Origin of the sequence: Hyphomicrobium sp. (assembly GCF_035687085.1) — a bacterium.
In the GTDB taxonomy this organism is placed as follows: Bacteria; Pseudomonadota; Alphaproteobacteria; order Rhizobiales; family Hyphomicrobiaceae; genus Hyphomicrobium_B.
This window is the reverse complement of the sequence record NZ_DASRYS010000011.1, coordinates 1-57,671: the sequence shown is the minus strand read 5'-3', so window position 1 is coordinate 57,671 and position 57,671 is coordinate 1. Positions and strand designations below refer to the sequence as shown.

Below are 57,671 nucleotides of genomic sequence, written 5' to 3'. Positions count from 1 at the left end.
TCTGGTGCCGCCGCTGCATGCATTTCGGGAGCCCTGGGGGCCGTTACGTTTATCCTATGCATCCCCGTCCTCATTCTGCTGACCGAAGTTCTGGCAGCGCTTTGGAAAAGAGATCGGCATCTGAAGGTTTGTCCCGGCGGCCACTCGCTCGCTGTCATCGTTCCCGCTCACAATGAAGGCCAACGCATGCTTCCCACGTTGGCCGACGTTCTGGCCCAGATCGGCCAGGGTAATCGCCTGCTGGTCGTTGCCGACAATTGCTCTGACGATACGGCGGAAGTCGCCCGCTTGGCGGGAGCGGAAGTCATAGAGCGGCGGGATGAGCAAAACCGCGGCAAAGGCCATGCGCTTGATTATGGAATCCGGCATCTGTCTGCCGCAGCCCCCGAGGTCGTCATCATGGTTGATGCCGACTGCCGGCTGGCAGATGGCGCCGTGGATATTCTAGCCGAACGGGCGTTCGCCACCGGACGGCCGGTGCAAGCCCTTTACTTGATGAGCGCGCCGGCGGAGTCGTCCCTCAATGACCGCGTGTCGGAGTTCACCTGGCGGGTGAAGAACTGGGTGCGCCCGCTCGGTCTCTCCAACCTTCGCCTTCCCTGTCAGCTGGTGGGGACCGGAATGGCGTTTCCATGGGCGACCTTGAGATCGGCCGATCTTGCGACAGGGGCCCTGACCGAAGATCTCAAACTTGGGATCGACCTTGCCATGAGAGGGCATTTCCCGCTCTTCTGTCCATCGGCACTCGTGACGAGTCATTTCGCAGCGTCTGCCCAGGGGCGGCTTACGCAACAGCAGCGATGGGAGCAGGGCCACCAAGACCTCATTCGCTCGATGGTGCCGCGACTGATCTCGTCTGCCATTGCTCAACGCAGCATGCGGTTGCTAGCGATGGCCTTGGACCTTGCCGTGCCGCCACTGTTCCTTCTCGCCCTCAAACTGTTCGCCATCGTGGCGATCGCGGCATCGGCGGCTGCGTCGGGCCTGTCATCCATCCCTCTTTATATCGGACTGGCTGCCGTCGCGGCGTTGATCTTAAGCATGGTGCTTGCCTGGTGCGGCCACGGCCGCGATGTCCTGCCGGCCAAATCTCTGATGTCGATCATCCCATACGTCTACGCAAAATTGCGCCACCACATCCGCATTCTCGCCGGTGGCCGCGCCACGACTTGGGTGAGGACGGACCGAAGCTGAATGGGCTGACGGCTGTCCCTGTCACCAAACGGCATCTACCTGCATCGCATAATAAATTCCAAAAACACTCGGTCATAAGCCCAACAAGAAACGACAAACAACATGGCCCCAAAAATTCGTGGCCGCTCCGTGAAATCACCGAGTTCGATGATAGCGCTTGCGATCATCGGCATCTCGGCATTTCTCATGCTGAGATTCGAAGCGCAGTCAGAACATTATGCGTCTGTGATAGGCCTGCGCCTTGCTGCAGGCGATTGCGGCGAGGTTGCCGCGGATACCGCATGGAAACTTCGCGTCCCAGGCGCCGTCGACACAAACTTTTCTTATCCAGTCGCAGCCTCAAGGCGCCGGTTCATCGATCAGAACGGAAACGTCTATCTGCTGAAGACGATGTCGTCGTGGGCGATGGCGCAGAGATGCTCCAATGCCACGATTACGCACGCCCTGGAAGGATTGAAGTCCCTTGGCTTCAACGCCATCACCGTGGCTCCGTTCGGCGTGCATTTGAACAACAGCTTTGGGGACCGCTACCAAAACGGATCCGGGCAAAGGTTTTTCATAGGGGCGCCCTTCGCATCGGATTTCGGCCCGGCTTGGGCGTCAATGGACTGGACTGTCGAGGAGGCAACCCGATTGCGAATGACCGTTGTGCTTTCCCTGTTCTTGAGCTGGGGGGACAGCGGTACGACATTGGATTTGCTGAGGGCAGGACCGGACAACGCATACAAGTACGGCAAGTCTCTCGCGGTGCGCTACACCCGGTATCCCAACATTGTCTGGCACGTCATGGGCGACTTCGTCTGGTCCGCGGGCGATGCGGCTGGCCGGCAGGTCGATGCGGTATTCCACGGCTTAAAGGACGGAGAAGGCGGCAGTCACCGTCTGATCATTGCGGAGCAGCAGCGCGGCCCAACCGGCTACCAACAATTCATACAGTCGGAAGGAGGAGAGGGCGGCTACCAGTGGTTCAAACAAAGTGCCAATGGGTTGTACGACTACGGAAGTAATTCGGTCGAAGTATTCGATGCAGTTTATGGAGAACGCGGAGCCGAAAGATACGGCGTCGTCGACATCGAGCCCCCATACGTCAATTCACCCCATTACAGCGGAAACAAAGACCAACAGTACCGCGAGAGAAACTATGCGGTTTTCCTGCGCGGTGGCATTGGAATCAATTTTGGTCACGAAAAATGGTGGCCGTTCGGAGCCGCGGGTATCTACGACGGTGGACGGCATTGGTTCGAGATTCTCGGCGATCCTCCACTACGGCAAGCCAAATATGCGTGGTCTTTGATCGATAAGTATGTCGCCGACCCCGCCTGGGCTCGCGACGACGGCCGGTTTGTCAGGGTAGGCATAGGAGACGGGGATGCTAAAGCAGCGTCCGGATATTCGAACGTTGCAGCCCTTGCTTACTTTCCCACGGGCCGCTCGGTCACGGTGAGGACGACTGTGATTTCCGGCGCAACAAGTGTGAAGTTGAGTTGGTACGATCCAACGACGGGCGAATATAGCCTTATTTCCAAATCCGAATTACCGATCGAGAACCGGACAATCGCATTCCCGGCATCGCACCCGGACGGTTCAGATGACTGGATACTCGTGGTCGAGAGAGCTTAGTTTCGAAAAGCGCTCGGGAATTCAACTGCGCCCGAGACGTTTTAATTAGAAGGCATTTGGAATTTAAAAGCATCTTGGGTGCATTGCAGCGCGCGCCAGGCATTACAATTTGCAGTGCAACTAGATTTGCAAGTTACCAATAATTCGGCTCCTACTTTACGAAATGCCGTATACGTCGTAATCATGCATTTTATGAAATGCCTCGGGGTTGAGTTTTTTCATCGCAGCAAAAAGAACCAGCGCATAGCGAGCAAGCGCTTAGGCGCCAAAAAACGGTCGGCGAGGTAGTGCTGAGTTAGCTCGGCCGCCTATCGTCGATCCCACTATCGGGAGGCGACGGCATGCGAGAAGGAGCACTGCGCAGAGGCGACATCGTCGAAGTCTGCAGCGCCAGCGAAATTCTCGCCACGCTCGACCATCAGGGCGCGCTCGGCGCAATGCCCTTCATGCCGGAGATGATCCCTTACCTCGGACGCCGCTACACGGTGTCGGCGAGAGCGGACAAGATCTGCGATACCATTGGCAGCACACTGAGAAGCCGGCGGATGCGCGATACCGTGCTGCTCGATGATCTGCGCTGCAATGGCTGCGCTCACGGCGGCTGCCAAGCCGATTGCCGCATCTATTGGAATGAGGCGTGGCTGAAGAAGGTCGACGTGCTCGCCGGCCCAGTCATCAAACAGGATCCAGCCGAGGTCGCCCTGCTGCTGGCGCGCATCGAGCCGAACGTCAGGGCGTCGGGGGAAGGGGAAGGCGACGATGTCCGCTGGAAGTGCCAGGTGACAGAGGCCAACAGGGCGTCCCTGCCACTGTCGAACACCGACCCTCGTCCGTATTTTAATGAGTTCCGGTCGGGCAACGTCGGGCCTCTGAGGTTCGCGAAGGTGATGGCGCGCGCGGCATATATGCAGCCGCTCCACCGTTTCAGGCTCTTGCGCCGGCCAAAGGGGCCGAACGAGAAGGCGCCGCCGCCGCCCGATCCCCTCAACCTTCAGCGTGGCGAATGGGTTCGAGTAAAGTCTATGCGTGAGATCGAGGGGACGCTCACCAGGCACGGTAGTAACCGCGGTCTGCATTTCGATATTGAGATGGTACCGTTTTGCGGCCGCGTTTTGCAGGTGCGCGGGCGCGTCAGCCAAATCATCGAAGAGCACACCGGCAGGATGCTCAGGTTTCGTAACGAATGCATCAAGCTTGAAGACGCCGTCTGCTCGGGTGAGCGCAGCACGGGTCGCTTTTTCTGCCCGAAAAAAATTTATCCATATTGGCGGGAGGCTTGGCTGCAGCGGGCTGATGGCCCGTTGAGCACCTCGGATTTGCAGTGCCGCAGTACGGGGCCCGTAAATTGCAACAGAGATGAGATGGAAGAAACGCATAGGAAGGCGAATGTGCAATGAACGCGTATGATGAGACTGTGCCGGCCGTCAGCATCTGTTTACCCGTTTATAACGGGGAGCCATATTTGGCGGCGGCTATCGAATCCATGCTTGCGCAGACCTTCACCGACTTCGAGCTGATCATCAGTGATAACGCCTCCACCGATCGGACGGAGCAGATTTGCCGGAAGTTCGCGGAAGCCGACGCGCGTATCCGATACTATCGAAACGAGCGAAACATTGGCGGCGCGCGCAACCAGGCCCTCGCTGTTGAATATTCCCGAGGCCGCTACGTGCGGCTATCGGCGCACGACGACAAGTTGGCACCCACCCACCTCGAAGAGTGTGTTGCTGTTCTCGAGGAGCGGCCCGAGGTCGTCATTGCTTACACCCGCACAGTCGTGATTAACGAAGCCGACGCCGAGATAAACCAGTTCCATGCGACGCGCGGAACTGCTGATACGCCCTCGGGACGCTTCCGCGAGTTGATGTTCCGGAACTATTATTGCGAGTGCATGTACGGAGTGATCCGCGGCGACGCTTTGCGCAGCGTGCGGCCAATGGAGAACTTCACCAACAGCGACGCGGTTTTCCTGTGCCGGTTGGCATTCCTGGGCCCCTTCGTGCGGATCGATCGCCCGCTGTTCTACCTGCGCTATCATGCGAAGAACTACAAACTCAACTGGCGCGACCGGATGGTTTGGTACAACCCGGCTGCGAAGGGCAAGGCGTCATTCCCCAACTGGCTCGAACTGTCGAGCTTCTGCGATGCTGTCTTAAGGGCGCCGATCTCGCTGACGGAGCGTTTGCGTTGCGGCGCGGCTCTGTTGCACTGGATTGTGCGCTATTCACCAAACCTGGCGAAAGACGTCGTTGTGGCTGCCAGTATGTACGTTCCCCGGGCGCGGCCTCGCGCCGGCGTCTACAATTGGGAATAGCGAGTGCTGAAGGCGGCTCTGTCCTTGATAACACCGCCTGCACTCGGGCGGACCTGAGCTAACGGCACGGCAAGTATCGGCATCCAACAGTCAGCTTGAGAGAACCTCGTGAAAATTCTTTTGACCGGCCACTTGGGCTATATCGGCACCGTAATGACACCAGCCCTCCTCGCGGCCGGGCACAGCGTTACCGGGTGCGACAGCGATCTTTATGAGCGCTGCACCTTCGCGAGTGGCGGCAAGATCGTCGATATCCCCTCGATCCGAAAGGATATCCGCGATCTCGAAAGAAAAGATCTAGCGGGATACGACGCCGTCGTTCATTTGGCGGCGCTTTCCAACGATCCGTTGAGCGACCTCAATCGCGAGACGACGTATGCGATCAACCATCAAGGTAGCGTGCACGTTGCTCGGGTCGCCAAAAGCGCAGGCGTTGGACGCTTTGTCATGGCTTCATCGTGCAGCAATTACGGATTGGCGGGAGACGATTTCGTTGACGAGACCGCCGCGCTCAATCCTGTGACAGCATATGGAGAATCCAAGGTCTGGTCCGAGCGCGACATTTCGAAATTGGCGAGCGACGATTTTTGCCCGACGTTCCTTCGCCCTGCAACCGCCTACGGGCTTTCGCCAAGGATGCGCTTCGACATCGTTTTGAATAATCTCGTGGCGTGGGCGGTGACAAAGGGGCTGATCTACCTCAAATCGGACGGCACGCCATGGCGGCCGATCGTGCACATCGAGGATATTTCGCGCGCCTTCGTTGCTGCGCTGGACGCTCCGGCAGAGAAAGTCTTCAATCAAGCATTCAATGTCGGAAGCACGTCGGAGAACTACAGGATCAGCGAGATCGCGAATATCGTTGCGGAAGTCGTGCCGGGCTGCCGCGTCGAATATGCGACCGACGCCGGTCCCGACAAGCGCTGCTATCGCGTGAACTTTGACAAAATCACTCGCGCGTTGCCGGACTTCAAACCGCGATGGACGGCGAGGGCAGGTGCCCAACAGGTTTACGAAGCTTTCAAAGCGTCGGGTTTAACCCATGAAGAATTTGAAGGCCCGCGTTACCAGCGCATCGGTCATATCAGAAAGCTTCTGACGGAAGGTATCGTCGACTCGACGCTTCGCCACACCGTGAACGCTCTCGAAGCCTAGAACGATGCGGGGGAACGGCACGGCGCAAATGCGGAAAGCGGACCCCCTACGCCGGTAAAGTAACGAGATCTCCGAGCCAAGTCTCATTTCGGAAATGCCGGTACTGCTCCGCTCTCAGGTGATCGGCGAGCCGGCCTGTTGGCAACAGGACATCATCATAGGTGAGAACCGTATCTCTCGCGACGTCGCGCTTTAGCTTGCAATCCTCTGCCAGCCCCTCCGGCAGGTATCGGCCGCCACTCATTTCCTCGGTATTCACCGCCTCGCCATAGGTCATGAACATTCCCGAGTTGTCGAGAATCTCGCCGGCCTTGAGGTCACGCTTTGCAACGGCACAAACCTCGACAACCGGACCGCCGAGCGGAGGCGCGATTTCATCGCGGAACAGAGCAACCCGAGCGATGGCGTTCGGCACCTCGAAGTGAACAAGATGATAAGGAGTGAAGAACGGGTAGAGCGGACCTTCGCCCATCTTATATAAATTCAGGTAGTGCCTTTGCTTGGGGTCGCTGTGCTCCGCGAGAACGTAGACTTTCGTCAACGGCGTACCCACCACGTAATCGATGATACCGCCGAGCGCGCGCGCCTCCTCGATATCGTACAGATCAGAAATCTTCATGATATCGCCGTTGAAGACCTGACCGCGCGACATCCCCCTCTGGCGCACTTTGAAGCCCGTCGCGTTGGCCACGATCGCTTGCTCGAAGCTGATCTTCGAACCGTCGGCGAAGCTGGTGACCATGGCCGGGTTCTGCCCCCAGCGTTCGGCGAAGCCCTTCTGGGTTTCGGGATTCCGGTAAGGGTCCTGCAGGCCCTTGACGTTCCCGACCACGCGCGGGATGAGGCCGAGGCCCTTCACCCAGCGGACGAGGTTCATCTGAACGCCGGGCTCATCTCCTTCGCAGGCCGATAGGATGACGCCGTATTTGCGCGCGTAGACTTGAAGGATCGGGCCGATGGTGGCGTCGAGTTCGGCATTCATCAGCACAGCATCTTTGCCGTGCTTGAAGGCTTCCATCGCTACACGGGCCCCGAACTCAACGGCACCGGTTGCGTCGACGATGACGTCGACGTGCGGCGATCGGGCGATCAAGAAGGCATCCTGGGTGGCGACTGGGGAACTGCGCTCTGCCTCGAGGTCGAACGCCGCCTGTGACTCCACGACCTTTGCATTCGTGAAGCCGGCGTACTGAAGCACGTCCAGAGCTCGCTTGGCTTTGCGGTTGGAGACTGCAACGACACGCATCCCTGGTGTGCTATGCGCGATCTGATTTGTGAGCCCCTGGCTCATAAAGCCCGCGCCGACAATGCCAACGCGAATAGGCCGGCCTTCGTCTTCGCGTCGCTTCAAAGCCTTATCGATGAGCAGCATCGACGTTCCTCCCGGTCAGGCTTGCGAGACGAGCGTGGAATCGAGGCTCATACGCCGCGCCAATTCGGTATTAGATTCTGCGAGGAGCGGAAATTTCTGGTCTTTTTCGGAAATGACGGTCACGGGAAGCGGCCAATTCAGCCCAAGCATGGGGTCATTATACATCAGGCCCCCTTCGCTCGCAGGGGTATAGAATTCACCGACGCTGTAGCTTGTGTCGGTATCGTCGCGCAGCACTTGATATCCATGCGCGAACCGCTCGGGAACATACAAGGCACGCTGATTGACCTCGTCGAGTTCGACCCCGATGTGCTGAAGATACGTCGGGCTTTCCGGACGCAGGTCCACGATGATGTCGAATATCGCGCCTTTGGTGCAGCGCACGATCTTGGTTTCTGCAGCAGGCGGATACTGGAAATGCATGCCGCGCACCGTTCCTTTTGATCGATTGTGCGCGATATTGCATTGCGCAATTAACGTTTTCAGCCCGTGCGCCGCAAATTCATTTTGACAAAAGGCCCGGGCGAAAAAACCCCGCGAATCCTCTCGGCGTTCGAGGTCGATGATAAATGCGCCTTTGAGCTTGGTTTCGGTAAATATCACTCACGCCCCCTTCGGTTCATGTCCATCGCGAGGCGAGAGTTTTTTTAATGGAAGTGCCATCGCGTGAGCCCAACACCATTGCACTTCCTATGAGTGCTGACGTACACTGATTAAATGTGCAACGCCCGCGCGGGCGAAGGCAAGTGAAATGCACCCATACCTTCCATTCACGTCCGCCTATTCGTTGGTTCTTGGTAAAAACTCACCAATCTGGGTTCAAACGGGTTCGCGCTCTGTGAAATAGGATATTGTCCCATCCATATCGCCTTTGAGACCGCAGGTTTTGGCGGGCAATCAAGAATGAGCAATAAAGAATGGAATTCTGGAAGGCGCGCTAAGAAGCAAGACACGCTGGGTTTTGTAGGAGAGGCGGGGACATGAAGGTCGTTCTTTTCTGCGGTGGGCTAGGCACGCGAATTCGTGATTATTCGGAAGCGATCCCGAAGCCGATGATCCCGGTCGGTCCCCAGCCTATACTGTTCCACGTCATGCAGTATTACAGCCAGTTCGGGCACCGGGATTTCATCCTGTGCCTCGGCTACAAGGCCAACGTCATACGTGAATATTTCCGCTCCTTTGATCCCTCCACCTACAGCGACTGCACCATCTCCAATTTCGGAAGGAACGTAGAAATTCTCGGCCCCCAACCACCTGATTGGCGCGTTACGCTGGTCGACACGGGGGTATGGCGCAACATTGGACAGCGCCTGCTGGCCGTGAAGCACATCGTCCAGAACGAAGAATATTTTTTGGCGAATTACAGCGACGGTCTCAGTGACGCGCCGCTCCCCGAGATGATCAGCTACCTGAAGAAAAGCGGCGCAGTCGGCCTGTTCGTGGCCGTTCGGCCGCCTTTCAACTTTCATCTTGCCGAGTTTGGGCGTGATGGTGCCGTTAATCGCATGCGATCGAGCCAGGAAAGCGAGATATGGATTAATGGCGGATACTTCGTGTTCTCGAACAAGATCTTCGACTACATCCAAGAAGGCGAGGAACTTGTTCTTGAGCCATTCAACCGCTTGATCGCAGAGCGACGGCTCATCGCATTCAAGTACGAGGGCTTCTGGCGGGCCATGGACACGCTGCAGGATAAGCGTGTGCTTGAAGAAATGGTCGAGAAGGGAAGCATGCCCTGGCGAATTCATTCGGACGCCGCCGAGTAGGACGCGAGATGCTTCCGCTCATGTTGCCGGCTTCAGGGGGGCAGCGCTCCATTTTGTGCCTTGGCGCGCATTCCGACGACATTGAGATCGGCGCCGGCGCGACGCTGCTGCAATGGATTTCAAAAGGCGCCAAGCTGAACATTGTCTGGTGCGTCTTGAGCGGGATCGGCGAGCGAGAGCGCGAGGCCAGAGGATCAGCGGAAGCTTTTCTACAGGGTGCAGCAGCCGGCAACGTTGAGGTGATGTCGTTCAAAGACGGATTTTTCCCGACGCAGGGAGAGCAGATAAAGGAGTGGTTTGAGTCACTGAAGCGCCGCTTCAATCCCGACCTGATTCTGACGCACCGGCGAGACGATGCTCATCAGGATCACCGGGAGGTCTGTCGCCATACCTGGAATACATTTCGTGACCACCTGATACTCGAATACGAGATCCCCAAGTGGGATGGCGATCTGGGCCAGCCAAACTTCTACGTTGCGGTTGAGGAACCTGTTTTGGAGCGCAAGATCGAACTGCTGATAAAGCATTTCGGCACGCAGCGCTCGAAGCATTGGTTCGACGAGGAGACATTCCGCGGGCTCGCGCGATTGCGGGGAATGGAATGTCGTGCGAATAATCGTTACGCGGAAGGATTTTTCGCACGCAAGCTGATTGTCGGATGAAGCGGCTCCAACTTTCTAAGCGGGACCGGCTTGGCAAGGGGGCAATGGCGGTGGCGGACGTCCTTTCGAAGGACCGGCAGCAGTGACGGCGTCTCAGGGAGTGGGGATGTTTAGACATACCCAGCTTGCCGGCGGCCAACAAACGAGAGTTGAAATATGCATTCTGGACCGAGGCGCGTATGAGCAAGCCCCATGCTCCGAACATCCCGTCACTAGACGGCATACGGGCGATCTCGGTTCTTATCGTTGTTTTGTCACACTCCGGGTTCACGGCGGTGCCAGGCGGACTTGGGGTCACGATATTCTTTTTCCTGAGCGGATATCTGATCACCACACTCATGCTCGTGGAGCGCGAGCAAACTGGCGCAATCGATATTCCGAAATTCTATGCGCGTCGCGTATTGCGATTGATGCCACCTTTGTTGATCACCCTAGTGGTGGCCTACAGCCTCACATATGCCGGATGGCTGCCGGGCGGCATCTCTCTGTACGGGCTGGCTGCCCAAGTTACATATTTCGCGAATTACTACGCCATCTTCTTCGATCCGGGAAATACGGTTCCCGATGGGACGGGCATCCTGTGGTCGCTCGCGGTCGAAGAGCACTTCTACATAATTTACCCGCTCCTGATTTCCTTGTTGCTGGGTAACAGTATTCGCCTCCGCACGATTGCCGCTCTGCTCGGGCTCGGCTGCCTGGTCATCCTGGCCTGGCGAATGTACCTCATCTACTCTCCGGGCTTTACGCCCTTGCGTACCTATTACGCTTCGGACACCCGGATCGACTCGATCATTTACGGCTGCATCCTGGCGGTCGCCGTGAACCCCGTCAAAGCCTTGCACCGAGGTGGCGCGATGTCTCCGCGGCAATGGGCGTTGTTTACGCTCGCAGGGTGCGTGCTGCTGGTGACTTTGCTCTATCGCAATGAAACGTTTCGGGAGGGAATCCGATACAGCCTCCAGGGCCTCGCCTTGATGCCGATATTCTATTTCGCGATACGGTTCTCCGATGTCCAGCCGTTCCGGTTCCTGAATTGGCCGCTGGTCAAAAGGGTCGGCGTTTACTCTTACGCGATCTACCTGAGCCATTACGTCGTTATCCGGCTCTTTGTCGCCGATTTTCCCTGGGTCGCCGAGAAGCCCTACCTCATGTTCCCAGCCGCGCTTTTGATCTCGATCGCGTTCGCGGCAGTCATTGACCGCTTCGTCGATCCGTATTTCAGGCAGCTCAGGCGACAGCTTCGGCCAGGAGCTGTCCTGAGATCCGCCGTTCTAGCCGCCAGGGGTCGTCCGTAAAACGTCGCTAATGATCAGCCTGCCGCGCCTGAAGAACAGCCGCGCGAGAAAAGCGGTGTACGGCGCAATCGAGGTGGCCGGGCTATCGAGCTGGAGTTTGGTCCATCAGCTGAGGCTCATGCGCCAATAAAAGCGGCGTACAGAGAAAAACCCGGGCATCCGTCACTATATACGTAAACCACTGTTACATGTTATTCTGGATACGTATGAATTTAATCGCTATTGCATCGCATCGATTGACTGGGCTTCCAGGGTAGACCCGATATCATGCTCGCGACAGATGACCATTTCTCCATCCCCGTTGAGCCTCATAAATCTAACGCCAATCTGTTCAACTTCTCAGATCTCCGCTGGCTACTGAGACGAGGATGGTTGTTCCCGTTAGCCGGAGCTGTCGCCGGGCTGCTCGTGGCCCTCACGATCGTCGCCTTCATGCCGCAGCTTTACACGAGTAGCGCTCGTATTCTTGTCGATCGTAGCGTCAATCGATTTCTCCAAAGCAGTAAGATCCTCGAACAGCCTACGCTCGATGATGTCGATATGGCGGGCCAGTTCTATGTTCTGTCGTCGGACAGTATCATTGTGCCGGTCATTCGCTCGCTCAATTTGGCCCACGATCCAGAGTTTGTTGGTCAGGCGGCGGTGCGCTCTGCAGAAACCGACGAAAACCCATGTGCGGAAAGCTGGGCTGGTCCCTGCCTTTCTTACGGCGCCGGCAAGCTGAAGACTTTCTTGAAGCAAATGCTTGGCTGGAAAACCGCCACTCCACTCGATCATGAGACCTTGCTTGAAAGGACTGCCGTCGAAAAGTTTTTACGCCGGCTGACCGTCGAGCGGGGCGATGTCAATAACGTAATCAGCGTTAGCTTCAGCTCAGAAGATCCGATCAAGGCTGCCAAAATAGCCAACGCGATCGCTGACACGTACATTGCGCAGGCTCGGGCGCACAAACTTGCCTCCAACAAGTTGGTCAATCAGTTTCTTGAGGATCGGCTGCAGGAAACGAGGCTGCAGTCAATCAATGCGGACCGAGCTCTGCAAGAGTTCAAAGCTGCTAACAATTTGACGGGCACGGCAACCACCGAAAACGCGCTTATCGGACGGTTGCGCTCGGAATATGTGGACCTCGAAAGAAAGGCGACCGACATTGCGGACGCCGTCGGGCCGGACCACATGGCTGTTGCAAAGATCCGCAAGCAAATGGAAGGCTTGAACGCTGCGATCCGCGCTGAAAGGGAGCGAATTGAGGGTTCCCATTCCGATGATCTGCAAGCAGCGGACCCCAAGCGGGAATACCATAACATCGAAGAAGATCTTGCGCCTGAGCCTCCGAGTGACGAACTGATTGCTCGTTTGAATAAATTGGATACTGCGACACAGGCGAAGTTTCGGGATCTCAATTTTACCGCGCACACATTGCGCGTTCTCTATCATGCCGACTTGCGCAAGTTCGACGAACTGAACCAGACGCGACCCGAAACCGAAGACGCTCATATCATCACCAGGGGAGCTCCGCCCCTTCATAAGGACTCCAACAAGTCATTGTTGATCTTGGGAGGAGGTATCGTATTCGGTTTCATGTCGGGCCTCGCGGCAGTTATAGGGCGAGAATGGGCGGCTGGGGTTTATCGGACACCCGAGCAGGTGACGCGGGATACCGGCACCTACTGCGTTATTCTGCCGGCCGTCGACATGCGTAAGGACCCGAGCGGAAAGCTCAGCGACTACGTCCTGGAGGCACCGTATTCGCGCTACACGGAGGCGATCCGAAAGATGCGCGCCTCAATGCGCGCATACCCGAGCGCGGATGGTGACAAAGTCATTGGCATCGTTTCATCGGTCGCGAATGAAGGCAAGTCGACCGTTGCGCACAATCTTGCGGCGCTTCTGAGTGCCTATTCGAAGAGCAAGGTGCTCATCATCGATTGCGATCTCCACCGGCGGAACCTCACTGCCGAACTCGCGCCCGACGCCGTTAAGGGACTGTTCGAGGCCTTGGACGATCCGGCGCACGTCGAGAACTATGTCTACCGTCGCGAGAAATCGGGCGTCGATGTCCTGCCATGTGCAATGGCGGAGCGTAACCCGAACGTCGCCGAGTTGCTGGGTTCGCCCCATATGGAGAGGCTGCTGAATGCAGCCCGCGAGAAGTACGATTTTATTGTCATCGAGATCGCTCCGATCATGTCGGTGGTGGACATCCGGATGATCGAGCGCTTCATCGATAAGTTCGTCTTCGTGATTGAATGGGGGAAGACCAAGCGCAGCCTGGTTGATGAAGCCCTGGCCGAAGCAGAGATCATCCGCAGCCGCATCTCCTGCATGGTTCTCAACAAGGCGGATCCTGCAACCTTGAAAACCATCGAGGCCTACAAAGGCCGGCGCATTGCCGAGTACTTCGTTGAGTGAGTAATCCCTCACTGAATGTCGTTCATTATGTTTTCGGATAGACTTTTTCTCTGCGGATATCCCGGCGTGGCTCGCTTTGGGTACCGGTCAGCACACAGAGAAAGATTCCGCGTCTTTGAACGGCCGATATTAACTTTTCGCATCGCACGCCGCATGACCTTGTGGCGCTGCTGAGCAACACCGGGCTACGTTTAGCTCGCACGCATACTATCCGTACTCGAATCAATTATATTCGCGGATAGTCCATGTCCGGCTTCGGGGAGAGCCGGGCATCCTGATGCTTGTCCGATATGGGTTTGTGAGAGGGATCGATGATCAGAGGCCGTAATAGGATCATCGTTCCTGGAATTGTCTCAGCGGTCGCTGGTCTGCTTGCCGCCTGCACACAACTGCCCGTCGACGGCCCGAGCTATCGCGATATCCATACCGGTGCAACTACAACGCTTTCCAACGGACGCGACCCGCTGCTGGTCTATACGAGCCGGAACGCCGTCGACTTCGACTATGCCCTGATTGATATCAATCCGTTCGTTATCAGCGTCTTGGACGATATTTCCCCGGACAGCTTCTACGGGACGTTCGGCCAGCAGCGTGGGCCGGTACCTGTCGTCCGCGTCGGCGTCGGCGACGTGGTTCAGACGTCCATTTTTGAATCTTCAGCGGGCGGCCTGTTCGTTACGGGAGACGCGGCGGGACGCGCCGGCAACTACGTAACGCTTCCGGCTCAAACGGTCAGTGGAAAGGGTACGATCTCAATTCCCTATGCGGGACAGATTAAGGCGGCCGGACGAACAACGTACGAGATACAACGTGAAATAGAGTCCAAGCTCGCGAGCCGCGCGATCGAGCCTCAGGTCATCGTCAACGTAACCGAGCAAAATGCGGATTCCGTGATTGTCATCGGCGACGCGGGGCAAGGCCGCATCAAGCTGACAGGTGCCGGCGAGCGCATTCTGGACATGATATCGAAGACGACCAGCACAGGCGCAACCGGCAAGCTGGCGCCCTATGATCTTGAAATCACCCTTCAACGCAAAAACAGGATCGGAACCGTTCGTCTTTCGAACATCATCAATAATCCGAGGGAAAATATCTACGTCGAGGCCGGTGACGTGATTTACGTGTATCGCCGTCCAAGATCGTTTGTCGCGTTCGGCGCACTGGGGAATGCCACCGGCGGCACGACGATCGGTGGCGGCGATGTGATCGGTCTGGATGGCATCTTCCAATTCGGTCAGGAGCGCCTGTCCCTCAACGAGGCAGTTGCGAAAGCAGGCGGCCTCGTGGATGAGCGGGCAAACCCGTCGCAAACCTTCATCTACCGTGGAGAGCGCCGGCGGACGCTTGAGCTGATGAATGTGAACCTCAGCAAGTTCGCCCCAGGCCAGCAATGGATTCCGACGGTCTATAGGTTGAATTTCCGAGACCCCTCAGCCTTCTTCATGGCGCAGAAGTTCCAGATGCGCGACAAGGACATCCTCTACGTTGCCAATGCGGACTCGATCGAGGTCGGAAAAGCTCTCAATTACATGACGCTCTGGACCTCATCTGCCGCGGGCTACGTCGGCAACGCTGCGACCGTCCTGACGAGCGCGCAAATTCTTGGCGGAGCCGGTGGCAGCACCGCCGTGATTGTCGGCGGAACTGGTGGACCCTGAGCCGGCGCCGCCTCGCACATTGGGATCAGGCGTCCGAGATAATCGCGCGGCGGCGGCGCCGGGCATAACGATGTGCAGCGCCTCTGTTTCTCTTGCCGGGCGGATCTCTCCGATACCCGTCAACCAATTTGCGAGAACGTCGTCACGTATTGCCTTGTGCCTATTCTTTGCGCGGGCTGATCGGCAAATTCGAGCGGGCCGCTTGCGCTAATCAAGAGCTTCGATGGTTATGGCGCCAAACAGCCAATACGCTAAGTATCAGGCGGAAACATGATGTAGAAAAAAGCTCATGGTCGATGATCGTCGCGTCGTTGTGGTTGGGAGTGGTCCGGCAGGCGCGATGGCCGCGCACGAACTGGTTCGCAAAGGCATTCCTGTAACGCTGCTGGAAGCCGGCGACGATATCCAGCACGGCGTGCTTGTCAGGATCGGCGGACGAAATTTTTATCGCCGCCTCCCGCCGATGCGCAAAGCCGGCGGCTTCGTGGTGACCGGAAACCCCGAGACCAATCTCGAGTACACCTACGCCCTAGGCGGCCTTTCCAATCAGTGGACGGGTGCCGTGCCCCGCTTCTGCGCCGAAGATTTTACGGCTGGCGAACAGGTGCACGAGAAATTCCGTTGGCCGGTGAGCTACGACGAACTCGCGCCCTATTACGAAATCGCGGAACGCCACATGAGGGTGACGGCCGGAGCGAACAGCGTCCCGAGCTTGCCCGCGGGCTACAGCGATTACCAACATCAGATCCCAAGCGACTGGCAACAGGTTGCGCGCTCGGCCTTGAAGCACGGGCAGGGGATGACCACGATGCCGCTGGCGGATGGACCGCCATTCCTGTTGCTTCGCCGCGGGACTGCCTTCAACAGCTACGCGCTTCTGTTGCAAAAGCTGAGGGATAATCCCGCATTTCGCCTCGTCACGGGAGCGCATGTCCTGATGCTCGAATGGGACCGGGTGAAGCAAAGGGCAGGGGCCGCTGTCTACTATGACCGGCAGACAGAAACGCAGAAGCGCGTCAGCGGCAGCGCGTTCGTTATCGCCTGCGGTCCGCTGAACTCGCCTAAGCTGTTGTTCAATTCGGCCTGCAGCGATCGCCCGCACGGCCTTGGAAACAGCGCCGGGTTGCTCGGCAAATATCTCCATGATCATCCGCGCGAGTGGTGGGCCGTCGACATAGACAAGCCGATCACCTCGTTGTCGCCCCCGGCATATCTGACGCGCCTGCCGCATACGGCATCAGACCCGCTGCTTGCGTGCTCATGGACGCTCGGCGCTTTCGGCACGATCGGTAAGATCAAGAGCCGGTTTGGCCAGAAGTCGACATCCTTCGGCGTGCAGGTTTTCGGAACGATGATCCCCAAAGAGAAATACTACGTCCGGCCCTCGCGGGATCAAAAGGACGAGTTTGGCTTGCCCAAGCTCGAAGTCCATATCGAGTTCGAAGAAGAAATTTTGGCCAATGTCATCAGCGCACGTCAGTACTTTCTGCAGCTGATGGAAAACGCCGGCTACAAAGGCACTATTCGCGACATCGTCCCGCAACTTTTTCCTGGAACGGCCAAGCACTATGGCGGGGCAGCTCGGATGCATGCGTCGCCAGAATTTGGCGTGACGGACAGCTTTCAACGGCTGCACGATGCGCCCAATGTCCTCGTGGTCGACGCAAGCTCCTTTACGACGGGTGCCGAAAAAAATCCGACACTGACGGTTATGGCGCTTGCGGCACGATCAGCCGGCCAGCTGGCGCGCGACTTGAAAGCCAATGTCACGGGGTAGAAGGCGTGCAGCACAGGGTTTTCGGAAAAACCGGCTGGAAGGTCTCAGAGATAGGTTTCGGAGGCGCGCGGATCGGCGGCCTTCTTGCCCGGGATGGTGGCCGCAAGGCGTCCCTCGCAACGCTCGCGGCGGCCTTGGACGCCGGCATAAATTTCTATGATACCGCCGACATGTATTCGCAGGGAGAGAGCGAAATCCTGATCGGCAAGGCATTCCGGAAGTCGCGAGACAAAGTCTTCATCGCAACCAAAGGCGGCTATTGCACACCTGCGGGGAAGAAGCTTATTCAATTCATAAAGCCGCTCGCCAAGCCCGTCGTACAAGCGCTTGGCTTCCGGCGGATGGGTGTGCCGACGTCGGCGGCTGGTCTCATTCCGCAAGACTTCACACCTGGCTATCTGCGCCAGGCCGCAGAGGCATCGTTGAGGCGCCTGCAGACGGACTACATCGACCTCTACCAAATGCACAGTCCATCATCAGAGATGCTGCGAAGCGCGCAATTCCAGGAAGCGCTCGGGCAGCTGGCGCGGCTTAAGACGGAAGGCAAAATTCGGCACTTCGGCATCGCGCTTGATGCAGTTGACGTCGCGCGGCACTGCTTCGGTCTAGAGGGTATTTCAAGCCTGCAGATCCCGTTCGGCATTCTTGACTTGGAAGCGCGCGACGGCGCCTTTGAAGAGATGACAAAGCACGAGCTTGGGATCATTGCGCGCGGCTGCTTCGCAGGAGGAGCGCTGAAGGAAACACTCACCGAGAATGAGCTTCGCTCCTCGGAACCCAAATGGGAACGCGTGCTGAAACTTCGCCGGATCGTGGAACAGATGGGCCGATCAACGACCGAGGCTGCGTTGCAGTTCTCGCTGCGAGAACGCCGCATAGGCGTCACCATCATAGGGATGCGGACCATCGAGCAGCTCACAGCCAATCTTCGGCACTACGCATCGCCGCCGCTCTCGGAGGAAGAATTTCACAGGCTATTGACGGCTTCGGCCAGCGCGTAGCCAGATTAGGCGGTGAACCCGCGCCCCAAATGCGCCGTGCGTGAATATCGCATCAGCCAAGGAAAGACAGTGATCGCGTCTTGGCCATCTCATCACGCAGCCCTCTATAGTATTGAAGATTGAATAACCCGCTGTAGACAATCTCTTCCAATTTCTCGGAACGCATCATATTCGCGGCATTGGCCGCGAACCTAAGCGCGGCGGTCGTGAGCGATGTGAGTTGCGGACGGCCCTTGCACATGCCGACGAGAGAGCGGATCAGAACGTGACGTTGATGAAACTCATTCTCGATCGCCGCAAGCAGCCATTGCTGGTTCCGGTCGCGCGCAAAAATGACGTCGTTACCTCCGTAGGTATATGCGGCATTGAGCCAGGAAGTGAAACTGCGCTCGGCGAAATGCATGCCGACCGCATCCATCGCGAACACAAAACCCAATCCTTGATCTGAGAGGCGATAGGCAAGTTCGACATCTTCTGCACGCCGAAACTTTTCGTCGAAACCGCCGGCGGCCAGAATGCGAGCCCGGGGGAGTGAGGCGTTGCCGGTGTAAAATTGCCGGGCGGAGGCCTGCCAGATACCAGACTGCAAAGCGTTGTACTGCTTCATGAGCATCTGTTGCTCCCAGCGGACCCAGGGAGACATGACGAAGCCGTCAGGTGAAAGCAGTGGTCCGATGACAGCCACCTCGCGCGCCGCCTCACGATGAGCACGCACGTGTTCCGCCAAAAGCATCGGTTGCGGCACGACATCGTCATCAATGAAGACGATCAGCTCGCCTTGCGCCTTGTCGATGCCAAGATTGCGCGCGGCCGCGGGACCACGGTTGGCTTGCGGGAAAAATCGCAGGGTGATCTCGGAGCGGTACGCTTTTAGAAAATCGTCCGTGCCGTCGGTTGAGCCGTCGGATACGACTATGATCTCGAAGTTTTGCGCGGGATATTGCTGGCACTCCAAGGCGGAGATGACGCTCCGCAACCTCCCAAGGCGATTGTACGTCGGCACGACGACGCTGAGTTGAGGGAAGGGCATCTGCAAAGTTTTATGTCCCGCGGATGTGCCCGTTTTGGATTGGGCTCACGCAAATTCAAAGTCCAACGGCCGCTTTTTCCGATGCATTTTCGCAAGTGCGGAGACTGCGAAAACGGGGCCTCCGCGCTCTGCGCGAAATTGGACTCCCGGCCGCAGTCTTCGCCAACTGGCAAGCCGATGTTTGCAAAAATTCTCGCCGCCGCCCGGCGCTACCGGAAGCCGCGCCCTGAGGCTCTGCCGATGGCTTTCTCAATACTCCTTGTCCACGAGAGAACGGGCAAAACGTAAAGCCGCGTAGGTTGCGGGGATATTCACGAAGAGCTGCTCGCGAATGCGACCTGCTCTGGTCGGCTTGAACCAGTTCGGCAGAAACCGGATCTTGCCACCTTCGGCTATAAAGGGATCCTCGAGAGGGTTGCCGCCGTCCTCCCACGTTAGGGCAAGCATCGGCCGCGGAACCGACGTGCGATTAGCCGTCCCGCGATGCCACACGTTCGACGACCGAACGAGAACATCTCCCCTGTTCAACGTGACGCGAATGCTTTTGCGAGCCACGCGCTCCAGGACAAACTGCGTGTATTTATAGAAGCGCTTGTGCGTTCCGGGGATGGCCTCCATCGCCCCATTCTCGATGTTGGTGTCCACGACCGCGATGTTGGCGATCATGAAGTCGCGCGTGAATGGGCGGTCAAGGTGATAATGCTGGGTGTGGCTGCCAGGCAGATTGAAATTGCAACCGACATTCGGCATCCGAACGACCCGAGGATCGATCTCCTTGATCAGGTCGATGATCCCGCGCCTTTCAAGAGTGTCGTAGACGAACCGGGCACCTGAACCAGGAAAGCAATTCAAATGGCCGCTCCTCAGACCGCCTCCGGAGAACAGGGCGCCCGATTTCGTTGCCGCTGCGAATTCCTGCTCGAGGGCTCTATGCAGTTCCGCCAGCCGCTCTGGTGAGACGACGTTGCGAATGACGAAGTAGCCGTCGCGAGCGAACGTCTCCTTGAGGTCTTCTCGCTCCGCGGCGGTGAGTGGATTTTCCTTCGCGTCTGCGCGAACTCCATCATCGACTGTCAACATGCTGATCCTCCATCGACTCCCAACGAACTCGGAATGTTTCGCATCGCTTCACCGTTGGATGCGGCGACGAGGCCGGCGTAGCGCCTCGCCACCTCACTGCACTGCAGACGTGGCGTAAAACGGCGAAGGATGGTTTGCCGCGCGCACTCTCCCAACCGCCGGCGGAGATCAGCGTCGCCAATCAAAGAGGCGATTTCCGCCGCAACCGCTTCAGCAGAGCGCTCTTCAACAAGGCGCCCGTCCAGGTTATGCGTGATGATTTCGGGAACACCGCCCGTTCCGCAGGCGATGACCGGCTTTTCCATCGCCATCGCTTCAGCGATCGCCAAGCCGAAAGGCTCCGCATATGAGGGATGGACGAAAATATCGAACTCGCGAAGAAAGGGTCGAACATCGCTTTGATAGCCGGCGAAATGCACGCGATCTGCGATGCCTCCCTCACGCGCCATCCGCTCGAAGGCCGAGCGAAACTCAGGCACGTCGGCGCCCAATATCATGACATGCAACTGTGGATGCGACTGGCGCAGCAGCGCTACGGCGCCGATTAGTTCGCGCTGGCCCTTCCACGGATTCATCCGCGCCGCGATTCCCAGAAGCCGCGCATTATCCGGAATGCCAAAGTCGCTGCGGATGGACGCCGGCGCGCCCAACTCTCTTCGCGGATCGAAGTGATCGGTATCCACGGCGTTATAAATCGTATGGATTTTTCCGAGATCGAGCCCCATTTGTCCCAATCCATTCCGGATGTAATCCGAAATGGCGAAGATCGCGGTGGCATTGCGCATTCCCCAAAGCGTCGGGGCCGTATGGTAATCGCCGAGATGGGAATGCATTTGTACGATCGAAGGTGTCCCTGTCGCACGCCCGAGCAAGCTCCCGTAACTTGCATCGCGTGGCCGGTCGGTTGTGTGAATAATCTGAATGCGGTTCCGGCGGATGAAGGCGGCGACCTTCGCCAACGACGCGGCGCTCGGTCCATAAGCAAGCGCTTTGCCAATCAGGCCCTTGCCTGCCTGATATTCGGCGGGCTTACCGAGCGGCAAAAACGAGCTGCGAACCTGCGGCATTCCGGCCAAGCGAGCCCGCATCTCCTCGGCGTCTGAGGCATCGCTGTTGGAAATAACAAAGACCTCTGCTTCATCCGAAGTGAAGTTGGCCATGAGCGTGAGGTGGACGGCAACATCGGCGCCACACGTGTCGCGCGTATTCAGAAACAGGGTTCGGATCGCCATCTCGCTAACGCCTGACCAATAACGCCTTCATGACCCACCCAGCACGCTTGCTTCACTTTCTTACGACGTATGCAGCCTATTTGGCGACGTTTATCTCGATCGTATCTGTCAAACCCGTTCGCTCGCATGTCTCGAATTGAAAGCGTGCCTGGTGTCGCCGCTCGCGCAATTTCCATTTCAGCGGAGCCGGCGCCTGTAAGGCTCTGCTAAAGGCCTGAGGAGAAAGATGAGTATGTCAGTGTAAGCAGTATTTATGCCAGGATCGCACGCTCTTCTCGATAAACGAGTTAATGGCACACGGGAAGAGCTTGGGCCCAACAGTCATCCAGTTGAGATCTGGCGCGTTTTTGTGCTCATGATATTGAACGGCCAAAGCCATAAGTTAACGCGGGTTTCTTGGGCGGGGTATTGTGAGTGAAATACGGGGGGAGTGCGCAAAGTAGAGTGTTTCAGACGGAAGAGGTCCTTGAGCTTTCTCCCGATCAAGAAACCGAAGATGCACCCGGTCACTAATTATCTTCGAAGAGACTGGCTGTGAGACGCGCAATGATTTGCTATGATCCGCAGACGGTTTTGTTTGGCGTGGGCTGGGCTTCGAAAGACGCCATCGAACCGGAGAAGTGTCTCGCCCACGCGCTGCAACCTCAAGCTTTAAGCAAGGGACGCCCTTATGTTCGCTCCTTTGGGGCGCCTTCTAAACGGCGGCATGGTACCCACCGGCCATCGTATGACGGCGACTGAGATGTTGGACGATTCGCTCGCGGTGTTGCGGGCGCGGTGGTATCTCCGCAACGCGACTTCGCTCGGCGAGCGCGTACGGCTGTGGGGACGGCCCATCGTTCGAAATCACGGCAGCTTGGTTATTGGTCAACGAGCCTGCCTGGTCTCAGGGGGCCTCCCAATTCAACTCACCACCGAGCGCGACGGAAAACTCGAAATAGGCGCGCGGACATTCATGAATTACGGGTGTTCAATTATTGCGACGAAGCTCATCAGCATCGGCCCTAACTGCAAACTCGGAATGGAAGTGCTGATGATGGACAACGATTTCCATCAGATTGACCCCGTTGAACGAGGAGCTCGACCGGCCTCTGCTCCAATCGTTCTAGAAGAAAATGTATGGCTCGGCGCGCGGGTCATAGTGGTGAGCGGTGTGACTATCGGAGCGGACAGCGTTGTTGCCGCCGGAAGCGTGGTGACCCGCGACATCGCTCCGCGTTCCTTCGCGGCGGGGCAGCCCGCGCGCGTAATCCGATCCGTCGACGATTGAGAAGATCGCCGGTCAAAAAGAGAATCCAGTGAAGGCTGAACAAAGTAAGCAAAGAGGGCGGGTGCTGCTGACGGTCTCCGGCACGATCCCGCCGGATATATCGGCTCAGATTGCCGAAGGCCGACGTCCGCGGGCTGATTATCTGGAACTCGCGCGCGGCCTGAATGCCGATATACTTGACTACGCCAAAGCGCGAGCCGGCGCCGGACGTTTCGCGCGAGCTTTAGAACGGCTCGCAGGATCCAATTTAGTCCTTGCCTACGCCACCTGGAAACTGCGTACGCAATATGAAGTGATACTCACTGACGGCGAGCAGATCGGGTTGCCACTCGCGGCCTTGATGAAGATCGCGCGGGGGGATCGGCCACGCCATTATATGATTACGCACATCATCTCGGTACCCAAGAAGGCGCTGATCATCGACTTTCTAAGGCTCCACAGCCACATCGATGCTTTTATCGTCTATAGCCGCTGGCAGAAGCGCTTCATCCAAGACCGATGGCGCGTCGCGGACAATCGGGTGTTATTTAGTCCGTTCATGGTGGACGATCTTTTTTTTGCCCCTGGCAAAGTCGAGCCCCAGCCTTCTCTTCGTCCAACGATTTGCGCGGTTGGTCTCGAACGGCGCGACTATCCAACACTGCTTAAGGCCGTGGAAGGCTTGGATTTGAATGTGGTGATTGCGGCGGCGTCGCCATGGTCCAGGCGCAAAGATACGACCGCAGGGCAGCGCCTGCCTGGTAACGTGACGGTGCGTGAGTACAGCCAGTTCTCGTTGCGCCAGCTGTACGCGGACGCCCGGTTGGTTGTCATGCCGCTGGAGCCTGTCGATTTTCAGGCGGGAGTGACGGCAATTCTTGAAGCCATGGCAATGGGAAAAGCCGTTATCTGCTCGCGAGTTCCGGGCCAGACCGATGTGATCGTCGAAGGGGAAAATGGGACTTACGTAACGCCGGGTGATCCACGCGCTCTGCGCGAAGAAATCCTACGGCTCTGCGACAGGCCTGAGGAAACCGCTCGCCTAGGCAGCAATGGGCGCAAGCTTGTCGAGCAGGAGATGAATCTTGACCACTACGTAAATCGGCTTGCCGCGTTTCTTAAGTCGTCACTATGAGGAAGATATTGAATGCCAGGAGCTGCTGAATATTGAGATACAACGTTTCGGCGCCGTCCATTGGGCTAGCGTAAGCCAGTAAGAGTGGCGAGTAGCACCTTCGTCGAAAGGAACTGCGTCCTATTAGCCTTCGCTACGCCAGACGCTTCACTGAATATAGCGCGCAATATAGTGTTTAGCTGTACCGCGTACTGAGTATAGACCACGTCCGGAGCCGTCCGTGAAATCAAACACCCATAGGCTTCTGGCTCGTAACGTCTTTCACCTTGGAATTGGGCAAGTCGCATCCACCGCTATCGGGGTCCTCCTCGCCGCGGTCCTGGGACGCGCGTTGGGCCCCGCTGATTTCGGCACCCTTTACTCCATCTTGGCGATCACGGCATTCGTGTGCGTGGCGGTCGATTGGGGGCAAACGACCTATATCGTGAGAGAGACAGCGCGAGGGCGTTCTGACGAACCCGAGCTGGTTGGGGCTGCGCTTTCCTTTCGCCTGGTGACGATGGTCATCGGGTGTGCAGTCGCGGTCGCCATTGCATGGGCTTTGGGCTACAGCGATCAGGTGGTAATGCTGACGCTTTTGACGATGGTCGTGGGCCTGCCGGCCGCGCTTTATGCCCCGCTCGGATTTCTGTTTCGTGGCAAAGACCGGATGGACTTCGATGCGTTTGCAAACATTGCCGGCAAGGCCCTGACGCTCATCGCCACCGCAATTGCTTTGTACTTTGGCGGCGGACTGACGGATGTCATTCTCATGCAAGGCGTTGGTGGCATCACAACGCTGTTGCTGGGTGTATTCTGCGCCTTGCAGCTGGGTTTTCCCGTCAAAGCACCCGGGATGAATGTGCATCGTGAAATTCTGGTGCACGGAGCGCCGATCACAGCATTTTCGCTTGTGATTGCCTCCCAACCTTTCGTCGAAATAATGATGCTTTCCGCCTTCGCCGGGCCGGCAGTCGTTGGATGGTACGGCGCGTCGCGGACCATATTCGGCATCGTCACCTCGCCAGCAACGATCATGGTGACTGCGTTTTTTCCTCAGCTTTCGCGCGCAGCGCTCTCGTTGCCGGACCTCCGGAACATGATCGCTGCCAGCGCACGGATCCTGTTCATTGTGGCGGCACTTGCGGCATCTGGGCTCTATCTTTTTGCGGACCATGCGGTCGCGATCATCTACGGGCAGGGCCGATTTGAGCACACTGCAGCGATACTGCGCGTAAGCGCGATCTTTATACCGTTGCTGTTCTTCGTACTTCTGCTGGCAGCTGCCATCAGCGCCGTTGGCCGTAATAAGGCAATGGTCGGGGTGAGTGCTGTCCGGATTGTTTTCTGCGTCGTCCTCGGCTGGTTCTTGATCGGCTATGGACAAGAGCACTACGGCAATGGAGCCATTGTTTTGGTGATCATAGCCGGTGTCGCGGAAATACCTGCGGCGATCGCGTGTTGCCTTCTGCTTCCAAGGTCGGCTGTCGGAAGAGCCACCATCTTACATCTGTTGCGGGCGTACATTGCCGCGCTCTGCACGGTCCTGCCGCTCTCGCCTGTAGAGCCACTGCCGCTCTGGGGCCTCGTCCCGCTCTATGCACTGGTGTTTGCAATAGCGGCCATGGCCACCCGGCTCGTTCTGCCGAGCGATCTACAGCACGCATGGGATATCGTTCGCAGCTTCTGGCCCGCGGAGGTCAAGAGCCCAGCCGACGCCAGGCATCAGAGCGCACAGAGGACGAGCGACGGCGCTGGACCCGTAGAAGCCATTCGGCCGAGTTCTCTAGGCTAAGGCCATTCGTTCGGATCGGTGAGAGGATGTTTCTGACTGATGTCACTCATGACGGTCATCTCGATGCTGTTGGCGGTGAACCAGAGCACCAGTCCTCTCAAATTTGCCGTACGCGACTTGGCGCCGAGTGTAATTATTCTCCAGGGCGACGTAGCGCTAAAACCGAATAATACATTCAAATTCGTTGCGCGTCTAAACGGAGGTTTGAGCGTCAAGGTCATTTGGTCCATTCGGGAGCCGGCCGCCGGTGGCTCGATCTCGGCCGAGGGCATCTACAGCGCTCCAAGCACTCCTGGCGTTTATCACGTCGTCGCCACGAGTGCTGACTTGGCCATAAGCGACGAGGTGACGGTCACCGTGGCCGACGCAATCGAGTGGCAAGATATCACTCCGCCGATCTCTCTCGATTTCAATGACCCACCCAACAACTACGGCACGCAGATTATCCTCTCGAGCCCATCGGAGCCGACCACGCTGTATGTCGGCACAAATTATCAGGGCGTCTGGAAGAGCTTCAATAGCGGAAAAACCTGGTTCAAAGCCAACGTCGGCCTGCCTTCGGACCCTGCCAACATTTATTTCGACTGGGATGGCGGGCGCGCAGGAAAGGGCGAGGGGTGCGCAAGCATCGAACATAGAAACTGGGCGATGGCCATCGACCCGACCGATGCCAACGTTGTTTACACGAGCGATGGATTTGGATGCGCGCAGGGTCTCTGGAATACAACCAACGGCGGCGCGACCTGGCAGCAAATGTTCTCACCGGCCATCATCAGTCAGACGACGAATGATATCGGCTCGATCCATATTGATCCTTCAAACCATTTGCACATCCTTGTCGCATCGCACGGCCCCTGGTCGCATACCCCGAATGCTGTCGGCGTTTGGGAAAGTCGGGATGGCGGCAAGACCTGGACTATTCATCCGCTTCCACAGGCGGCCGGCACGACGAGCCATTATGCGGCCTTTCTCGATTCAGAAACGTGGATCGTGGCGACCCAGGATGCCGGCATCTGGCGCTCAGCTGACTCCGGCAAAACTTGGAATAAGGTCAGCTCCTTCAACAAATCCCACGGTGGAAGCGGCCTTTATCGTTCGCGAAATGGCGTACTTTACCTAGGTGGCAACAATCGCCTCCTTCGTTCAACGGACTTCGGATTGACATGGTCAGACGCCGGAGCACCGAACAATCAGGACGGCTACACAGGCATAGTGGGAGATGGCACGTATATCTACACAGCCAGCTCCAACACCGGTAAGAGCACGATCGGACCCGTTCAATATTATTATGCGTCTGAATCGGATGGCACGAACTGGAAGCCCTACAATTCGCAATCATTCAGCGACGGGCCTTTGAGCATGGTCTTTGATGCTCAAAACCGCGTTGTGTTCTCATCGAATTGGAACGCCGGGGTTTGGAAGCTGACAGGGCGCTAGAAAAGCTTAGATGCCGCCGCTGTTGCTTTCGAAGCAATGGGCCCGTCTATCGCGCTACCGTGCAAATCATCAGGAAGCACGCGTCACCGCAGAGGCGCTCCGGGCATTTGCAAGGCGTCCCTTGCTCCAATTCCTCGGGCGCTGCACCAAGGACTGTCCCGCACGCAGCACTGTCCGCGTGCTTGGCAATGAATCGCGGACCGATGCCGCAACAACGATGAGGTACAGCAGCCAGACAGGCGTAATTGTAATCCAAGCAGAATCGGTGAGGTTGATGAGGATGACAAAGAGTTCGATCGATAAATAGCACCATGCCCGAACTGGATCCTTACGCCTCACACGCTCCAGCAAATGTAGGGATGCGTAGACAAAGATCAAAAATATCCAGTAGCCGATCCGGCCTGTCTCAAGCTTGACCTGCAGATACCCGCTATGGCTTGAGGGCATGTCCTTTATGTATCCCGGAGCCTGCTCTTGAGGCGAATTCGGGACGAAATAATACGAGTGAAATCCCCAACCGAGCCAGGGCTTGCGGGATATCTGATAGTTTGTGAAGCCCCAGATTCCCGTTCGCCCCGTGAGCGTGGCGTCCCCGTAAAGCCTCCAGCCAATTTTCTCGACGGGTTGGCTGACAAAAAGCGATGCAAATACGACAGCGGCTAAGACATACGCGGGAGTGATCCGGACTTTCTTGCAGAGAAGCAAGATAAACCACGAGCACCCGAGGGAGAAGAGCGCGAACGCTGTGGCGCTTTTTGATTGGCTTGCCAGAACCAGCCAGACACCCAACCCGATGGTGACAAGAGCGAGGATCCTGCGCCAGCCGCGGAACAACACTTCATGGCATGACAAGATAACCCCTGCCGCGGCAAGGATGCCGAGTTCCTGTTTATGGGTGAAATATCCAGGATGACCTATCGGGCTGGCAGGAGTCGTCAAGACGAAGATTGCGCTAACAGCAAGAGCGACAGCACAGCAAGCGTGCAGGGCAGGGATGATGTGCGTTGTCCGTATGGGAAGTGCGAAGGGCAGCACAATGACAATGGTGGCGAGGATCGCGACGACAACCCGGCTGAAAGCGAAATATGGGCTATAGGCCCAAGTGACGCTCGCCGCGGCAAACAAGAAATACGCGGTCAAAGCCAAGATCGGCAGGGAGCGGACGAACCTGCTGTCTATGCGCGGCGAATTCTGAAGAACAAGCGCCAATGTGACTGCGGCAATCACCGGCCACAGCAGCATGTTTTCTGTACGCCCTTTTCCGTCATCAGGCAGAAACGGGAGGATCAGCAAAACATAGAAAAAGGCAAACACCGGCATAGCCGCCAGCATCGCGGCACCAGGAAATCTCCCGCTGGAAGCTTGAGCGGCTTTTGCATGGGAGAGGTTTGGCATTCCGGAGCCACTTGTTTGAACTATGACCGGGGATGCTCGGCTCTGTCCGGGCAACCGTAAAAGGCAGAGGGATAACGACGTCTGCTTGAAGAATCGGCAATGCATTTCTTCTGCAAAGCCTAATACACTGTGGCAGGTGCTGCTTAAGTGTCAACGCGCGAGAGTTATCTTTCTAAATGCAGGTTGCGCGGCCATTCCTTTGTTAATCCCGGTCGCATTCTCAGTTGTGTGTTGATGGGAAGGCCTTGATCTGCTCGTTATCGATATTCGATAACCGTCTGCCAACAGAGTGTTGGCGGCGCCACGCCTGACGACGCTAAAAGCGCTCTGGGCCCGGCTTCGACGCTCGTCGGGAGCCGCCTCGATCTGCTTCGCTTTTGTTGAAGGGGGACGTCTTAATTGATCAGGCTTCTCGACGTGCCCTTCAGCCTGTGGGCCACGGCAAAGTTCCGGCACGCGGGGGCTCGATCTGCCATCGTAACGGTGGACGGGAAGCGTCCGGTGATCCTCTCCTCCGGACCAATCACCAGCGGGCGTCTCTATCTACGTTGCAAGACTGTTCCGATAGAGATCGGAGCGGGAGAGAATGGCTCGTTGGTTATTGGCGAGCGCGTCTTCATCAATACCGGCGCGACCATCGTAGCAACCCACAGCATCGTCATCGGGGACGACTGCCTGATCGGGGATTTCGTCGCCATCTTCGATACCGACCACCATCAGCTTGAGCCATCACAGCCGACCCGCGTTGCCCCGGTCCGCCTCGGTAACAACGTCTGGATCGGCCGCTCGGCAACGATTCTTCCCGGCGTGACGATTGGAGATCATGCGGTGGTTGCTGCAGGATCGGTTGTGACAGCGGATGTGCCGCCGAGAACCGTGGTTGGGGGTGTACCGGCTCGGCCGATCCGCACCCTGGATATTCCTGATGGTTGGCGTCGCGAGTGACTAAGGTGACGCCGGCGGGGACCTCATCTTAAGCGATCCGGGCCTTCGCTTCCTCTCCCGGTAGCAGTGCCCAAGTCCGTTCTGGAGTCCCCTGCACCAAATATTCGGCGACCTCGACGCCCTGCATCACCGAATGATCGGTGTTCCCGATCTCATAGCGCCAAGCCCCAAACCGGCCGCGCGAGTAGATTCCTTGCTGGGTGAACCACGGGTGGATCTTGGCCAAGGCCCGATCGCGCCCAATAGTAGGGACTGGATAGGAGTATGGCACGCGCATCAATTGCCGGCTGACGATTTTGTGCTCGGCTTGCTCGGGCGTGAGCAACTGGCTGCTCACCATGCCTTTGATGGTACGGTCGACGACGTCGCCGGCGTTCTCATGCTTGAAGGGAGAAGCGGACACCTCGGCGAGCAGCGAGAAATGCGGCCCCGGCGGCGTCATCTTGGGCGAGTAATTCGACAGGTAAGTGACGCGGTAGAATGGTGAGTCCGACTCTGGGAAGTACATCCAGCACTTTGTGCTGGGGCACGGGCCGGCAACGCCAATGCCGATAAACATGCCCTCAGTATGATGCAGGTCGCGCGTCGCGGCGAGAACCTCATCCGGGCAGCCTTTGATTTTCGTCACAAGCTCTTTGATCGGCATCGTATTGATCAGAAGATCGTAGCTCACCGTGCGGCCGCCCGCGAACATGACTGCTTTGGACGAGGTATCGATCGAGACCACTTCGTGGTTGAGGTTGACAGGCTTGGGCAGAGCCTCGGCGATGCGGTCATAAAGCATCCCGGTCCCGAGCAGCGGAAACTTGAATTTGTTGTTTGGTCCCCACGAAACGTCGTCGCGGTTCTCGATGTGGTTTTCGAGAATGCGAGCGATGTCGACAGTGGGCACACGGTCACCCTGCCAGGATGCCGACATCATCTCGAGCGGATGGGCCCACACTTTGAAATTGTAAGGCGTCATGAAATATTTGGCGATGCCGGCGCCGAAGACGGAATTGATCCAGTTCTCGAAGTTATCGCGGCCTAAATGGCCCTTCTGAGCCGCGATGATCCCCAAAACGCACTCGATGAAAACCTTTGGGGGCAGCCGGTGAATATTGTTCTGAAAAGGGTACGGCACGAAGCGATCGAACATCCACACCCATGCTTCCCGCAGATGCTGATCGTAGTCACCGCGGAGCATCTTTTCGACGAGCTCGTCGAAGTAGCTGTAATGGCTGAACATCACATGTCCGCCATGGTCCCATATGAAACCATGCTCGTCGGTGAAGCTGGAGGCCAACCCGCCTACATGATCGTCGCGCTCAAATATCTCCCAGTCTTCATGACCGAGTTCGCTTAACCGATACGCTGCACCAAGTCCCGTCGGGCCCGCCCCGATAATGACGATCTTTTTCCCCACCCGGGCTGCCCTCTTCAGTTCTTCTCAGTGTACAGAAGTGTTGCCCGGTCAACGCTGAACTTCAGCCCGCCGCGTACCCCTTGGACGAAGCCCGCGAGGTAATCGACTTCCGGCGGCCGGCCGCCAAGCGCACGCTTTATGAGAACTTTGGCGCTCACGATTGCGAAATTTTTCGCTGCCAACCAAGTCGCGTAGACGTCCCGGCAGCGCGCATGTTTCGAGTAAAAAGCCCCGTCACCAAAGCCGTAGGCGCGAAGCAATGCTGGCCAGTCTTCGATTTCGCGGCGGCCATCGTGACGAACGATGACCTCCGGCCGCAAGAGGATGACCGCGTTTCTCCGGAAAGCACGATAAGCCAAATCGAAGTCTTGAGAGGATTTGAGCGGTCCGCCACCTCCGAGCGCCTCATCAAAGAGACCCGTGCGCTCGAATAGCGATCGTCGTGCCGCAAAATTCGCTCCCATGCCGAAGACGCGAAAGCCGTTCGCCCGGTCTAGTCGTTCGGGCTTCTGAATGCGCAGAAGCGGTGTCAGCGCTTCTCCATCTCCTTCGGGATACGCAGGAACCACCTGACCGTAGATCAACTCACCGTCCCGCTGACTATCAAAGGCTGCAACGATCTTTTCAATCCAGTCCGGAGGCACCAAGCAATCATCGTCAGTAAACGCAATAATGGGGCCGGTCGTGCTGGCGATCGCCAAGTTGTAAGCCCGCGATAGCCCGGATTGGCGCATGCGCACGTAGCGGATGCGCGAGTCGCGCGCCCGGAGGCGACCGACGATGGCCTCGGTGTCGTCGCTCGTGCTCTGGTCTATGACGGTCAGGTCGAAGTTCGGATATGAATTGGTTAGAATGGATTCGATCGCATGCCCGATCTTTTCGGGGCGATTTCTCGTGCAGATGACTGCTGAGACGAGCGGCAAATGAATATTTTCCATTTAGCTTCTTTGATCAAAACGGCAAGCGGCTCATGCATATACGATGTGATAAGCCCAACGCCAGTTTCGCCTATAGTCCTCGTTAATCCGGCGCCGTCCAAGGAGCAGTGAAGACTGTACAGCGCGTCCAATAAGGTAAGCGATAACACGCCCAGTCTAAGCGATCCGTACAGCAATCAAAGCGGCTTTCAGACACGGAGATGCAATTCGGCCGCGGCGGAGGCGCGCATGGTCAGTGTAATGAGGGAATGGGCGTTGCGGATTTCTGCATCAGGGAGCATCGCTCAATTCACGTAAGGAGCCAGGGCCAAGATGTAGGCTGCTTGATAGCCAGTGCTGGGCTCAGTGACTTCCCAGGAGTTTGCCGGCCAAGGATCGTTGAATTGGAGATAGGATTTGGCAGGCGGCTGGCTAAGCGGCGGGGAGAAGCCCCGGCGGCACAGGGAGAAAGAGGGCGACATGTAGCATTTGAAATTCGGCGTTCCTGAAGGCGCAAAGCAGCAGGAATCAAGAGAATAAGCCGGGTTGGGCCCGCCAACGAGGAATCCCGGTGCAGGTCCCGGCTCAAATGGGGTGACTTTCGACCACCGTCGCGAATTGTACGCGAACCACACGTGATACATCGTTGTTGCAGAGTTCTCGGCGCCCGCGAGCTTCATGTTCGTCAGATAGACGAGCCCGAGCGGGTTCACGCCATGCAGATAGTTCAGATATCCGAGCGCCGCCGATTTGGCCCGAGCAGCGACAGCTGGATCGGGGGCGTATAACGCGAGGAGTTCATACAATCTCGCCTGCGCAGCCTTTGAGAAATTGCTGCCCCAGGTGAAATCCTTCATCGGCGCCTGATATGGATCTTTTTTGCCGATGATCATGGGCAGCTGATCGGCATTCTGCGTCATGCGAGCGATGAATTTAGCCGAGATCGCAGTTCTCACGGCATCGCTCGCACCGGGAAGCCGGGCGTAATAGAGCAACGCTTCCTGGCCAACAGCGTCCCATTGAGATGGGCCCCAGTCGGGCACGACGGCCGCGAAATTCGCATCCACAAACTCGCGGAATTGCGGATCGGACGTGATCTCGAAAAGATAGACGGCGGCCTCGAAGCGCGCCGCCAGACGGTGCGCGTCGTCCATCTCCTGCTGGCCCGCTGCGAGCCCCTGGGAACCGGGCTGCTTGCCGTCGTCATTGTTGTAGTAAAGAACGGTTGGATTTTCAGCGGCCCAGGCCCAAGCCGCTTTCGCGCGTTTCGCCAGATCTGCCGCGTATGCTTTGAGTTCCGGTTCGGGCCGGGCCGAATAGACCTTGGACGCATAGGCAAATACAGCCGCACCCATCAGTGTCGCGCTGGTCGTCGGCGGGCCATAGAAGCTTGGCCCCCTTGCTGCCGACGGAGGACTGCCCTCGGCTAAGCTTTGAACGCACAGCAGCGAGCCGTTGGCATTTTGCATGCGCCGAAGCCAGTCGAGGCCCCATTTCACTTCATCGAGAATGTCCGGAATTCCATTGCCCGATTCTGGAATTCCAAAGTCGTCTCCGAACGCGCCCGCGTTCTGGTCGAAGGCGCGCAGCAAAGAGATCATGTTGCGCGCGGCCCAATTTGTGTACTTGTTGTAATCGCCAGCGTCGAACCAACCGCCTCGCAAGTCCTTCTCTTGCGAAGCATCATCTTTGGCGATCCATGAGCGTGCGAAGGGATCCTGTCCCGGGCCAAGATGGCTCGCCTTATCGGCCCATGGCTTCCCGGCAGTCTTCTCAGTCTTCTCGAAGCCCGCGCGCTGATAGAAGAACATGCGGGTCGCGTGTTTGAGCACGCGGCGGTAGACATGATCGTCGATGTCGAACTCAGGAGAACGCTGATTGTGCTCAGAATCGACGATCACATAGGTTCCGGGAGCTTCCACGTCCGAGAAGTCGAACAACCAGACTTGGTCACCGGAAAAGGTGTCTGTCGCACCGTTGTTCCAAACCGCCGGCGCTCCACTCTTGACGGCTTTGCCAGTGCTGCGATCGACCACCTGATATTGTTGCCCAGGCGCAAATGAAGCGTCTTTGTCGTATCCGAGCTGAGGGTTTCGGATAACGGCGATCTTGCTGCTTTTGGCCGGATATCCAAACTGATCGACGACGATCACGGGAACAGGCCCGTTAACGCCCCGCTTCAATCCTTCACTCCAGGATGTGTCAGTGCTGGGCTTATCTGCCGAGGGTGAGCCACCGGTCTGCGCATCTTTTTCCGCGGCTTGGGCTTTCTCGGCGAAGCTTGCCCAACCGGCTGCACATGCAATCGAGAGCCATAGCGTCAATACCGGCGATCGCATCGATCCTGAACTCATACCCACGTCCATCTTTCAACCACGCATGCTAGGGCATGGGCATACTGTGGGGCCTCCCGAGGAAGGCCGCCCGGTTTGAATGCGTCAGTAAGGAGTGTTGAAGAGAAGCGCGCAGTCAAAAGGCTCCGCGAAAAAGGACAAAAATCGTCCGCGTCATGATTTCGATGTCGAACCACACAGACCAGTTATCGATGTAATACAGGTCGTGTTCCACGCGTTTGCGGATATCGAGCGGCGTCTTGGTCTCTCCGCGGAACCCGTGCACTTGCGCCCATCCCGTCAGGCCGGGACGGACACGGCGCCGAAGAGAAAAGAGGTCGAACTGCTGCTCGAACAGTTGATCGTGGATCAAAGCGTGCGGACGCGGGCCAACGATTGACATATCGCCCGTCAGAACGTTGAGGAGCTGCGGAAGCTCGTCCAGGCTCGTGCGGCGCAGGAACCAGCCGACGCGCGTCACTCGGGGATCGTTGCGCTCGGCCTGCTTGATTTGCTGCCCATCCTCCGCGACGAACATCGTTCGGAACTTGAAGATCCGGAAAATTCGATTGTTCTGACCGTATCGCCGCTGACGAAAAAACACCGGCCCACGGCTATCGAGCTTGATCGCGACCGCTATGAGGAAGAGGAGCGGAGAGAGAAGAAGCAGGCCAACTCCAGCAAGAATATAGTCGAGGGCGGCTTTCAGTACGCGATTGCTCTCCGACAGGGGAACGAGATTGACGATGTCGGTTCGCAAAGTTCCGAGCCTTCTTGTGCCTCTGATAATGGTCGGGTTGGAGTCGAGCTTCGTGCACAGAAGGAGCTCTATGGAATAGGATGCCAGATCGCTCACGGCGACCTTGATCCGCGCGATTTCGTCGGCAGGAAAACCGATAATGATCGTATCGTACCGGTCGCGTTCTATGGCGCTCTTCAGCTCATCGAGACCTCCGTTGGAAAGGAGGTTCTGGTTGTGAGCGTTAGATGGCGCCAGATAGATGCCCTCAATTGCCGCCGATGGATCGGCGCTTTCAACCTGGTCTTTCATTGCGCCGAGAAAATCGGGATCGCCGAAAATAGCAATTCGCTGGCGAATCCTGCCCTGCGCCACCATCCGGCGAAGATAATGCATTCCGAAGATGCGGACGGTGATCAAAAGAAAGGCGCTCATGCCAAACCACATGAGGAACCAGCCTCTCGAATACCAATCGGCGAATTTGAGAGTGTAAAGAATGCCGAGAAGCAGCAAGAACGATGTCACCAATGTGCCATAGATCCTGCCGTATGGCACAACAGGTTGAGTAACGGCGCTGGAATCGTAAAGGCCTGCCCGCTTCATGAAGAGATAAAGCGTGCTCGCGAGCAGGGGAGCGGGCCCGAGATATGGCAGCCATGGCTGCGGATTGCCGATGAAGAGATGGATATAGAAAAACTTCGCGGCTGCGGCAGCGAAAATGACGACTGCGGCTTCCAAGATCGCCAGAGCGGCGATGCACGTATCGAACTTCGACAGGCTATCAGCAGCCGCGGCCAAGCCGCGGGAAATACCGCGGCTGTGAGGACCACCAAACTCAACGCGGGCACTAGTGTTCGCCATCTACGCAGCACGCAGGCAAAGGGTGGGCCTTTACGGCAGAGGTCGTTGGGGCTTTAGGTGCCCTCTCAGGAATTGCGATGCGAACAATTCTCGAAATGCTGCCGCCACTTAAGCGAGGTTTAGGGCGTATTAAGCATTCCACAAGCAATAGTTTGTAGTATGATTAAATTATTAAGGCAATTACACGCGGCGAATTGTCATTCGCTTTTTAGGCGAGCTTTCCGCCGGTCATTCGCAGCTGCTCATTCAGCGTCGGCAATTTTGATCCGGACCGGGCGATCCCCGCGTCGGCGCCATTGCATGAAATGAACAATGCTCAAAGGCGTGGTGATCGGCGGGGACGTTTTCAGGACTAATCCAGGGAATCCAAATTCTCCGGGCAGCTTTTCGGTCCTGAATCAAACCTGCCCGGCAGCGGAAACCTCCGGCGAGTCATTCCCGCGGCGGCGCGCGAAATTCTGCTTGAGCCTCTCAAGCAGCAGATAGATCACCGGCGTTGTGTAGAGCGTCAAAATCTGGGAGACGACGAGGCCGCCGATGATGGTGATGCCGAGCGGCCGGCGCAACTCCGATCCCGGACCGATAGCAACCGCCAGAGGAATGGCGCCCAGCAATGCCGCAAGCGTCGTCATCAGAATGGGACGGAAGCGCTGCAGGCACGCGTCATAGATCGCCGCCTGCGGTGACAATCCACGGTCGCGCTCCGCGCTCAATGCGAAATCGACGAGCATGATGCCGTTCTTTTTGACGATGCCGATCAGCAGAATGACGCCGATGAGCGCGATGACTGAGAGATCCATGCTGGCCATCTGCAACGCGAGCAGCGCGCCAAGACCCGCAGAAGGCAGCGTCGAGATGATCGTCAGCGGATGCGCCAGGCTCTCATAGAGAATGCCGAGCACGATGTAGATTGCAACGAGCGCGGCGATGATCAGCAGCGTCTGCATGCGCGCCTGCGCCAAAAACTCTTTCGCGTTGCCGGCCGGTTCGCCCTTGATCGTCTCGGGCATATGCAAATTCTGCAGCGCCTGATCGATGCCCCTGAGGCTCGTATCAAGGCTCACACCCGGCCGGAGATTGTAGTTGATCGTGACAGCAGGGAAGGGGCCCTGATGGTTGACGACGAGCGGCGCGATGCTCTGGCTGGTCGTAATCAGGCTCGACAGCGGGACCTGCTGCGTGCGGTCCACTGTCGGCACGTAAAGGCGCGACAGATCGTTGGGATGAGACTGCAGCTTCGGATCGACTTCGAGAATGACCTTGTACTGGTTGCGGTCGCCGTAGATCGTCGAGAACTGCGTCTGCGAGAATGCGTTGGAAAGCGCGTTGTCGATGTCCTCGATCGCCACGTTGAGGCGCGAGGCGACGTCGCGATTGATCTTGACGTCGAGCTGGAGGCCACCGGCTTCACGATCAGACGTGACGTCCGCGAGCCCCGGCACGGCGCGCACCGCATCGATGACTTTCGGCACCCACGCGTAAAGATCGTCCGCATCGAGCGACCACAGCGTATATTGATAATCCGCCTTGCCCGAGCGGGCACCCGCACGAATATCACGCGCTGGCATGAGACGCGTCGCAAGACCGACGACCTTGCCGAGCGGCGCGCGCAGCCGCTCGATCACGGCCGCGGTCGAGATGCCGCCGCGCTCCTCAATGGGCTTCAAGCTGATAAACATCCGGCCCTGGTTCTGGGTCGAATTGGCGCCACCCGTGCCGATCGACGAGCCCACGTTGTCGACAGCGGGATCGGCAAGAACGATATCGAGAGACTGCTTCTGTAGCCGACTCATCTCGGCGAAGGACACATCGGAGCTTGCCTCCGTCGCAGCGATGATGAGGCCCGTATCGTCTTCCGGCAAATAGCCCTTGGGCAGCACTGTGTAGAAGTGGATCGTCAGCACGATCGTCGCGATGAACACCGCCAGCATGACGAGCTGGTTGCGCAGCGCGATGCGGAGCGTGAAGGCGTAGCCTCTGACGACGAGGGCGAGGGCGCCTTCGAAAATGCGGTCGGCAAGGTTTCGGTGCTCTTCGGCGCCCGCCTTGATGAAATGCGCGCAGATCATCGGCGTCACCGTCAGCGAGACGATGGCGGAAATGACGATGGCGAAGGTCAGCGTCATCGCGAATTCGTGCAGCAGCCGCCCGACGACGCCCGTCATGAAGAGGACGGGTATGAATGCCGCAATGAGCGATACGGAGATCGAGATGACCGTAAAGCCGATCTGCTGCGAGCCCGCGAGCGCGGCGGCGTAGGGCTTCATGCCCTTTTCCATGTTGCGGTAGACGTTCTCGATCATGACGATCGCATCGTCGACGACGAAGCCGACGGCGACCGCAAGCGCCATCAGCGTCAGGTTGTTGACGGAAAACCCGGCGGCCCACATGGCGGCGCACGTGCCCGCGAGCGACAGCGGCACGGTAATGCCGGCGGCAATCGTAGGCGTCGTGCGCCTCAGGAAGACGAACACAACGGACATGACGAGAAGAATCGTCAGGCCGAGCGTAAACTGCATGTCGTGCACCGACGCGCGGATCGTCGCCGTCCGGTCGCTAAGAATGGAAATGTCGATCCCCGCCGGGATCCATTCTTTGAGTTCGGGCAGCAGCGCCTTCACGCCGTCCACGGTGTCGATGACGTTGGCTTCGGGCGTTTTCGTGATGATCAGAAGCACCGCCGGATCATGGCCGAAACGCGCTGACGAACGCGCATTTCGCGTCGCCTTGACGACATTCGCCACGTCGCCGACCTTGACGATGTCGCCGTTCGGCATGTTTTTGACGACGATGTTCTTGTACTCGTCGGGTTCGCTCATCTGCGCGTTGGATTGCAGGATGATCGTCTGCCGGTCGCCGTCCACGGATCCGATTGGCGAGAGATCGTTGGCGCTGGCAACGGCATTCTTCACGTCTTCGAAGCTGACACCCATCGCGGCGACGAGCGTCGGATCGATCTGAATGCGCGTCGCGGGCTGATCGGCACCGCTGACCGTCACGTCGGCCACACCCTGCACTTGCGAGATGCGCTGCGCGATGATGGTGTCGGCGCTGTCATAGATGGCACTCGTCGTCATCGTCTTCGAGGTGAGCGCCAGGATGAGAACGGGCGATGCGGAAGGGTTGGCCTTGCGGAATGTAGGGACCTGGGGGAGGTCACCCGGAAGGTCGGCCATCGCCGCGTTCAACGCCGCCTGCACGTCGCGGCCCGCGCCATCGATGTTCCGGCTGAGATCGAACTGCAAGGCGATCGACGTTGAACCGAGTGAACTCGTGGAGGTCATCTCGGTGACGCCCGCGATCTCGCCGAGCCGCCGTTCAAGTGGCGAGGCGACGCTCGACGCCATGGTCGCCGGATCGGCGCCGGGACGGTTGGCCCAGATGCGCACAGTCGGAAACTCGATCGCGGGCATGCTGGCGACCGGCAAAAGGCCGTAAGCAACGCAGCCCGCGAGGAACAAGCCGAGCGCGAGCAGCGCCGTCCCAATCGGTCTCTCGATGAAGATGCGCGAGACGTTCATCGCCTACTCCGCAGCCTCCGCTTGTGCGGGCAGTCCAGCTGCGGGCCCATGCGTCTCTGAATGGCGGCCGCCCAGGCGCGCCCGCAGGCGCTCCATCGCGAGGTAAATGACCGGCGTCGTGTAGAGCGTCAGCAGCTGGCTCAGGATCAAACCGCCGACGATCGTGATGCCGAGCGGGTTGCGAAGCTCCGAGCCCGTGCCGCTCTCGAGCGCCAGGGGAAGCGCGCCGAAGAGCGCGGCGAGCGTTGTCATCATGATCGGACGGAAGCGCAGCAGCGCGGCTTCCTTGATCGAATCCCGCGGGGACAGTCCGCGCTCGCGTTCCGCGTCGAGTGCGAAGTCGATCATCATGATCGCGTTCTTTTTGACGATGCCCATCAGCAGAATGATGCCGATGAGCGCCACAAACGAGAGATCCTTGCCGGTGAGTTCGAGCGCGATGGCAGCGCCGATGCCGGCCGATGGCAGCGTCGTCAAAATCGTGAACGGATGGATGAGGCTCTCGTAGAGCACTCCGAGCACGATGTAGATCGTCACGATGGCAGCGAGGATCAGCCACGGCTGGTTCTCAAGCGACTTCGAGAATTCCGCCGCATCGCCATAGAACGTGCCCGTGACGGAACCGGGAAGGCCAACCTCTTTCTTCGCAGTCTCGATCGCGGCGAGCGCATCGCTGAGCGACGCGTTGGGCGCGAGGTTGAAGCTGATGGTGATCGCCGGGAATTGGTCCTGGTGGCTGATCGCCAGCGGCGCCGTCTCGTACTTCACCGTGGCGACGGACTTCAAGAGGACCTGCGTGCCCGTTGTGCTTGACGGCACGTAGAGCCGGTCGAGCCGTGAAGGATCACTGCGATATTCTGCAGCCGCTTCGAGGACGACGCGATACTGGTTCGCCTGCTCGTAGATCGTCGAAACCTGGCGCTGGCCGAAAGCATTGCTCAAAGCGTCGTTGACGGCTTGCATGGTGACGCCGAGCCGCCCGGCAGTAACGCGGTCGACCTCGACGCGTGCGATCAGGCCGCCGTCCACCTCTTCGGAGGCGACGTTGCGAAGGAAAGGTGAATTGTGAAGGGCAGCCGACATCTCCTTCGACCACTCGGAAACCTCGTCCACGTCGGTGCTCGCAAGCGTGTACTGGTAGCGGGCGCGGCTCGATTGCGTCGAGATCTGCACCTCCTGCACCGGCTGGAAGTAGACCATCGTGCCGGGAACTTGCCGTACGGCATGCTTCAGGCGGTCGATCACCTGCGTGACGTTCGCCTTCCGCTCGTCGCGCGGCTTCAGCATGATCTTGAGGCTGCCCGCGTTCTGAGTGGCGTTGAGCTGCCCGATACCGACGATGGATGCGACGCCCGATACGTCCGGATCGGTCGCGACAATGGCGGCAACGTCCTTCTGCAGGCGCGACATCTCGGAGAAGGACGTCTGCGGGCCGCCTTCGACGACGGCCGTGATGGCGCCCGTATCCTGGTCGGGCAGGAAGCCCTTCGGCATGATGACGTAGAGCCAAACCGTGATGACCACGGTCAGCGCCGCAACCACAAGCGTTGCAACCTGATGCCGCAACACGAATTCCAGAGAGCGGCTGTACCCGCTGATCACACGCTCGAAGAAGCGGCCGATGACGCCTTCATTTTCGTCATGCCCGCCGCTGCGCAGCAGCTTGGCGCACATCATCGGCGTCAGCGTCAGCGATACGATGGCCGAGACGACAACGGCGATCGTGAGCGTCATCGCGAATTCGCGGAACATCCGTCCGACGAGACCCGTCATGAACAGCAACGGTATGAAGACGGCGATTAGCGACAGCGTCAGCGATATGATCGTGAAGCCGATCTCGCGCGCGCCCTCGAGCGCAGCCTGCAGTGGCTTCTTGCCCTTCTCGATGTGGCGCACGACGTTCTCGATCATCACGATGGCATCGTCGACGACAAATCCGGTGCCGATCGTCAGCGCCATGAGCGAGAGATTGTCGAGGCTGAAGCCGCAGAAATACATGACGCCGAAGGTGGCGATGAGCGACACCGGCAAGGCGACGCCGGCAATGATCGTCGCCCGGATCGAACGCAGGAACAGCAGCACGACCATGATGACGAGACCGACGCTCAAGACGAGTGTGAACTGCACGTCGTGGACGGAAGCCTTGATCGTGCCGGTGCGATCGCTGACGACTTGCAGGTTGACGCCCGCCGGCATGCTGGCCTCGACGCGCGGCAGCTCTTCCTTGATGCGCGCAACCGTATCGAGAACGTTGGCGCCCGGCTGCCGCTGCACATCGACGATGACGGCAGGCTTGCCATTGTACCAGCCGCCGACGCGCGTGTTCTCCAAGCCTTCGGAGACGCGGGCCACGTCCTTGATGCGGACCGGCGCATCGTTGCGGTAGGCGATGATGACATCTTCGTAGACGCGCGCCTTGCCGATCTGGTCGTTGGCGGCGATCGTGTAGGACTGCTTTTCGCCATCGAGCGAGCCCTTGGGGCCGGCGACGTTGGCGCTGGAAATGGCGGTGCTGAGATCGGCCATGCTGAGGCCGTAGCTGGCGAGGCGCGAAACATCGGCTTCGACGCGCACGGCAGGCTTGATGCCGCCCTCGATCGCGACGTGACCGACGCCCGAGACCGAGGCAAGCCGCTGCGCGAGCAGCGTATCGGCGAGATCGGAAAGCGAGCGCAGCGATTGCGTATCCGACGTCATGGCCAGCGTCACGATGGGCGTGTCGGCCGGGTTAACCTTCGAGTACGTGGGCGGGTAGGGAAGATTGCGCGGCAGCGTCGAGCCGGCGGCGTTGATGGCTGCCTGCACGTCCTGCGCGGCGGCATCGATATCGCGGTCGAGATTGAACTGCAGCGTGATGCGGCTCAAGCCGAACGAACTCGTCGACGACATCGAGGCGAGCGACTGGATCTGCCCGAACTGGCGCTCGAGCGACGCCGTGATCAGCGTCGACATCGTCTCGGGGCTGGCGCCCGGAAGCTCGGTCGTCACCTCGACGGTCGGAAAATCGACCTGCGGCAGAGACGAGACCGGCAGCGAAAGGTAGCCGAGAACGCCACCGAGTATGGTCGCGATCGCGAGGAGAAACGTCGCGATCGGCCGCTCGATGAAAGGGCGGGAGACGTTCATTGTGATGCGCCGTCTTCCCGGCGTGAACGGCGATGCTTGCCTGAGTTCTTGTCGCTGTCAGCCGCCGGGCTGACGAGCGCCGCCTCCTTGGCGGGCGGAGCCGATGCCTGCGCTTCGCGCACGCCGCTGCTCGTAGCGTCGGCCCGCGCGTTTTTACCTTCAGCCGATTTCTTCGAGAGCGCAGGGCCTCTGGGCTGAGCCGCGTTGCCATCGGTGACGGAAACGGCCGCTCCATCCTTGAGGCGGCCGAAGCCGCTCGTGACGACCTTCTCGCCCGCTGTGAGGCCCTCGGCGATGACAGCGTGTTTCTCGTCCTGACGGGAAATCGTGACCTGCCGCATCTCAACCGTGTCGTTGGCGCTGACGACATAGACGTAGGTGCCGTCGGGGCCGCGCTGCACGGATTCTGCCGGCGCCACGGTGACGCCCTTCAGCGTATCGACAAGCAGGCGAACGTTCACGAACTGACCCGGCCACAGCTGGCGCTTCGCGTTGGGAAATTCGGCCTTGAGCCGGATTGTGCCTGTCTGCTGATCCACCTGATTGTCGATGACCTTGAGCGTGCCGGTATCGAGTTCGTCCTGGCCGTCGGTCGAGAGCGCGTATGCGGTAAGCACGCCTTCGGAGCTGGATTTTGCCAGCGTGGGCAGCAGCTGCTGCGGTAGCGTGAATACCACCGTTATCGGCTGCACCTGCGTGATGACGACGATGCCGCCTGTCTCTCCTGCGCGCACGAGGTTGCCTTCATCGACCAACCGGATGCCGGTTCTGCCGTCGAACGGCGCGACAATGGTCGTATAGCCGAGGATCGCGGACGCGTTCTCGATCGAGGCGATGTCGGATTTAACCTGCGCTTCCTGCTGCGCGATGAGCGCGGTCTGCGTGTCGATCTGCTGCTGCGAGATGGCCAGAGTGCCGACCTTCTTGAAGCGCTCCAGGTCCTTCTTGCTGTTGGCGAGAAGCGCCTCGTCCAAGGCCTTCTTGGCAATCGCCTGATCGAGCTGCGCCTGGTAGGTGACGGGATCGATTTTCGCCAGCACGTCGCCCCTCTTGACGTCCTGGCCTTCCTTGAAGTTCACGCTCAAGAGCCGGCCGTCCACCTGGGCGCGAACGGTCGCCGTGTTCAGCGCTTTGACCGATCCGACACCTTCGAAATAAACAGGCACATCGGCCTTATCGGCGGTTTTTGCGATGACGGCCACGGGGCCACCCATGCCGGGGCCGCGGCGGCGCGAGCTGGCGCTTTCAGAGGGTGCCCCCTGCATCATGTAGTAAACGCCACCGGCCATCGCGCCGATGATCACAATCGTAGAAACCCACCGTAGTAGCGTCATCGCCGCCTTTTTCCGTTTAAACCCCGCCGGCGTCGCCATATGCGGCACGCTTCGGCTGTATGTCCTATCACCCGAAGATGAAACGCCCGGTTCCGGCGAATCCGTTGCGCCCCCGGCGCGACTTCAAAATAACGTTTGGCCCATAATGGCACATGCAACGCGAGTGGAGGTTGCCGACGCGTTGGGCTGTCAGACCTACATCTTTAATATTTTAGATCCGGGGCGGATTTATGCTCACATCCGGCCAAATACCGGCCGCGCCACGGAGATCGGCGGTAAGTATTTCAAATCGTCGGGGTTTTCAAACGCACACAGCCGCGCTGCGTCGGTAACACTCAGTCCAGGGATGAATTTGTTGGCCTTTGGCGCCATGGATCTTTGTTCATCCCGGCCGAAGCCCCAGTCGGGAAGGACCCCAGGCCCGTCCCAGTGACGTCCTCGGCTTTATGCCGAGGGTCAATCGCGCCAAATGCAAAAGCCGCCGCGAGATTTCGCGACGGCTTTGAAAGCTGTGTGGGCCTTAAGCGTTCAGCCCGAGAGCTTCGGCTCGAATTTGAGCGCCACGCCGTTCATGCAGTACCGCAGTCCGGTAGGCTTGGGGCCATCGTCGAAGACGTGGCCGAGATGCCCGCCGCAGCGGCGGCAATGAACTTCCGTCCGCCGCATGAAGTAGCTGTTGTCGGCTTCGGTGGCGACCGCGTTGTCGAGCGGCTTCCAGAAGCTCGGCCACCCGGTGCCGCTGTGAAACTTGGTGTCGGAGGAAAAGAGCGCCAACTGGCAGCCTGCGCAAAGATACGTGCCCGCGGCGTCATTCTGGTCGAGAGGCGAAGTGCCGGCGCGCTCCGTGCCGTGCTTGCGCAGAACATTGTACTGCTCCGGCGTCAGCTCTTTCTTCCACTCGTCGTCGGATTTCGTAATCTCGAAGTCTTCTGCGGACGCCTCAGAAGCAAATCCCGAGATGGCCTTCAGTGTGGCGAAGCCCCCGGCCAGGGCGAGGCCCAGCCTTGAAAAATCGCGCCGTGAATACATGGCTCGTCACCTTGGTTCGTTTCCTTAACCGGCGCCCTAACGCCGTCTTGCCGGAGAGTACGTTGCCTCTCTCTTGTTCGTTTCAGCCGTTGTCCGGCTTTCTAGGTAAGATCTGCAATCTCGAGCCGCTTGTCGACCCTGATCTCCGTGGGGCTCAAATGACAGCGATAGCAGAGCATTTCAACGCCTGATGCGGCTGCGGTTTGAAATGCCGCCGCGTAGGCGGGGTCGATATCGGCCGCGAGCGAGAATTTTTCCGCGTCGCTGCGCTGCACAAGAAAAACCATCACGGCGCGATGGCCCTCATCAACCATACTGGAAAGCTCGCGCAGGTGCTTCGCGCCTCGCTCGGTCTTGCTGTCGGGAAATTCAGCCTCGCCCGCGCTGCGCATCAGATGCACGTTTTTGACCTCGACGTAGCAGTTGCGGTCTTCCCGCCCGCCCGACAGCAGAACGTCGATCCTGCTGTTGATGCCGTATTTCACCTCACGCTTGAGGTTCACATAGCCGGCGAGTTCCGGAATGCGCCCGTCCAGGATGGCTTCTGTCACGAGCGCGTTCGGCCGGCCCGAATTGATGCCGACGAGGTGCGGCCCTTGGCCGAGATCGGCCTCGATCATTTCCCACGTATGGCGATATTTGCGGGCCGGGCTGTCGCTCTCTGAAAGCCACACGCGCGAGCCGGGCGCGGTCAAGCCCAGCATGGAGCCGGTATTGGGACAGCTCGCTGTTATCGACGAGCCGTCGGCAAGCGTGACGTCGGCAAGGAAGCGCTTGTAGCGTTGAACGAGAATGCCGGGGACGAGAGGATGAGAAAATTTCATGCGCACGCCATATCGGCCAAGCGGACCGGCGAGCAAGTGTTTTCGTGCCGCGAGTTCCAATGCTAAGACGAGCGCGAGATTGCAGGAATAAGCGAGCGGCACCTTGGCTGAAGAACGGATCGTGACGGCGGCTTTGCTCGTCATCGGCGACGAAATTCTCTCCGGACGAACGCACGACCGCAACATCGGCGCGGTCGCGGAGCATCTGACCGGCATCGGCATCAAGCTTTGCGAAGTTCGCGTCGTGCCCGATGACGAAGCGGAAATCGTCTCCGCGGTGGATGCTCTGCGCCGGCGCTACGATTATCTCTTCACGACGGGCGGCATCGGCCCGACGCACGACGACATCACTGCCGACAGCATGGCCAAAGCCTTCGGCGTGCCGATCGATGTCGATGCGAGAGCCGAGAAAATTCTGAGCGACTATTACGCGGGGAGGGGCCTTGAGATGACGCCCGCACGCCTGCGCATGGCCCGCATTCCTGCAGGCGCGGACCTGATCGAAAACGCACTGTCGGGCGCGCCGGGCTTTCGGATCGGCAATGTTTTCGTGATGGCGGGAGTGCCGTCCGTCGCGCAATCGATGCTGCAGAAGGTGACGCCTGAGCTGAAGACGGGGCCCAAGCTCCTGTCAGTGTCGATCCCGGTCAACCGTCCGGAAAGCGAGATCGCCGATACGTTTGCTGCCCATCAGCAGCTTTATCCTGACGTGCAGATGGGGAGCTATCCGTTGCTGCGCGACGGCCGTCCGGCGGCCGATCTGGTCCTGCGCAGCCCCGATCGCGAGCGCTTGGCCGAGGCGGCCGAAACGCTCATGACGGCGCTCGGCCTACCAACGCCGGCATAGTGCCGGCTGCCGCAAATTGACGAACGAAGCCTGAGGATCAGTTCAGACGCGCGTGCTCGCCGTCTTCGAAGTCCGCAGCCAAAGCGTTTGATGTCGCCGGCGCGTCGCCGCCGAAAAGATCGTACTGCATATCGAGCGCATCGAGGAATGCGGCTGCCATATCGAGCAGCGGCCCGAGCGCGATGCGCTTGGCAACGAGGAAGTTGTCGTCGATCGTCAAGTCCGAAGGCACCCGCACGGCCGGCGCGTCGGGCGCGATGAGGCCCCGGCTGCGGATGTAGGCGACGATGCCGTCGGCGGTGTCGAAATCCGTGACGCGCGCGTCCCCGCTTTCCTCGACCGCATCGAGCAGAATGGCCGTGCCGGAAACGAAGAGCTTGGCAATCGCGCGGAAGCGGTCGTCGCATTCGGCAAGCGAGCTTGCATGCGTTCGCGCTTTTAAAATGCGGGCAACGAGCATGAGTTCGAGACTGCGAACTTCTTCGGCAACTGCGCGTTGTTGCACGATGAAGTCGGTCGGCTCGCACGGCGTCTCTGCCAGGGCGCGCCAGTCACCGCCGCGCGCCATCAGATCCTCGCCCGCCGCGAGCGTCGCATCGAGATGATCGGCGAGCATGTAGACCGACAAAGGCGCCCGCACTTGCTGTGCCATCTCTAACTCCGAATCCAGAAAGAATTTCTCTGGCCGGAAATTGCCCTGATTCGTCAGGCGCGAACCAGCCTCGTGCGAATCATTCCGGGGAGAACGGGGAGAGGTGAGGATAAGGTGTGGAGTCCACGCGCGGGCTTATCACTGGCACAAGAAAAACCCCCGGAAAACCGCGGGTTTCTGCACGTTCTGGAGCGAATCGGGGTTGTGCAAAAGCGGCGCTAAAGGGCTCTTCCGTCGAAGAAATACCCGTGTTCACGCTGTGGCACGGGAGGCGATATTCACAACTCCGTCACTGAGAGGACCCGAAAGCGCCGTGTGCGAACCCCTACAACTCGTGTTTGCACCGGCATCGAAGCAAGGAGAGTAGCTGCATCGAGCTTCCGGCCGATTCGCCGGACCGGGGACTTTTCCGGTGCGGACCGAGGGCTAAGCACCTTCAATCCCCGCGGCGCCTGCTTCTCAGATGGCTTACGCAGCGCCTTCGCAATCGTGACGACCTTGCGGCTGCGCGTCTCCTTCAGCCGGATATCGAGCCGCGGCGCGACTTCGCCCAGCTTCCACGCACGAAGTGTGAGAGCCGGCTGAACCAGCTTGCGCCGGGCCAAGGGAGCATCCCTCACGGCAGGCTCTGATGGTGGTGCCGGTGAGGGCGGAGCTTCAGTTTCAACAGGTGCAGCATAATGAGCGGCAGGCGCTGGTGCCGGCACGTTCGCTGGCGCGCTGGGCGGCGCGTCGGCCTGGCGAACGCCGGCGACCGGCGTGCGGAACGGCGGTGAAGAAACAGCAAGTGGCGCGGGCGGTGCGCTGGGCTTTGGCGGCAGCGTCGCCGCAATGCTCGGCTTCAGCGCCGGGCGTAGGGGAGGAGCAACGCCGGCGGCGACCGTGGCCGTCGTTTCAACGGCAACCGGCACGGGGTCATGACGGGCAGGCTCTGGGGGCGGCACGATCTCGGGTATGCTGGGCAGCGCGGCGGCGGGGCGCACGCTGGCGACTGGCGTCCGGAAGGGCGGTGAAGAAACAGCAAGCGGGGCGGGCGTTTCCGGAGGCGGCGCATAGACGGCGCTCGGCACTGCTATTGCAGACGACTGCCGGGCCTCAGAGCGCCGGAGCAACCAGGACCCGAAGCGATAGACGACGCCGGTACCGGCAACGAACAGCAGGGCCCACGCGAGAACTTCCGGCGGCAAGGAAACCTCCAACAGCTACGCAACCGCTTCAACGTCTCTAAAAGCCAAGCGTGCGTCAACTATCCGCCAAGAAATTATTCGCGCAGAGATGGATTGGCCTGCCGTGGCGAGAGTGCATCCCCACCATCATCCCGGCGGCCGAGCATCGCCGGAAAACATGGCTGCTATCCGCACCGCAAATTTCCTGCTGAGCAATGGAATTTATATTTGTTCGCTCGCGCGGAACTCGTTCGTAGCATTGGCCAGCAGCTCAGAAGCAGCTGTGCCAGCTCGGAGAGACGAAACAATGAAAGTCGCGGGATTGATTTTGCTTGGAGCCTTCGCTTTGGGCATGAGCGCATCGGCGCAAGCGGCGACATCGGCGCCGCGGTTGCACGCTCCGGGCGCGGCCACGGCTGTCGCCCACACGGTGAAGCACGTGAAGAAGAAGAAGTATCATCGTCATGCGCATGCGCACCACGCGCACAAACACAGCGCGGCGCATCACCATCACGGCCATAAGCATCCGCATAAGGTCAAGAAGGCGAAGCACTAACGCCGAACGCGTTCCGGGGGGATTTTGGAACGCGTTTTGAGCCGCCGCCAAGGGCTGTTTCCGTTCGCGTTCGGAAAGTGCCCTTGGCGGCTTTTGTTTTTTTGGGGGGGCGGCTTTTCTGCCGCTAGCTCCGGGATCCTCGACAACAGGCAAGGTGTTCGGCGCGTGCAGTTCGCGCAGAGCGTTCCGCATCATTCGTTGTGTTGAAGCTTGTCGTGGATGCCGGCCTCCGCCGGCATGACGATGATGGGAGAGCCAGCGCATCCCAACCAGTGTCATCCTCGGCTTCATGCCGAGGATCCATCGTCCAACACACTCCGGCGATCGCTGATAAATAGATCCTCGGGCCAAGCCCGAGGATGACAATTGTGTTTTCTGACTGAGGCGCAAAAACAAACAAGGCGCCACTTGCGAGGCGCCTTGAAGGAGTCCGGTCGTCTGCGACGAGGCCAACGCTGGATCCCCGAACGCGCATCGCAGCGCTCACTTCGGCCAAGGATCAGTCAATCGCCTCGATCCCTTGCGCCTTCAGCCGTTCGAGATGTTCTTTCATTTCCCTTAGCCGCTCGGCGGAGTGACTCTGCCACTCAGTGATTTCGCCAGTAACCCGCAGGGGCTCTCGCGAGCGGTAGGATTGGGTGGGATTACCCGGGAATTTCTTGTCCGTCAGATTGGGGTCATCCTCGATCGGACCGGTAGGCTCCACCACGTAGATGCGCTCGCGTCCGTCGCCCGCAGCCAGCTCGGCGCCCCAAATGGCAGCATCCAAGGTGCCTGTCAGATAAACCCACGACGATTGCTTTCGCGCTCCAAAATTCGAGCGGCGTCCGGCTACGATGAGGTCCCCCGGTTTCAGGTCAGCACGCGTCCCATGATAGAAACGGCGGGGCATCGTATTGCTAGAAGAGGCTATTCGCTCGTCACTCATCCCTTGTTGTCCCTCCCAAATGGAATGAAGGCCGCAGCATGGCTGCGGCCTCCATTATTCGAGGAATAAGGCAAGTCGCGGAAGGGCGCAGACGAGTGTTTCCGTCCCCTCGCGGTGATCCTCAAGAACACCCGCTCGTGCTTCCGCACGTGTCGCACTTCAGGCAGGTGCCGTTACGGACCATCGTGAAGTTGTGGCACTCGCTGCAAGAGACGCCTTCGTACCCGCGCAATTTCGCTTCCGAGACGCGCTGCTTGAAGAGTTCCGACTTCGTCAGCGTTGGCGACGAGGCGGCCACATCGTGCACCTCTTCGCTGACCGAAAGCGCGTTCGCCCCGTGCGTCAGCGTCTGCTCCACATAGCGCGAGCTGACATCGTAGGCTTGCGTGCTCTGCACCGCGGCCGCACCGAGCGATGACGCCTTCGGCGACGCGTTGCTGCTCGCAAGGCGAACGATCGGATTGCCGCGAACGAGACCCTTCGACACGTTCTTCAGAACGGCTTCCGGCAGATCGAGCGCCAGTTGCTCGTCCGTCGTGTCCTCGCTCGAACCCAGACCCGTCTCGCCGATGATTTCGCGCGGATCGACGTGGGCCAGATCGTGGCGGCCGAGGTACGACACCGCGAGTTCGCGGAAGATGTAGTCGAGGATCGACGTCGCGTTCTTGATCGTCTCGTTGCCCTGCACGAGGCCAGCCGGTTCAAAGCGCGTGAAGGTGAAGGCCTCCACGTACTCTTCGAGCGGCACGCCGTACTGCAGGCCGAGCGAGATGGCGATGGCGAAGTTGTTCATCAACGAGCGGAAGGCGGCGCCTTCCTTATGCATGTCGATGAAGATCTCGCCGAGTCGGCCGTCATCGTATTCACCGGTTCTGAGGTACACCTTGTGGCCGCCGACGGAAGCCTTCTGCGTGTAGCCCTTGCGCCGGCCCGGAAGCTTCGCGCGATCCTGCGCTGCCGCTTCCTCTTTGACGTAGACGATGCGCTCGACGATTTTCTCGACGATCTTTTCCGTCACCGCTGCCGTACGCGCTGCCATCGGCTGAGACATCAGCGCGTCGGCGGCGTCTTCCGCTTCGTCCACATCGTCGCCCAGCACCTGGCTGTTCAAGGGCTGCGAAAGTTTCGAGCCGTCGCGGTAGAGCGCGTTGGCTTTGAGCGCCAGCTTCCACGACAGCATGTAGGACTGCTTGCAATCCTCCACTGTCGCGTCGTTGGGCATGTTGATCGTCTTCGAGATGGCGCCCGAGATGAACGGCTGCGACGCCGCCATCATGCGGATGTGGCTCTCGACCGACAGATAACGCTTGCCCTTCTTGCCGCACGGATTGGCGCAATCGAAAACCGGCAGATGCTCAGGCTTCAGATGCGGCGCGCCTTCGAGCGTCATCGCTCCGCAGACGTGCTCGTTGGCGGCGTCCACGTCCTTCTTGGAGAAACCAAGATGCGCGAAGAGGTCGAACGAGGGATCGTTGAGCTTGTCGGCGGGAACGCCAAGCGTCTGCGTCAGGAACGCATCGCCGAGCGTCCAGCGATTGAACACGAACTTGATGTCGAACGCCGTGCCGAGGCCCTTTTCGACCTTGGCCAGCACGTCATCAGTGAAACCGCGTGCCTTCAGCGTCTGCGTGTTGATGGCAGGCGCCTGGGCGAGCGAGCCGTGACCAACGGCGTAGGCTTCGATCTCGGCGATCTCGCTCTCGCGATAGCCGAGTGCGCGCAGCGCTTCCGGCACCGACTGGTTGATGATCTTGAAGTAGCCGCCGCCGGCGAGCTTCTTGAACTTCACGAGGGCGAAGTCGGGCTCGATGCCGGTCGTGTCGCAGTCCATCACGAGACCGATCGTGCCGGTCGGCGCGACGACGGTCGCCTGCGCGTTGCGATAACCGAACTCCTGGCCGAGTTCGAGCGCATCATCCCAGGCGCGCTTTGCGGCTTCGCCAAGACGCTTGTCCTTTAGCGACGCGTGATCGAGCGGAACGGGCGCGGTTGCGAGCTTCTCGTAGAACTCCGATTCGCCGTGCGCAGCGCGGCGGTGGTTGCGCATGACGCGCAGCATGTCTTGAGCGTTCGGCTCATACCCCGCGAACGGCCCGAGTTCAGCCGACATCTCCGCGCTCGTCGCATAGGCGACGCCCGTCATGATGGCGGAAATCGCGCCGCAGATCGCGCGGCCTTCAGCCGAGTCGTAGGGAATGCCCGACGACATCAGCAAACCGCCGATGTTGGCGAAGCCGAGACCAAGGGTCCGATAGCGATAAGAAAGCTCGGCAATCTGGCGCGACGGGAACTGCGCCATCAAAACCGAGATTTCGAGCACGATCGTCCACAGCCGGCAGCCGTGCTCGTAGGCTTCGATGTCGAACGACTTATCTTCGCGGCGGAAGCGCAGAAGGTTGAGCGAGGCGAGGTTGCACGCCGTATCGTCGAGGAACATGTATTCCGAGCACGGATTCGACGCGCGGATCGGTCCCGACTGCGGGCACGTGTGCCAGTCGTTGATGGTCGTGTGGAACTGAATGCCGGGGTCGGCCGAAGCCCACGCAGCAAAGCCGATCTGCTCCCAGAGATCCTGGGCGCGGATGGTCTTCGTCACCTTGTCGTTGAGACGGGCGCGGAGGTTCCAGTCCTTGTCTTCGACAACGGCGTTCAGGAACTCATCGGTGACGCGAACCGAGTTGTTTGAGTTCTGGCCCGCGACCGTCAGATAGGCTTCGCTATCCCAGTCGGTGTCGTAGGTGTCGAACGAGATCTCCTTATAACCCTGCTTGGCGAACTGAATGACGCGCAGAATGTAGTTCTGCGGAACGCCGTCGCGCTTGGCTTCGCGGATCGCGATCTTGAGCTTGGGGTTCTTCGTCGGCTCGAAGCAGGCGTCGCCCTCGGCTTCGCAGTTGACGCAAGCCTTCATGACGGCCTTGAGCCGCTTCTGGCAGATCTTGGAGCCGGTGACGAGAGCGGCAACCTTCTGCTCCTCGCGCACCTTCCAGGTGATGTATTCCTCGATATCGGGATGATCGACGTCGACGACGACCATCTTGGCGGCGCGGCGCGTGGTGCCGCCCGACTTGATGGCGCCCGCCGCACGGTCGCCGATCTTGAGGAAGCTCATCAGGCCCGACGAGCGGCCGCCACCCGACAGCTTTTCATTGGCGCCGCGGAGCGAGGAGAAGTTCGAGCCCGTGCCCGAGCCGTACTTGAAGAGTCGGGCTTCGCGGACCCACAGGTCCATGATGCCGCCTTCGTTGACGAGATCGTCGGCAACGGACTGGATGAAGCAGGCGTGCGGCTGCGGGTGCTCGTACGCGGACGTCGAGTTGACGAGTTCGCCGGTCTCATGATCGACGTACATGTGACCCTGGCCGGGGCCGTCGATGCCGTAGGCCCAGTGCAGGCCGGTGTTGAACCACTGCGGCGAGTTCGGAGCGGCCATCTGCATGGCGAGCATGTAGCGAAGCTCGTCGAAGAACGCCTGCGCATCCTCTTCCGTGGTGAAGTAGCCGCCTTTCCATCCCCAATAGGTCCACGTACCGGCGAGGCGGTCGAACACCTGGCGCGCATCCGTTTCGCCGCCGAAGCGCTCGTTCTCGGGAAGCTCGGCAAGCGCTGCGTCATCGGGAGCGGAGCGCCAGAGCCAGGAGGGAACCTGCGTTTCTTCGCAACGGCGGAGCGCCCGGGCGACACCGGCCTTGCGGAAGTACTTCTGCGCCAGGATGTCTGCCGCGACCTGAGAGAAGTGCTCAGGCACATCGAAGCCGTCGAGTTTGAAGACGATGGAGCCGTCGGGGTTCTTGATTTCGGACGTCGCACGCCGGAACGGGATCGAGGCATAAGGTGAGAGTCCGGCTTCAGTGAAACGCCGTGTAATCTTCATATGTAGTGCCCCCGGATTTCGCGGCATAACGGATGTTCACCCGCTTGCCGTATGGAATGATTGCCGCGCGCTGGACCCTGTCTTCCCGCGCTTGGATTTTTGAACGCATTACGAACGCACACGGCAGACCGAATTCAGAGCGCACGTCTCCGCACCAGCGACGACGGTCCACGACCGCGTTCCGCTGACGTTCTGCCGACCAAACGGATGTCTGATGGCGACGAGTGCTCTGGCGCTACTCTCTGAACTCGACTGGGTATGACACATGGAGCCGGTTGGGCTCCAGTTGGCGAGAACCGCGATCCACACTTCTCCCTTCGGACCCGTCGCACGTTCGCCTTACAGGTCTCAAACTAGGACGATTCGAGCCGAAGGTGAAGCGTTCTGGGATATATATTGGGGTAGCAGCGGCAACAACGCACTACATCTAGTGGTGTTAGCAACTTCCAGCGGGTTGACGCGATTTACGCCAGAACGCCTATGTTTCACCGTGATAAAATCGGTTCGGGCATGTGGATGAGCGTGAATGGAAGCGATTTGCTCAGCCTACGTTCAAGAGATTAGTGCGATTCCGCATCGTGTCTGTTGCGCTGCTGCACCGCCTCTCGATCGTCTGGACATTTGGCCCGCAGAGCAGCTAAGTCGAAGCACGGCGGCGGCGAGAAAAGGACCCTAAAGACATGAGCTTACTCAGCGAGATCTTCAGCTGGTGGGGCGGCAATACCTGGGGAACGAGATTGTTCACCTGGCGCAAGGGCAAGCTCGTCGGCCAGGACCAGTTCGGAAATCGCTACTTTGTGCAAAAGAGCGGCGTGGGCCCCCTCGGCGTCCCGGCGCGCTGGGTCATTTATCCGAAGCTCTCCGAGGCGAGCCAGGTGCCGGCCGATTGGCACGGCTGGCTGCATTATACGGTCGACACGCCCCCCACCGAGGAGCGCTACCATCCGCGCCCCTGGCAGAAGCCGCATCAGATGAACATGACGGGAACGGCGCAGGCCTACCGCCCCAAAGGCTCGATCCTGGGCAAAGGCGAGCGCGCCAAGTCTTCGAGCGATTATAAGGCCTGGAAGCCCAACTGATCGGGCAATCGAAAAATCGCCTCCATTGCGGCCCAATCGATAGTCCTACTGGGCGAGCGCCCCTCTGACCGAGCGCGCTGCCCGGATTTACGATCCGATGCCCCTGACTGGATTTTGAATTGATAAAGCCGTTCCTTCTGAATTTGGCGCCGGCCACAGGGCCCCTCCGGCGCAGAATGGCCCCTCGGCCGCTGTCGCTTGTGCTTGCCGTGACCGCAATGGGAGCTGCGGCCGCGCCCGCCTATGCCGATCGCATCGAAAATCAAGTCGCCGTGTTCTCCGCGCTCGATAAAGTTACCGCCCACATTCAGAAGTTCGAGGTGGAGATCGGCAAAACCTCGACCTTCGGAGCTCTGAAGATCACGCCGCGCGTCTGCAATTCGCGGCCGCCGACGGAAGAGCCCAAGACAACAACGTTCGTCGAGATCGACGAAACGCAGCTCGATGGCTCGGAAAAACGCATTTTCACGGGCTGGATGTTTGCGGAAAGCCCCGGCATCTACGGCCTTGAGCATCCCACCTACGATGTGTGGCTGACCGAGTGCGGCAAGCCGATCCGGACCATCGCCGAACAGCCAGCACCTGGCACCGCAGTGGCCCTGCCAGCCGGAGGCGCCAGCGAGGCGCCGCCTGACGATGCTTACCGGCCAGCGACGGACGGGGGCTATCAAGACAACGGAGACGCGGCTTACGAGCAGGAATTCCGCCGCCGCGTTCGCCGCTAGGGCTTTCGTCATCCTTGGACGAGCGCGGTAAAGCCGCGTCGAAGTCCGGGGATAGAGCGTAAAGGCTGTCGAAGAGACTGAATATCGCGCCTCCCGCGAGTCTAACGGTGGCTTCCCGATCGGCCTCGCGTCGCTCGTCCGCTCGAGAATGACGAAACGCGCTTACTCAGCGAGCAGCCGTGCAGCCTTGGGCGCGAAATAGGTGAGAACGCCGGCAGCGCCTGCGCGTTTGAACGCAAGCAGGCTTTCGAGAATCGTCTTGTTCTCATCGAGCCAGCCGCGCTCGAAAGCACCAGCCAGCATCGCGTACTCGCCCGACACCTGATAGGCGAACGTCGGCACGCCGAAGGTGTCGGACACGCGCCGCACGATGTCGAGATAGGGCATGCCGGGCTTCACCATCACCATGTCCGCGCCCTCTTCGAGATCGATCGCGGTCTCGCGCAGCGCTTCCTCGCTGTTGGCGGGGTTCATCTGATAGGTGCGCTTGTCGCCCTTTAATAGCCCCGACGAACCCACCGCTTCGCGGAACGGCCCGTAGAAGGCGCTCGCGTACTTCGCCGCGTACGACATGATCTGCGTGTTCTTGAAGCCGCCGCTTTCAAGCGCGCTGCGAATGACCCCGATGCGCCCGTCCATCATATCGGAAGGCGCCAGGACATCAGCGCCCGCTTCCGCTTGCACGAGCGCCTGCTTCACGAGCGCCGAGTTGGTTTCGTCGTTTGCGATCTCTTCGCCGATGAGCAAGCCGTCGTGCCCGTGGCTCGTATAGGGATCGAGGGCCACATCGAGGATCACGCCGAGATCAAGCTTCGCGGCTTTGATCGCGCGTGTCGCGCGGCACACGAGATTGTCGGGGTTGAAGGCTTCGGCGCCGTCCTCGCTGCGCTTGGCAGGATCGGTGAAGGGGAAGAGGGCGATGGCCGGAATGCCGAGATCAACGGCCTCTTTCGCAGCCTCCACGATGAGATCGACACTCAAGCGTTCAACGCCGGGCATCGACGCAACAGGCGTGCGCTGGGCCTCGCCATCGACGACGAACAGCGGCCAGATCAGATCGCTTGCCGACAACTGGTTCTCGGTAACGAGCCGCCGGGACCAGTTGGCCTTGCGGTTGCGGCGCATGCGAATGGCGGGAAAGCCGCCCGAAAGGATTTCGGGATTACCGCCGCCACGGCCGTTTTCAGCCATGCGGACGGGCGTGCGCGTACGAGAGGACATTCGAAAAATTCCTGGGCAGAGGTGGCGATGTCTACTGCCGCGCGTGTCTCGCCGGCATCAATTCGCGCCGACAATGGACACGAGCCGCGCCGGGCGCAAGCCGCTCGACGCAGGGCAGGGATGCCACGAGCTTCATAAACGAAATGTATCCGATCGCCGGTCCGCGGCTAATCGCAAATTTTGGTAAACTTCCGTTCAGCCATATCGAGATGGAAGTGGTTGAGGTGAGCCTCATTGGCTTCCGGCCCGAGCGTCGTTCCGAAAATTCTGCAAGCCGACTTGTGCGCTTCCCGCAGGAAGGTCCGCTCTGCGGGCCCAACAGGCTGAGGCGGTGGTGCCGCAGCAGCCTTGAGTTCGGCAGCACGCTTTTTGGCAGGTTTCAGGACAGGGCCACCCAACTTGGTTTGGGCATTCGATGCGGGCGCGGAGACGAGTTCGGCGGTGGCCGCGTCCGGCACCCCTTCGATGATGGTGGAGCGCGCGAGTTCGGCCGCGGCTGCTCCCGTCGTCGAAGGCAGGGCGAGCGGCAGCACGGCGGGCATCGGATTGGCCGCCAAGCCCGCTTCTGCAAGTTTGGCAGCGGCAGCATCGGCGGCGCGCTTCTCCGCCTCCTGTTCGGCGATGATCACGCGCTGCGGCTTGCCCCAGTCATCCAGCACATCCGCAGTCTTCTTCGAAGAGGTGACGAAGCCGCCGATGTCGAGCGCATTCGCCAAACCATGTTCGCTGAGCCTCGCCTTCTTGCGGCCGTACGCATTGCGGCACGAGTAGGAACTCATCGTCTCGATCTTGACGATCTCCGACTTCAAATGCTTGCGCGCGAGCGGCTGCACATCGCGCTCCATCCAACCGGCAAGCGCTTCGGCAAGATCGCACGTCACGACGGCCGGTGGCGATAGCGTGACACGCGGGTTCTCCCCGATGCTGATGAGTTCGATGGGGGCAGGGGCGCCGCATGCGCCATCCTTGATCGGCTCATGCGGCAGCACGATCGCCTGGATGCGCTGCAGAACGACGGCACAATGCGCGCGGGC

41 protein-coding genes and 1 pseudogene (1 of these 42 running past the window's edge) are annotated in these 57,671 nt (G+C 59.2%); 21 read left to right on the top strand and 21 right to left on the bottom strand.

Annotated elements, in window-relative coordinates:
* The 5 genes from VFG26_RS08815 to VFG26_RS08795 all read left to right on the top strand — a co-directional run.
* Nucleotides 1–1,194: the 3' portion of a glycosyltransferase family 2 protein gene (locus VFG26_RS08815; protein WP_325024371.1), read on the top strand. 3 nt of this gene lie to the left of the window's left edge; the window shows 1,194 of its 1,197 coding nt (coding positions 4–1,197); the start codon falls outside the window, past its left edge; the stop codon is at nt 1,192–1,194.
* A 102-nt stretch (nt 1,195–1,296) separates the two neighbouring features.
* A complete protein-coding gene (locus tag VFG26_RS08810; RefSeq protein WP_325024369.1) occupies nt 1,297–2,814 on the top strand; it encodes a DUF4038 domain-containing protein in 1,518 nt (505 codons plus the stop codon).
* A 341-nt stretch (nt 2,815–3,155) separates the two neighbouring features.
* Nucleotides 3,156–4,211 (top strand): hypothetical protein, encoded by a 1,056-nt coding sequence (locus VFG26_RS08805; protein ID WP_325024367.1) that lies wholly within the window; start codon nt 3,156–3,158, stop codon nt 4,209–4,211.
* Nucleotides 4,208–5,128, top strand: coding sequence for a glycosyltransferase family 2 protein (locus VFG26_RS08800; RefSeq protein ID WP_325024365.1), 921 nt, complete (start codon nt 4,208–4,210; stop codon nt 5,126–5,128). The genes VFG26_RS08805 and VFG26_RS08800 overlap by 4 nt, the downstream gene beginning before the upstream one ends.
* A 108-nt stretch (nt 5,129–5,236) precedes the next feature.
* Nucleotides 5,237–6,283 (top strand): SDR family oxidoreductase, encoded by a 1,047-nt coding sequence (locus VFG26_RS08795; RefSeq protein ID WP_325024363.1) that lies wholly within the window; start codon nt 5,237–5,239, stop codon nt 6,281–6,283.
* A gap of 46 nt (nt 6,284–6,329) precedes the next feature.
* On the opposite strand, the gene VFG26_RS08790 is transcribed toward VFG26_RS08795, so the two are convergent.
* Nucleotides 6,330–7,655, bottom strand: a complete 1,326-nt coding sequence (locus VFG26_RS08790) for an NAD(P)H-dependent oxidoreductase (protein WP_325024362.1) — start codon at nt 7,653–7,655, stop codon at nt 6,330–6,332.
* Nucleotides 7,656–7,670: 15 nt separating this feature from the next.
* Entirely contained in the window at nt 7,671–8,258 is a 588-nt protein-coding gene (rfbC, locus tag VFG26_RS08785; protein WP_325024360.1) for a dTDP-4-dehydrorhamnose 3,5-epimerase, read from the bottom strand.
* A 377-nt stretch (nt 8,259–8,635) separates the two neighbouring features.
* Between rfbC and VFG26_RS08780 the strand changes: the two genes are divergently transcribed.
* The 7 genes from VFG26_RS08780 to VFG26_RS08750 all read left to right on the top strand — a co-directional run bounded on the left by VFG26_RS08780 (nt 8,636) and on the right by VFG26_RS08750 (nt 18,223).
* Complete coding sequence (locus tag VFG26_RS08780) at nt 8,636–9,421, top strand: sugar phosphate nucleotidyltransferase (RefSeq protein WP_325024358.1); 786 nt, start codon at nt 8,636–8,638, stop codon at nt 9,419–9,421.
* Between the two features lie 8 nt (nt 9,422–9,429).
* The gene (locus VFG26_RS08775) at nt 9,430–10,083 is read left to right on the top strand and encodes a PIG-L deacetylase family protein (protein WP_414653272.1); all 654 of its coding nucleotides are present in this window, start codon (nt 9,430–9,432) and stop codon (nt 10,081–10,083) included.
* 125 nt (nt 10,084–10,208) lie between these two features.
* Nucleotides 10,209–11,378, top strand: coding sequence for an acyltransferase (locus tag VFG26_RS08770; RefSeq protein ID WP_325024355.1), 1,170 nt, complete (start codon nt 10,209–10,211; stop codon nt 11,376–11,378).
* A 267-nt stretch (nt 11,379–11,645) separates the two neighbouring features.
* Nucleotides 11,646–13,787, top strand: a complete 2,142-nt coding sequence (locus VFG26_RS08765; RefSeq protein WP_325024353.1) for a GumC family protein — start codon at nt 11,646–11,648, stop codon at nt 13,785–13,787.
* Nucleotides 13,788–14,098: 311 nt separating this feature from the next.
* Entirely contained in the window at nt 14,099–15,445 is a 1,347-nt protein-coding gene (locus VFG26_RS08760) for a polysaccharide biosynthesis/export family protein (protein WP_325024351.1), read from the top strand.
* A 289-nt stretch (nt 15,446–15,734) separates the two neighbouring features.
* Nucleotides 15,735–17,222, top strand: coding sequence for a GMC family oxidoreductase (locus tag VFG26_RS08755; RefSeq protein ID WP_325024349.1), 1,488 nt, complete (start codon nt 15,735–15,737; stop codon nt 17,220–17,222).
* Nucleotides 17,223–17,227: 5 nt separating this feature from the next.
* Nucleotides 17,228–18,223: an aldo/keto reductase gene (locus VFG26_RS08750; protein WP_325024347.1), complete on the top strand. Its 996-nt coding sequence runs from the start codon at nt 17,228–17,230 to the stop codon at nt 18,221–18,223.
* A 52-nt stretch (nt 18,224–18,275) separates the two neighbouring features.
* Here VFG26_RS08750 and VFG26_RS08745 read toward each other — a convergent pair whose 3' ends face one another.
* The 3 genes from VFG26_RS08745 to VFG26_RS08735 form a co-directional block, all read right to left on the bottom strand.
* A complete protein-coding gene (locus VFG26_RS08745; protein WP_325024545.1) occupies nt 18,276–19,253 on the bottom strand; it encodes a glycosyltransferase family 2 protein in 978 nt (325 codons plus the stop codon).
* Between the two features lie 249 nt (nt 19,254–19,502).
* Nucleotides 19,503–20,333 carry a phytanoyl-CoA dioxygenase family protein gene (locus tag VFG26_RS08740; protein WP_325024345.1) on the bottom strand — a complete coding sequence of 277 codons (831 nt, stop codon included), beginning with the start codon at nt 20,331–20,333 and terminating at the stop codon, nt 19,503–19,505.
* The gene (locus tag VFG26_RS08735; RefSeq protein ID WP_325024343.1) at nt 20,327–21,565 is read right to left on the bottom strand and encodes a glycosyltransferase family 4 protein; all 1,239 of its coding nucleotides are present in this window, start codon (nt 21,563–21,565) and stop codon (nt 20,327–20,329) included. The genes VFG26_RS08740 and VFG26_RS08735 overlap by 7 nt, the downstream gene beginning before the upstream one ends.
* Before the next feature lie 742 nt (nt 21,566–22,307).
* Between VFG26_RS08735 and VFG26_RS08730 the strand changes: the two genes are divergently transcribed.
* The 4 genes from VFG26_RS08730 (at nt 22,308) to VFG26_RS08715 (ending at nt 27,160) form a co-directional block, all read left to right on the top strand.
* The gene (locus VFG26_RS08730) at nt 22,308–22,835 is read left to right on the top strand and encodes an acyltransferase (RefSeq protein ID WP_325024341.1); all 528 of its coding nucleotides are present in this window, start codon (nt 22,308–22,310) and stop codon (nt 22,833–22,835) included.
* A gap of 28 nt (nt 22,836–22,863) precedes the next feature.
* Nucleotides 22,864–23,949 (top strand): glycosyltransferase family 4 protein, encoded by a 1,086-nt coding sequence (locus tag VFG26_RS08725; protein WP_325024339.1) that lies wholly within the window; start codon nt 22,864–22,866, stop codon nt 23,947–23,949.
* Nucleotides 23,950–24,169: 220 nt separating this feature from the next.
* Nucleotides 24,170–25,723, top strand: coding sequence for an oligosaccharide flippase family protein (locus tag VFG26_RS08720; protein ID WP_325024336.1), 1,554 nt, complete (start codon nt 24,170–24,172; stop codon nt 25,721–25,723).
* Nucleotides 25,724–25,762: 39 nt separating this feature from the next.
* Nucleotides 25,763–27,160: a hypothetical protein gene (locus tag VFG26_RS08715; protein WP_325024335.1), complete on the top strand. Its 1,398-nt coding sequence runs from the start codon at nt 25,763–25,765 to the stop codon at nt 27,158–27,160.
* A 69-nt stretch (nt 27,161–27,229) separates the two neighbouring features.
* Here the strand turns inward: VFG26_RS08715 and VFG26_RS08710 are convergent, their stop codons facing one another.
* Entirely contained in the window at nt 27,230–28,555 is a 1,326-nt protein-coding gene (locus VFG26_RS08710; RefSeq protein WP_325024333.1) for an O-antigen ligase family protein, read from the bottom strand.
* Nucleotides 28,556–29,314: 759 nt separating this feature from the next.
* Between VFG26_RS08710 and VFG26_RS17635 the strand changes: the two are divergent.
* Nucleotides 29,315–29,464, top strand: a pseudogene (locus VFG26_RS17635) (DapH/DapD/GlmU-related protein); the annotation flags it as partial.
* Between the two features lie 64 nt (nt 29,465–29,528).
* Here VFG26_RS17635 and VFG26_RS08700 read toward each other — a convergent pair.
* The 9 genes from VFG26_RS08700 to sfsA form a co-directional block, all read right to left on the bottom strand.
* Nucleotides 29,529–30,905, bottom strand: a complete 1,377-nt coding sequence (locus VFG26_RS08700) for a protoporphyrinogen/coproporphyrinogen oxidase (protein WP_325024329.1) — start codon at nt 30,903–30,905, stop codon at nt 29,529–29,531.
* 14 nt (nt 30,906–30,919) lie between these two features.
* Nucleotides 30,920–31,843: a glycosyltransferase family 2 protein gene (locus VFG26_RS08695; protein WP_325024327.1), complete on the bottom strand. Its 924-nt coding sequence runs from the start codon at nt 31,841–31,843 to the stop codon at nt 30,920–30,922.
* A gap of 284 nt (nt 31,844–32,127) precedes the next feature.
* Complete coding sequence (locus VFG26_RS08690) at nt 32,128–34,005, bottom strand: glycoside hydrolase family 9 protein (RefSeq protein WP_325024326.1); 1,878 nt, start codon at nt 34,003–34,005, stop codon at nt 32,128–32,130.
* 286 nt (nt 34,006–34,291) lie between these two features.
* Nucleotides 34,292–35,755, bottom strand: a complete 1,464-nt coding sequence (locus VFG26_RS08685; protein ID WP_325024324.1) for an undecaprenyl-phosphate glucose phosphotransferase — start codon at nt 35,753–35,755, stop codon at nt 34,292–34,294.
* 398 nt (nt 35,756–36,153) lie between these two features.
* Nucleotides 36,154–39,276 carry an efflux RND transporter permease subunit gene (locus tag VFG26_RS08680; RefSeq protein ID WP_325024322.1) on the bottom strand — a complete coding sequence of 1,041 codons (3,123 nt, stop codon included), beginning with the start codon at nt 39,274–39,276 and terminating at the stop codon, nt 36,154–36,156.
* 3 nt (nt 39,277–39,279) lie between these two features.
* Nucleotides 39,280–42,402, bottom strand: coding sequence for an efflux RND transporter permease subunit (locus VFG26_RS08675; RefSeq protein WP_325024320.1), 3,123 nt, complete (start codon nt 42,400–42,402; stop codon nt 39,280–39,282).
* Nucleotides 42,399–43,736 (bottom strand): efflux RND transporter periplasmic adaptor subunit, encoded by a 1,338-nt coding sequence (locus tag VFG26_RS08670; protein ID WP_325024318.1) that lies wholly within the window; start codon nt 43,734–43,736, stop codon nt 42,399–42,401. Before VFG26_RS08670 ends, VFG26_RS08675 begins: the two co-directional genes overlap by 4 nt.
* 528 nt (nt 43,737–44,264) lie before the next feature.
* Nucleotides 44,265–44,765, bottom strand: a complete 501-nt coding sequence (gene msrB, locus VFG26_RS08665) for a peptide-methionine (R)-S-oxide reductase MsrB (protein WP_325024315.1) — start codon at nt 44,763–44,765, stop codon at nt 44,265–44,267.
* A 101-nt stretch (nt 44,766–44,866) separates the two neighbouring features.
* Entirely contained in the window at nt 44,867–45,589 is a 723-nt protein-coding gene (gene sfsA, locus VFG26_RS08660; protein WP_325024543.1) for a DNA/RNA nuclease SfsA, read from the bottom strand.
* Nucleotides 45,590–45,692: 103 nt separating this feature from the next.
* On the opposite strand from sfsA, the gene VFG26_RS08655 reads away from it, so the two are divergent.
* Nucleotides 45,693–46,436, top strand: coding sequence for a competence/damage-inducible protein A (locus VFG26_RS08655; protein WP_414653271.1), 744 nt, complete (start codon nt 45,693–45,695; stop codon nt 46,434–46,436).
* A 37-nt stretch (nt 46,437–46,473) separates the two neighbouring features.
* On the opposite strand, the gene VFG26_RS08650 is transcribed toward VFG26_RS08655, so the two are convergent.
* Nucleotides 46,474–47,088, bottom strand: a complete 615-nt coding sequence (locus tag VFG26_RS08650; RefSeq protein ID WP_325024311.1) for a hypothetical protein — start codon at nt 47,086–47,088, stop codon at nt 46,474–46,476.
* Between the two features lie 278 nt (nt 47,089–47,366).
* A complete protein-coding gene (locus VFG26_RS08645) occupies nt 47,367–48,275 on the bottom strand; it encodes a hypothetical protein (RefSeq protein WP_325024309.1) in 909 nt (302 codons plus the stop codon).
* 286 nt (nt 48,276–48,561) lie between these two features.
* Here VFG26_RS08645 and VFG26_RS08640 point away from each other — a divergent pair, with 286 nt between their 5' ends.
* A complete protein-coding gene (locus tag VFG26_RS08640) occupies nt 48,562–48,810 on the top strand; it encodes a hypothetical protein (protein WP_325024307.1) in 249 nt (82 codons plus the stop codon).
* A 499-nt stretch (nt 48,811–49,309) separates the two neighbouring features.
* On the opposite strand, the gene arr is transcribed toward VFG26_RS08640, so the two are convergent.
* A complete protein-coding gene (arr, locus tag VFG26_RS08635; protein WP_325024305.1) occupies nt 49,310–49,738 on the bottom strand; it encodes an NAD(+)--rifampin ADP-ribosyltransferase in 429 nt (142 codons plus the stop codon).
* A gap of 121 nt (nt 49,739–49,859) precedes the next feature.
* Nucleotides 49,860–53,612 (bottom strand): vitamin B12-dependent ribonucleotide reductase, encoded by a 3,753-nt coding sequence (locus VFG26_RS08630; RefSeq protein WP_325024303.1) that lies wholly within the window; start codon nt 53,610–53,612, stop codon nt 49,860–49,862.
* 680 nt (nt 53,613–54,292) lie between these two features.
* Here VFG26_RS08630 and VFG26_RS08625 point away from each other — a divergent pair.
* Nucleotides 54,293–54,691, top strand: a complete 399-nt coding sequence (locus VFG26_RS08625; protein WP_325024301.1) for an NADH:ubiquinone oxidoreductase subunit NDUFA12 — start codon at nt 54,293–54,295, stop codon at nt 54,689–54,691.
* 176 nt (nt 54,692–54,867) lie between these two features.
* A complete protein-coding gene (locus VFG26_RS08620; protein ID WP_325024299.1) occupies nt 54,868–55,416 on the top strand; it encodes a DUF2155 domain-containing protein in 549 nt (182 codons plus the stop codon).
* Nucleotides 55,417–55,578: 162 nt separating this feature from the next.
* Here VFG26_RS08620 and hemB read toward each other — a convergent pair whose 3' ends face one another.
* Together hemB and VFG26_RS08610 are read right to left on the bottom strand one after the other, a co-directional pair.
* Nucleotides 55,579–56,637: a porphobilinogen synthase gene (gene hemB, locus VFG26_RS08615; protein WP_414653270.1), complete on the bottom strand. Its 1,059-nt coding sequence runs from the start codon at nt 56,635–56,637 to the stop codon at nt 55,579–55,581.
* 167 nt (nt 56,638–56,804) lie between these two features.
* Nucleotides 56,805–57,671: extensin family protein (locus VFG26_RS08610; RefSeq protein WP_325024297.1), on the bottom strand; the 867-nt coding region annotated here is incomplete at its 5' end.

What these genes read in the sequence shown, in the direction of transcription:
- arr (WP_325024305.1), bottom strand. Translation starts at nt 49,738, where the DNA reads ATGAGTGACGAGCGAATAGCCTCTTCTAGCAATACGATGCCCCGCCGT.
- msrB (WP_325024315.1), bottom strand. Translation starts at nt 44,765, where the DNA reads ATGTATTCACGGCGCGATTTTTCAAGGCTGGGCCTCGCCCTGGCCGGG.
- hemB (WP_414653270.1), bottom strand. Translation starts at nt 56,637, where the DNA reads ATGTCCTCTCGTACGCGCACGCCCGTCCGCATGGCTGAAAACGGCCGT.
- VFG26_RS08790 (WP_325024362.1), bottom strand. Translation starts at nt 7,655, where the DNA reads ATGCTGCTCATCGATAAGGCTTTGAAGCGACGCGAAGACGAAGGCCGG.
- VFG26_RS08775 (WP_414653272.1), top strand. Translation starts at nt 9,430, where the DNA reads ATGCTTCCGCTCATGTTGCCGGCTTCAGGGGGGCAGCGCTCCATTTTG.
- VFG26_RS08620 (WP_325024299.1), top strand. Translation starts at nt 54,868, where the DNA reads ATGGCCCCTCGGCCGCTGTCGCTTGTGCTTGCCGTGACCGCAATGGGA.
- sfsA (WP_325024543.1), bottom strand. Translation starts at nt 45,589, where the DNA reads ATGAAATTTTCTCATCCTCTCGTCCCCGGCATTCTCGTTCAACGCTAC.
- VFG26_RS08800 (WP_325024365.1), top strand. Translation starts at nt 4,208, where the DNA reads ATGAACGCGTATGATGAGACTGTGCCGGCCGTCAGCATCTGTTTACCC.
- VFG26_RS08630 (WP_325024303.1), bottom strand. Translation starts at nt 53,612, where the DNA reads ATGAAGATTACACGGCGTTTCACTGAAGCCGGACTCTCACCTTATGCC.
- VFG26_RS08625 (WP_325024301.1), top strand. Translation starts at nt 54,293, where the DNA reads ATGAGCTTACTCAGCGAGATCTTCAGCTGGTGGGGCGGCAATACCTGG.
- VFG26_RS08735 (WP_325024343.1), bottom strand. Translation starts at nt 21,565, where the DNA reads ATGGCGATCCGAACCCTGTTTCTGAATACGCGCGACACGTGTGGCGCC.
- VFG26_RS08765 (WP_325024353.1), top strand. Translation starts at nt 11,646, where the DNA reads ATGCTCGCGACAGATGACCATTTCTCCATCCCCGTTGAGCCTCATAAA.
- VFG26_RS08745 (WP_325024545.1), bottom strand. Translation starts at nt 19,253, where the DNA reads ATGCCCTTCCCTCAACTCAGCGTCGTCGTGCCGACGTACAATCGCCTT.
- VFG26_RS08710 (WP_325024333.1), bottom strand. Translation starts at nt 28,555, where the DNA reads ATGCCAAACCTCTCCCATGCAAAAGCCGCTCAAGCTTCCAGCGGGAGA.
- VFG26_RS08670 (WP_325024318.1), bottom strand. Translation starts at nt 43,736, where the DNA reads ATGACGCTACTACGGTGGGTTTCTACGATTGTGATCATCGGCGCGATG.
- VFG26_RS08730 (WP_325024341.1), top strand. Translation starts at nt 22,308, where the DNA reads ATGTTGGACGATTCGCTCGCGGTGTTGCGGGCGCGGTGGTATCTCCGC.
- VFG26_RS08675 (WP_325024320.1), bottom strand. Translation starts at nt 42,402, where the DNA reads ATGAACGTCTCCCGCCCTTTCATCGAGCGGCCGATCGCGACGTTTCTC.
- VFG26_RS08755 (WP_325024349.1), top strand. Translation starts at nt 15,735, where the DNA reads ATGGTCGATGATCGTCGCGTCGTTGTGGTTGGGAGTGGTCCGGCAGGC.
- VFG26_RS08810 (WP_325024369.1), top strand. Translation starts at nt 1,297, where the DNA reads ATGGCCCCAAAAATTCGTGGCCGCTCCGTGAAATCACCGAGTTCGATG.
- VFG26_RS08640 (WP_325024307.1), top strand. Translation starts at nt 48,562, where the DNA reads ATGAAAGTCGCGGGATTGATTTTGCTTGGAGCCTTCGCTTTGGGCATG.
- VFG26_RS08780 (WP_325024358.1), top strand. Translation starts at nt 8,636, where the DNA reads ATGAAGGTCGTTCTTTTCTGCGGTGGGCTAGGCACGCGAATTCGTGAT.
- VFG26_RS08805 (WP_325024367.1), top strand. Translation starts at nt 3,156, where the DNA reads ATGCGAGAAGGAGCACTGCGCAGAGGCGACATCGTCGAAGTCTGCAGC.
- VFG26_RS08740 (WP_325024345.1), bottom strand. Translation starts at nt 20,333, where the DNA reads ATGTTGACAGTCGATGATGGAGTTCGCGCAGACGCGAAGGAAAATCCA.
- VFG26_RS08680 (WP_325024322.1), bottom strand. Translation starts at nt 39,276, where the DNA reads ATGAACGTCTCGCGCATCTTCATCGAGAGACCGATTGGGACGGCGCTG.
- VFG26_RS08650 (WP_325024311.1), bottom strand. Translation starts at nt 47,088, where the DNA reads ATGGCACAGCAAGTGCGGGCGCCTTTGTCGGTCTACATGCTCGCCGAT.
- VFG26_RS08695 (WP_325024327.1), bottom strand. Translation starts at nt 31,843, where the DNA reads ATGGAAAATATTCATTTGCCGCTCGTCTCAGCAGTCATCTGCACGAGA.
- VFG26_RS08760 (WP_325024351.1), top strand. Translation starts at nt 14,099, where the DNA reads ATGATCAGAGGCCGTAATAGGATCATCGTTCCTGGAATTGTCTCAGCG.
- VFG26_RS08685 (WP_325024324.1), bottom strand. Translation starts at nt 35,755, where the DNA reads ATGGCGAACACTAGTGCCCGCGTTGAGTTTGGTGGTCCTCACAGCCGC.
- VFG26_RS08715 (WP_325024335.1), top strand. Translation starts at nt 25,763, where the DNA reads ATGTCACTCATGACGGTCATCTCGATGCTGTTGGCGGTGAACCAGAGC.